Source organism: Haloarcula sp. 1CSR25-25, assembly GCF_032027985.1.
In the GTDB taxonomy this organism is placed as follows: Archaea; Halobacteriota; Halobacteria; order Halobacteriales; family Haloarculaceae; genus Haloarcula.
Window position 1 is genome coordinate 1 of record NZ_JAHYBW010000004.1, and the last position, 57671, is coordinate 57671.

Genomic DNA, 57671 nt, shown 5'->3' on the forward strand with positions numbered 1-57671 from the left:
GGCCCGGTATCTTGTCTCAGATACCGTCTCCAGGCTCTTGCTCTCACAACCTGTACCGATTATCGGCATGGTGGGCCGTTACCCCACCATCTACCTAATCGGCCGCAGCCACATCCTACAGCGCCGGAACGTTTCCAACTCTCGGCACTCCAGCATGAGAGTTGTATCCGCTATTGGCCTCAGTTTCCCGAGGTTATCGCGGTCTGTAGGGTAGTTTGGCCACGTGTTACTGAGCTATATGCCACGAGTCTGAACTCGTGCGACTAGCATGGCTAAATCGGACTCCGATAGCAATGGCCTCCGGCAGGATCAACCGGAATGTGCTGACTAAGTCAGCGGCGGAAGTGGTTGCACTCCGTCGGAAGCTAACACACTGGTTCCTACACCAGTGCTGACTACTGCATGGGTCCGTGGGCTCACATCAGATTCCATCTTGACGGCGGACCGCAGGGGTGGAATCCTCATACACGAGCACGGAGCCGGGATGGCCTCGTGCTCTAAGCGAATGACCCAGACCACCTCGACGGTGGCGTTGGGTTGTCGACCCGGGCTCGCTGCCCGGTGCGACCTTCGCATCACATCCGATGAGTGGGGTATATATAAATGGACGGTCTCGGACCTGCTGTGCGTACCTACCGCACGGTAGATATTAACTAATGACTTGTCTCATTAAATCGTAACAAATAGCCCTAATTTACACTCGGATTTCGGTGTCTACCCTCCGTTTTCTCCCACACTCCAGACACTATTGCTGTGAAACTTTACTAATCGTAATGTGTGTCGAAGCCACCGACTGGAACGAACACAAAGTCTGGCTCACCGACAATGAGATTGAGGTCCTCCGGCGAGCCACCAACAGTCAACGCGACGACCTCAGTATCCAGTTCGGTGCGTTCGTCGGTCTACGCGCCTTGGAGATACCGCAGGTCCGACCAGGGACATCAAGCAGACTGACAGCGGGCAATATCGGCTCCGTGTCCAAGCCGGGAAAGACACCAGCGGCAACGGCGGGAAACCCCACAATGCCTTCCTTCCCGACAACGTCGAGCACGACATCCAGCGCTACCAGAACGAACACAACATTGGTCCGAAAGATGCTTTATCGATTTGAAACGACCCGGCGTCCGCGGCGTGATCCGCCGGACAGCCGAGCGGGCAGCTCGGGACACGGACGACGACGATTTCGAGGGGAGGTGTCGAGTCGTGACCGCCGCCGGCGCTTCGCCAAGTGCCTGCTCGTCGTCGAACGGATGAACCCCCGGATCGTGATTGCCACCAGCGGCTGAGACTCATTCGCTGCCATCGAACCGTGCCTGAACGCGCCCGTGCTTCGTACATACTCTAAGTCTTACACGCCGCTCGTGACAGAAGGTGTATAAAACGACGGCCAGTGCGATACGTCACCTCTCTGTATTGGCAAATTAATCGCTACAACCCCGTGGATGGGGTTGGCGTATTCACAACGGTTAACGGAGATCGGCCCATTTTCAAGATGGACAGATGAGCCGACGAGAAGGCGCAGTGAATCGGCACTGTGGTGCTGCCGCTGGACAGCAATTTCCCCCGACACGAGATTGCAACCGGCAAGCGAACAGCAGTAGGATGTCTCGTCCTAATTGAGGTCGTCCTCAGAATGGATACGTTGCTAAACGGGTCCAACCCGTCAATCCACGCTGCGAGCTAATCATACAGTGTCTCCCTGGCATGGCGTGTGCCAAGTCTGGCCGCTCCGCCATCCGTCCAATCACTACGGAGCGTCGTGTACTAGTGGTGTGCATACTCGACCGAATCGGCCACCTCCACGCTTGTAGAACCTCGAAACAGAGTTTCCAAGTCAGAAACTCGCTATGTGGTTTTAGTGCACATCGGCCAGTAGGTGTAGGTAGCCGCCGGTCGGAGGCGGTCCCCGAAAAGTATCCGACGCACCTGCCCACCATCGCCCTCGCCCGTTCCCCGCTTGGGGCTGGAGCCCACCGAGTGCCCCCTGACATGCCCTCCTCACGCACTCCATTCCCCCTATTCCCCTCGTGTCGCTTCATCAGGTCTCCAGAGCCCGCCGCGTTCTCGCTGTGAATTGTGCTCAAACCAGTACCATGCATACGTAGATAGAAGCCTGGCGGACCTCCTACGGCGTCGGTTCAGTCATAAACGGACCACCTTTTCGCGGGTCCGTAGAAGGTACTTGCTTTTCACTCATATTCCGGGACGTATCCTGTCGGAGGTCGATATACAAATGGAACCATACTCTGAGTCCTCTGCTACAGCGGACAACTTTCCCGCTTAGCGTGTTTTCTGAAGGTGAATTAACTATGAGGACCCCCTCCCCGCACATCGTTTCTGAGTAGTACGGTACTACTCAGGGTCAGTGGTTCACGACCCGATTTCTAACGTGTGACTCAATAGCTTATCGAGGGTTTCGGCGTCAATGCGGTCCATCTTCGCGGACCCGACGACATTGATCATCACGACACCCGTACCGGAGTCGTACGAAGCTACAATTACCGAGTCGCTTGCTGTGAGGTCCAAGAACACCTCTCCATCTTGGGGGGAGATGTCGTCTCCCAACTTGACGAGGTCGGACCCGTCTGGCCGTTTGACGGCCATACCGTCGACAGTGTAGTGACCCGGGTTGTTTTCTTTGGATGGGTCGGACAGTGCCATATATGATATAGCACTTACAGGTACTTAGAACCTTGCCAGCGTATTTATTCTATTAAGTAATCTCCAGAAATAAGAGTTGCTTAACCAACAATGGGAGGACAGCAGTCGGAACTGTTGGTTAAGATGTCGGACTCTTATGTAGAACCGTGGAAAGACGCAGTAAAATCGCTATAGCAGCGTTTCCTACGCAAAACGAATTCTATCGATATGGTCCTGATTACAGTACCTGAGGCAAGATTGATTATAAAAGCCACAGCCGTGTTTCCGTAGCTTTGCACAAGAGCGTACCATTAGAACGAGGGGATCTAGTTCTGGAACCCTCCTCAGAAGCGGCCAGTCGATGGCAGAGATCCGGGGATAGAGGAGAGGAGACAACCAGTCTCCTGCCTTCCTGTGCCGCGGATACGCCACGCCGCGGCTTATCTGAGATAGGTGTCTCTATTCGAGTATGTCCGAGCAAGTACCGGCGAAATCGAAGCGGTTCGCGGTAGACCAGCCGGGCCGAGGCACAGACAGAAATCAAACCCTTGCTGATTAGGCCAATCCAGCGACCAACGAGATGCTGCTCCCCTCGCTCAATGACGGTATCACGTTGCTCGATGTGGACGTCAGTCGCGATATCCCGCTTCTCCAGTCCATCGTGCTCGATCATCTGCTCATGAACGGCGGCTCCGCCTTCTGGGTTGACGCAAACGGTCACGCGACGACGACCACACTCTCGCGGATCGTAACGAGCCAGCGGTTGCTCGACAGTCTTCAGGACGCCATCACGCGGCTCCACGCTGGAACGGTGCCCTCTCCGCTTGGATGGGACCGCACGGACATTCAACAAGAACTCTCAGAGACACGTGAGACAAAGCTAACCGATTTCCAGTGACCGAGCAATAAGTGATTTCGATTGAGTGCACGGTCACACCCCTTCCCCCGTCATCGATGTGTAAAACCATGAGAGGTATGTTCCAAACCAAATGCTTGATCCAGTTCTCACTCCTCGTGGAACACATTCGGCTGAGCATTCACGACTGAGCTGAGGAGTCCTTGCTGCTCGGCTATCCTCCAGGCGGGTATCATCGACAATCCGAGTCATTATATCTTCAGGATCGCCTGTGAGTGTGAACTTCATATACATCCCGCCAACTCGTCCGCGGGTCTTCCGGGAGGTTGAAATCAATCCATATGCCGAGGTTCCTTGACACATTTGACGTACGTTTCGCGGGTCATCTGGTCAGCATCGAATCTATTCGGCCTTGTTGAACACTCAATCTGTGATGTGTCTCAGCAGTCCTGCTGCATACAGAGCGCCAGTCAGCATGCACTGTGGAGCATGAATTCGGCCGAATCCTTCCGTTCAGAGAATTGACTTACCACGCCTTTCGAGAGCCATCAAAGAGTGATAGTATTTATACGGTATAATTAAAGCGAGTGGCGCTAATCGAATGTTCGCGGACAGAATGACAAGTACCATACAATCAATTATTCGATTATATACTGTTCTACACCTATCCATCTCGAATGGTAACAATATATCAACCTATTATAAACGTCTAATACTATCGTGTCGGGGGATTTACTCGCATGGCAGATGACCAAAGGGAACTGCCACCCTCGGCCTCTCGTCGCTCGTTCCTCGCGGGCGTCGGAAGCCTGGCCGGGGTATCGGCAGTTGAGCGCGCAGCAGCTTCGGCAGACGGCAACGCACATGCGAAACACGGCGAATCCGATTCAATGAACCCCCACGAACCCATGAACCTGGTTGACGGTGTCGAACAGAACGATAACTTCCCACAGACGGCGACAGCCGTTGCTGCGATAGAGAAGAGCGGACAGATAAAGTACGAGTACCGAAAGGATATTCCGGGCTTCATACTCGACCGCGCGCTCTACAGTTCGGTCGCCTACCCTGGTGACTACGGCTTTTTCACGCAGACGGCTGGCGGCGACGGTGACCCGCTCGATTTCCTGGCCCTGACCGAGGACGGTCTGTTCACGGGGTGCATTTTCGACCTTCGGCCAGTTGCGGTCATTCGTATGAACGACACAGGCGAGAAGGACGACAAGATAATCGGGGTGCCTGCCGATGACCCGCGATTCGATCATATCGAGGTTCGAGAGGACATTCCCGACCACCAACAGGACGTCATCGAGGAGTTCTTCCGTACCTACAAGAATTTAGAACCCGGCGACGCAGAAATCGTGATCAAGGGCTGGGACTCACGCGATGCTGCCTACGACATCCTCAAAGAAGGCCGCCAGAACTGGGAGAGGCTCCAACAGGGAAACAGTAACGGAAACGCCAACTGACCGACCGGTGTACAGTATCGGCGGATTCGGTTTCTCATTTCTGAACGCCGTCCAAGATGGAAGGAGCATATTCAGCATCGCTTCTACAACGAGAGAGATTGACCAGCTTCCCGATGATGCCGGGCCCGGGGACGATCTGCTTGACGCACTGCGCGAACACGACACCCGGCCGCCGTACATCTCGACCAACGGTGTCCGGTCGACTCTAAAACGTCTGTGTGAGGCCAGCGATATCGACGTGAACGGCATGAAGGAGTACATCACTCCCCACGCCGCCGTGGCGTCGGGGAGTTCCTGTATCGAAACGTTGGCTTCGAGGCTGGCCAGCGGGCGCTGCGATACAAGGACCCCAGCACCACGAGCGAAATGTGCTCTCGTATCGGAGCGAGCGAACTCGCGGATGTGACGACAGAGGCGTTCGAGAGTGAGTGAACTTTGTTCCTACGCGTGCAATACGTCGCTAGTATGGGTTCTCATCGCGATAGACCCAGTTCGTCAAGCACCCACCGCCAGTCATGTGCTGGATTCCCGAGCTCGTAGTAGCGTTCTGCTGAAATATCCGGATCAAGATGGCCGCTGTCCACACCAGATTCAATAAAGTGTGTCGTGGGTCGGCCGGCGGCTTCCACCCCACAGCCAGTGAACTTGGCTCGTGGAAAGGAGCAAACGTCCCGCTACTTGGATCCCACCACGGTTCGAGGTGAGCGACAAGGTCCACGGTGATTTCGTCCACAAGTGACGCGACCAGCACTACAGGTTGGGCTGGTCAACGACGACGGTGCCGCAGCGGGGGCAGAGCAAGCGGTCGCGATGGACTGAATCGTCCATGATCCAGTCACCGTCGATAGGGCTGGCGTGCTCGCAAGCTGGGCAGAACAGCGCTGTTTTTGAAAATTGGTGGTCGGAGTCGCTGGCGGTGGGCATCGAGGCGGTCATGCGCTTGGAGAGTAGTTGTGCCCGAAGATGGCACAGACAATGTTCAGGACGACTAAGCCACTAACCAGGAGGGGCTGTGCTGCAACAACGTTGGACGCGAGCGTGCCCGCGATAACAAGTGGGAGCGGGATGCTCGCCCAGAAGGCGACTCCCTGGAAGACGGAGACGATCGTTTCGACGACCATCGCAAACAGTGATTGCACGTTCGATTCGGCAGCCGGGGGGCGTGGGATAGAGAGATCAGAGGTAGCCATTGGAGGGTTGTGTACTACACCAATGCACTGGCATCCGCATATAAACCGCAGACCGTCAGCATATATTTGATTCACTTCACTGTCTGCCGGATAGTTTAGCACTTTTCACGGCGGTGAGAATACATCTTGAAACGAGCGCAGAACTCTTTAGAGATTTTACAACCGGTTGTAAACAGCTTACTTTTGATTGCATGGTATACTGCTATCATGACCGGTCAGCCCCTCACTGGTAACTGCGATTGGACAGGCTGTAATAAAAATGGGTGGAAACTTCCTGCTGACCGAACAGGACTAACAGCAGATGAAGGCTTCTTCAATAGGGGTTCAGTAAAAGCTAACCAACAAGCAGGAGCGCTCGGACAGTTGTAGGTTAGCCCAAGTGTTCCTCAGACGTAGTTAGCCCGTGTGTTCCTCAAACGTAGGACGTGATTCGAGCTTGCTGGGCTTCTTCGGAATCAGACCAGCGTGGAGGCCGGGGAAGTCAATATATCTGGGAAGAAGTTGGTCCTACACCGCCATCCCACGTCTCAGACAGTCTGGTTTAGGGTATCTACGGCGAAGATAAGAGGAGTGTGGTCTCTTCATGTCTTGGTACACCTCGGTCAGTAACGGTGGAAGCAATTTGCACAGCTACCAGCGGAAGTGGTGGGGTAGGTGTTGACCAGTGGTTGGCCATTCGATCACGTGTCGGTGAGTTGTGGATACCGCAACTGGAGTTCGCCATCCAACGTGTAGTCATTACTGAGAGGGCCGCCACCCGAGAGTTCGATGATTGTGTGGATATTGAGGCGTGTAGCCGGTTCTGAACCCGGAATTACGATGAGATTGATCGTGCTGATTGTTTCATCTGCGAGGTCGTCAAGATCGGTAATTTCGATGATCGTTCCGAGGGCCTGTTCAGGCGTATAGAGTGCTATCGATGGTGGTGGGGAGCTATCCCCCTCAATTGGCGAGACGACGGCGACCTCTGCCGGGGATTCCATTGCTGTTTCGGGCATCCAGACTCTCAGTTGGATGGATTCTACATTCGTCCCATCCTGGTGCCATATCTCGGTCGAGAGGTCGATACGATCGGATGTAACGCTTCCATCGACACCCAAGTGACCTACTTCCTCGTCGTTCTCTGTAAAAATGAGAGTCTTCCTCCCACTTGATTCCGCATTCACAGTCGGTTCAGAGAGTGTTTTGCTACTCGACACTGTACTACACCCTGCTGTTGTGGCGACGCCACCAGCACATACCGATGCAAGGTACGTCCGTCGGTTCACGTGGGGAGAGAGCTTTCCGGTTCATAAAATCGTGGGGGACGCTCAAATCCCACTTTGGGCCTCGACCGCTCTTACATCTGGATGGCTCCCCCTGCGCGCTGTACTACCTGTACTGAACTATTGCGGATAGTGTTGGTAGGAGAGTCGTGAGCGTTCCTTTCGAAGCTGTGATGTCTGCCTTCTCGCGTGCAGTCTCCAGTTTGTCTTCCCACTCCGCTTCGTTCCGTTCGGACGTTATCGCCAGTTCCGCATCGGAATCCGCGGTGTCGATAGCCTGGAGCTGCTCGAAGGCATCGGTTGCAGACCTTGATCTCCATTTTCTAACCAACACTGCAGCCACAGCCCGTTTTGTTGGTTAGCCTTGTCGTTGGTTTATTTCAGCGGCTGGCCAAGGATGTCGAAAATACTGACGGCTTTGAACTCCTGATAGCGTTCTTTCCCGGTTCTTTCGGACAGGACGACTTGAGGGCTTTGCGGTTCGATTGTTCGGTATAGTCGACTAGACGTACTGCGACGCGTCGCCGAGGTGCTCCGCCAGTGTCTTCAGGAACCGTGCGGCGTCAGCGCCGTCGACCACCCGATGGTCGAAACTCAGACTTGCCGTCATCTGCCGGCGAAAGGTCACGTCCTCATCGACAGCAACGGCAGGTTCACTGATGCGGCCGAGACCCAGAAGCGCAATTTCGGGCGGATTGATGACCGGATTGAACGAGTCCACCCCGAACGGACCGAGGTTTGATATCGTGAATGTTCCGCCCTTGAACGTACTCATCGTGTAGTCACCCGCCTGTACCCTTTCGGTTAGACGCCGGCGTTCGGTTGCTATCTCGTTCAGAGACAGCGATCCGATATCCGCCATGACGGGCGTGACGAGGCCGCCCCTCGATTGTGGTTGCGACGCCGACGTTCTGTTCCTCATAGAGGCGATGGGTCCCGTCCTCAAAGGTGGCGTTGAACGCCGGGTGGGCCGCCAGCGCGTCCGAAAGCGCACACAGAACGATGTCGGTCACCGTCGGGTCGGCCCCCTCGGCTGTCGCCTCTGCGGCGTCGGCGGCGGACAGCAGCTCCTCGGCGTCGATAGTCCGGTTGACCGTCACGTGGACGGCCTCCTGATAACTCTCCTGTAGACGGTTGGCGATGGTCTTGCGCATCGGCGTGAGCGACCGCTCTTCACGGATGGTCCGCTCGGCGGGTCCGTCCCCGCTCATGGTCGGTGCGTCGTCCCCGTCATGGTTCTATCCAGGCGAGCGTGTCCCCGAGTGCAAACTCGTCGTCCTCGCCACAGACGATTTCCGTTAGCGTCCCGTTCGTCGGCGCGAACACGTCCAGGCTGACCTTATCGATCTGGACCTCACAGAGACTCGCTCCCTCGTCGATGCGCGAACCCTCGCGCGCGAACCAGTTAACGACGACACCTTCGTCGCTGTCGGCGTCGTCCGGCCAGTCCGCAACCGTCACCGCGACGCGGTCCGTGGTATCGCTCATTGCGTCCGCTCGACGGCGGCAGCGATGTCCTCAGCGTCCGGAACGACCTCCTGTTCCAGCGGGCGGGAGTACGGAATCGGAACGTCCGGCAGTGCGACCCGTTCGACAGCATCGAGCGCGGCCAGCGATTCGTCGGCGACGCTGGCGACGATTTCGCCCGTCACACCGTAGGAGCGGTAGTCCTCGTCGACGACCACGAGATTCCCAGTCTTCTCGACGGACTCGACGATGGTTTCGGTGTCAAGCGGCACCAGTGAGCGCAGGTCGACGACTTCCGCGCTGATGCCGTCCTCGGCCAGCGTTGCGGCGGCGTCCAGCGCCCGGTGGACGTGCAGGCCGAGCGTCACGATAGTTGCATCCTCGCCTTCGCGTTTTATATCGGCGCTCCCGAAGGGAATGGTGTAGTCCTCCTCCGGAACGGGTGTCTTGGGCCCGTCGGGGGCGGGGAGCCAGCCGATTCCCATCAGGCGCTTGTGGAACATGTAGACAACGGGGTCGTCGTCGCGGACGGCGTTGTGCATCAGTCCCTTGGCGTCGTAGGCTGTCGCCGGGACGACCACCTTCATGCCAGGGACGTGGGCGAACGTGCCATAGAGCGTCTGGGAGTGCTGTGCGGCATCGTTGTAGGTCCCCCCGACGGCAGCGGTCAGGACCATCGGCACGGAGACGTTCCCGCCGCTCATGTAGGTGTTCTTCGCCATCTGGTTGTATATCTGGTCCATCGCGACACCGAAGAAGTCGACAAACATCAGTTCCGCGATGGGACGCATCCCCTCCTGTGCGGCCCCGACCGCCGCACCGAGGTACGCCGTCTCGCTGATGGGAACATCCATCACGCGGTCGTAGCCGAACTCATCACGCAGGCCTTCCGTGGAGTCGAAGATGCCGCCGTAGTCGGCGACATCCTCGCCCATGTAGAAGACCTCCTCGTTGTCGCGCATCTCGTCGGCGATAGCCTCGACCATCGCTCTGCTCATCGTCAGGTCGCGGTCGATTTTCTTGGACTGTTTTGACATCAGTCGTCACCTCCTGCGAGGTCGTGCTCGGGCTCGCTGTCGGTCACGCCACTGGGCGGGTTCACCCACATATCCTCGTAGGCGTCCTCGGGGTCGGGTTCTGGCTGAGACTTGGCCCACTCGATTGCCTCCTCGACGGCGCTATGCGCCTCCTCGCGCAGGGTCTCAATGATGTCGTCGTCGACGCCGTGTGCACGCAGGTCGCCTTCCAGTCGCTCAATCGAGTCACGTTGCTGGGCGGCTGCTTGGTCTTCCTCCGGGCGGTAGCTCTCCGGATCGCCCATGAAATGGCCCATCCGACGGTGGACCTGCACCTCCATAACCGTCGGGCCGTTGCGGTCGCGGGCGCGACCGATGGCCTCGCCCGCGGCCTCGTAGACGGTGGTGGCGTCGTCCTCATCGACGCGAACGCCGGGCATCTCGAAGCCGTCGGCGCGCTTGGCGCCGTTCTGCACGTCGGTGACTCGCTCTTTCGGCATGCTGATGGCCCAGTCGTTGTCTTCGATGACGAAGACCACGGGCAGGTCGTGGACGGCCGCGAAGTTCAGTGATTCGAGGAACGCGCCCTGATCGATGGCACCCTCGCCGAGGAAGGCGACGGCGACGCTGTCGGTGTTGCGTTTCTTGGCCGCAAGGCCTGCACCCGCGGCGGGGGGACACCCCTCCGCAATGATGCCGCTACAGGCGAATCCGGCGTCGGGGTCAAACAGGTGCATGTGCCCGCCTTTCCCCTTGCCGAGGCCGTTCTCGCGGCCGAATATCTCGGCGGTCATTCGCTTCAGGTCGACGCCCTTCGCGATGGCGATATGGTGGGGTCGGTGCGGCGCGGTCACTGTGTCGTCGTCCCGGAGGTGCTGACATACGCCTGCACCTGACGCCTCGTGGCCCGCCGCGAGGTGTAACTCGCCGGGAATCGGTCCTGCCGAGATGTCGAAGGCAGGCTGTTTTCCCTCCAGGTACTCCTCCTGTAACCGCTCCTCGTAGTGACGTGCCGTCACCATGTCGCGGTACATCTCTTGTAGGTCGTTAACTGGTACCATGGAATCCACCCAAATGGTGGTCTACATACTATTTAATCATGAGGGTAACTCCATTCCAAATCAGGCACTGACCCGGGATTATCAAGAGCGCGTCCCTACCCCGCGCGGGTGCTAGTGTATTTGTGAGGCAGTGAGATACGACTTCTGCTGGCTCCTCGCTGTTGCCAGGTAGGGTGTTCGGTCTCTTCTCCCGCAGGATTGGTGACCGAATTGCAGGATTGACGCGTCGGGAGGTCAAAAGAAGCGTTCAGCGCCAGGACGGTATTTCCATACTGTCTCGCTCAAATCCGACTGTTGGAACCACTGCGTGCTTATTTCCCAGGGGCATTGTCCGCGGCCCCGTTCACAGCCGAACTCGCGTTCTCTGCGGCCCCGGCCTCACTGCCGTCAGGGGTCATGCCGCTGATCGACTCACCGAGGACACTGGACTCACCGCCGGCCATGGAGCTGACCTCAGCCAGGATGTCCCCGACGAAGTCCGGGACCTGACCGGGGAGGTCTGTCGGTGGGCCTGCCTGCATCACCGTCTGGGCCGCATCGTTTGCGAACTGGACCATCGTCAGCGGATCTGCTTCGAACATTGCAACTCGACGTATCGGGCGGGAGATGATAAGGGGGCCAAGCCATGAGGGCGATTTGGGGGCGAGTTTTACCGAATTAACGCGGCTGGTTCACGGATAACTCGCTTTGTCGTAGCTGATACCGTCGAAATCAACATTGGGGCGACCATTGAGACTGTTGCGTGCCGGACGCGCCAACAGCGATTTGCTGCGTTATCAGTGGTAGATTATGTCGTCATTGTCGGGTTCACAAACCAAAGGATTCTCTTCTTGAAGAATATTTTGTAATCCGATTTATTGCGGTTTAAGTCGACGGTCAACGAGTTTCGAGTCCAAAGTAATCAACAGGATAGTAGTCGACGATTTTCGTTGCTTCGATATTTGTCCGCGCGAAGAATAGAGCGTCTACTTATTGTTATTGCTTCTAAATACCCTGATATAGCAACGGTGGTATCCGTGTACGTCAAAAAATCAGCAAACTACCAGAGAGGATTTGACAGCAATGAATAACCTGTCTACCGGATGTTCCTGTCCAAATTCTCATAGGACTCCCCAAAGTCATCTGAGTCCGTCTCCTTCGGAAACTCAGTCGATGTCGGCCGACATCAGTGTCCATCTCGTTCTCGGGTTGGTTCTGGTTGTGTTTTTGATTCCGCTATGGGTCCTTATCGAGTTCGTGAAATACTGTTTCAAGATTTAATTGTAATCTTGTCAAATAAACCGAGTTTTGCCGAAGAAGATATTCAGGTTGCGCGTCCGCTCGGTCTCAAGTGCGATTACGTGTCGAATGTCGAGAGTGGCCGTCCAGTCGTGAGTATTGTTCTTTATATCCTATACAACCCTGTCAACGATGCTATCCCTCGATATAAGAGCTATTTATTTAGATACATGAGTGGTAGACGGCATGTAACTAATTATAAACCAGTCTTTGGAATTGTCATGGTGGGTAATAGTGATATCCTCTGGGTGACATTAGAAAGTGTCAGAGCTGATCATACGCCGATGTACGGGTATGAACGGAATACCACCCCATTCATCGACAGTTTAGCCGGTTCACCGGACTCGACTGTGCTGGAAAACTGTATCAGCCAGTCCATGTGGACCCCAGCGTCAACCGCATCGATCCTTACGGGGACGTATTTATCGACACATAATGTCGGTCGAGACGGGAAAGTCAAGCGAAAACTGCACTCTAGTTTAGACACCTTACCCGGGGTCCTTTCTGAAGCAGGATACGAAACCGCTCTCTTCTCACCGTCGTCGTATATCAGTGATGCGACAGGACTTAATTCGGGGTTCAATCATAGCGAACTTATCAAGTTACGTAAGGAAAATTTCGCGAAATTCGACGAGACTGGGCTACTCAGTTGGAAGCTGGCGTTAAAGCGATTCCGAGAAAATCCGACAGTGGATCTGAGTATGCTGAAGCGTGATGTCGAAAACAGTACCAATGAGTTGGTAGCGACCCGAGTTAAACGGTGGATGCGGGACAGTTCCGACACTGATTCACCGCTCTTTTCGTACGTCCACGTTCCGTCCCCACACCATCCATACGTTCCGATTTCAAGCGTGGCGAAGCAGTATTACGACGGTCCAGACCTGCCTTCAGCGTATGACACTATCGAGAGAATATACGACGGGACGGAAGCAATTATGAACCGGATGGCAAACGGAAGGGAGTTATCTCCACAGCAGACCGAGTTAGCCAAGACCCTCTACGACGCTGAGATACGGTATGCTGATCAGACGGTCAGACAGATCGTTGAGGCCGCTCGATCACGCTCGGATCGTGACCTCATTATCGTAATCACAGCAGACCATGGAGACATGTTCGGCGAATACGGGCTTCTCGGGCATAATCTAGTGCTTCGAGACGAACTTATCAACGTTCCAATGGTCGTCTCCGGGATCGATGGCATCGTATCAACGAGCACTGATATCACACAGCACATCGACATGACGTATACCCTGGCAAACGTCACGGGAACCCTCACAGAGCAGTTTGAAGGTCGAGACCTTCGAGAAGGGAACCGGGAGTGGGGAATCAGCCAACGGGGCGTCGCTCACCTGGACGAGTATACAAAGTACAATCCGGAGTTCGATACGTCGCAATTCTTCGAAGCGCCGTACACATGCGTCCGGACGGCAACGCATAAATATCTCGGGAACAGCCATCGCCAGGTGTTGTACGAACTTCCCGATGAGACAGAGGACGTGAGCGAGGCCAATCCCGAAATCGTTCAGGAACTATCGGAAGTCGTCAACCGACAAGGAATCCAGTGGATGGCCCATTCACAGGGAGAAGAGTCAGAATTCGATGAAGATATGCTTTCTCACCTCAAGGACATGGGATATCTGACCTAACAGAACCGGTGTGATATGTAGTACGGTGGGGCTGTGTTAGTTGCCCCCTCCGTCTTTTGTCAAGATACAAACCGCGTACCAGCGACGTATTATCGAAGCTATTTTTCGTGAGGAGTAGACTCGTCACCTGTAACTTGAATCGGCAGGTAAAACGTGGCTTCGCTCTGGTACTCCCAGCCTCCAGCCCTCATTCATCTGGACCGAACTGACGGCAGCCGAATCTGTCTCTGTTCTCCCGCTGTGCACAGAGGTAGTCGAGCCGTTTTTCCATTTCAGATCGAGACATGCCCGCTTGGCTTTCCTGAGACTCCGCGAGCCGGGTTCGGCTGGCATTAAGCAATTGTTCTTTCTTTTCCAGTTCCGAGACTAACGCGTCGACGTCTTCGTTACGGGTTTCTAACTGCTTTTCGAGTTCTTCGTTGCGATTCTGCGCGGCCCGTCGGTTTTCTCGACTCTCGTTGAGTTGCTCGCGCAATTCCTCGTTTTCAGCGCGGAGCGCATCATTCTTCGTCTGTATGTCCTGTGCCGAATCCTGGAATGCGACTGTCGTCCCGACTGTCCCACTGGCGGCCACCACGACGACAACGACGAGCCAGGAGCTGATGTTGCGTGCCAGGGTACTCAATAGAAGCCCACCTCACCTGAGGCCTGTTTGATACGCCGGAACTTATCATAGGGTTGTAGAATCAAGGTCTGGATTGTCATGTGCCAGCCTGATTGGTGTATACTAGTAAAAGTAGTCGCCAGTTACCTTAAGCTGTGTATAGATAGTGTTCTAATAGACTATAGATATTAGAGTTTTACCTAGGGGTCCTATGTCAACGGTTCCGTGCTCCTCGCCAACGTGGCCCCTTCATGCGCCATCAAGCGCGAAAACCCCCAGACCACAGTCAGATGACTCGTTGTCCCGGCGGAGATTAGTTGGAGAGGTTCTATTCAGCCTGTTTTAACAGACGACTTCGAGTTGACGCTCTTCGGTACGTGCCTCGCGAGGATGGACGGCGAACAGGAATGCAGCGGCGTATAGCGCTCCAACAGTACCGATACCGTCGACGTCGGAAATTATACCGATTATGTCCTCAGCCGTCCAAAGCAGGGCCTACAGGCCACTTGATTACGTCTTATCGACCTCCGACAGCCCCGAAAATGAGTTCTGTGAGAGTGTTATACGCGTTTGGAAACACTGAAACAGTGCTTGCACTCCGGACAGTGATAGGTGGTCGTTCGCCGGGTGCTCGAAATGTCCCAGTCTCCCCCGCTCATACTGCTCTGAAAGCTGCACCCCGGACAGAACAGTACCGATTTCCAGGGTGACTCCATAGTGTTTGTAGTCTCTTTACGCATCATATTCATTAGTATCGTAACATGACCGTTACAGGGCAATATATGCTGTCCTCCGGTTCTCAATAATTGATATGCGTTCCAGTCATAGATTCCGTTCAATTGAGAGGGGGTAACGTGCCAGTTGTATCTGATTGGTTCGAGGCGCTCCGGTGGGAGGGTACCGACCGACTGACGCGTCCATCCACTCATCGTGGCCCAGTGAAAGAGCGGAGTATCACCGATGTTACTACCTGACACCGGTGTCTGCGAGCACTTTTCCAATAGCTTGTCTTCTCTGTAGATGCTGATACACCTGACACAGTATGTCTCAACAGAAATCAGATTACGTAGACGAAACGGATGTTGATGAGTCACTTGATGAACTGGCCTCCGAAGAGTCCATTGATGAGACCGTCGAGAATCTGGAGGAAAACGGGTTCGACGTCATAGTCGTTGACTCGGCTGACGATGCGCTCACCGAACTTCAGTCACTCATCTCTGCAGGGGCGTCTGTGATGAACGGCCACTCGACAACGCTCGAAGATATCGGGTTCGTCGAGTACCTGAGCGAAGGAGACCACGAGTGGGAGAGCCTACCCGACGAAATCTGGAGTATCGACGACGACGCACAGCGCCAGGCTGCTCGCCGAGAGTCGCAAACGGCCGACTACTTCCTCGGGGGCATCAACGGTATTTCTCGGACCGGCGAACTCGTCGCGGCGGACCGCTCGGGGAGCCGCATCGGTGCGTACCCGTTCGCCGCTGGTAACGTCGTCATTGTCAGCGGAGTGAACAAGATAGTGCCCACGCTAGACGACGCGCTCGACCGACTGGAGACCGTCGCTTACCCACTCGAAAACGAGCGTGCGAAGGAGGCGTACGGCGTCGAATCCGCGATTGCCAAACAGCTCATACTCCGCCAGGAACTCGAAGACGAGCGCACCACGGTGGTTCTCATCCGCGAGCGCCTCGGCTACTAACATCACTGGTGTCCCGGAAGCGGTCTAAACGCAGATATTCCGACCGTACACTGTCGGTAGACCCTTCTCCGTGTGGGTTTGGTTTCGGGAGGTGCAGACCGGACGCCCAATATCTGTCTTGCCGATCGAACGTCGGACATCGCGTGAACAATAAATCTGTACAGCCGCTTCAGGCCCCGTAGGACTGATCATCGTAACGACACATCGAGGTATTAGTTACCGTAAGCACGTGACCGAACGAGTGGTTAGGTTCCACCGCCAGCTGTCATGCCGCCGCCGGACATCGACCGACAGTTCCCATCGGGTTTCTGGATCGGTTCGACAGCCCCCCACGAGTGGAAGTCCCACCGCATGGACTCGGCTTCGATACGCCGCGGATATCCGGAGTCCGCGAGGATATAGTACGTAACCGGCTCTCGAGAGCCGCTCTGAGAGATTTCATACACCAGCACTTCCTCGCCATCGATAGTGTCCCGACCGACCGGTGTGACATCCGGGTTTTGCCGTGGCTGATCGGAGAATCTACCGGGATTAACCTCATCTCGGTCCATCCCTTGTCGCATCGTTCCCCGAAAACACTGCCCACCAGAAACAGTATACGTGCTGTTCCCAATGTGATACATCTCCATCTGTTGTCCCTGCTGATTGACTGACCAGTACATGTCCCCCTGGTAAAAACGGCCAGTCATCTCGACAGTCTGGCCCTCAGACCGCATCGTTGCAGTCATCGCATACGAGTCCGGGAACCGTGCCGTTTGACCGAACTGCGGCGACCCACTATCGGTTCCGCCATTCGCTGGCTCGTCCGTAGCGGTAGCCCCAGATGTTTCGGGAGTCACGTCGGCACCGCCACCATCCTCGGTCCCATCTGACCCGCTGGTTTGATCACTGCTACACCCGGAGAACAGGGCTATGCCCGCACACGCCGCGCCGAGTATCTGCCGTCTGGAGAATTGTTGCATAGTGAGATAACGTCCTCACACTAGACACAGATTACATGACGATACATGTGTATTGTTACCATATACTTTTTATAACAGACGCTAATGGCCCCACTAGATTTCATCGACAGGACCGTTCAATCTCCTCAGGGGGACTTCGGAACAGTACTATCGCAGGGGACTAATCCCCGAAATATCAGGTCGTCGATACGCTGGGTCGCTCTGCTGTGGCCTGGCTCCGGTTGGGTTGAGTGACTCAGAAACGCCATTTGGCATATTCTAACGGTATAGCTATACTATATAGTCGAACTATATTACAGAGCCGTATTGTTAGTCGCTATCACGTGACTGCGTCGGTGTCACTGTGATTGAAACACTGCGCTTTGGTACACAGCCGGCGTATTCGAGCAGGTTGTCGGGCTACAGCAGCAGGTATCGTAACCATGTGGAGACAATTCGGGATGATAGAGCAGTCCACCTGTCGGCCACTGACAGCAACAGTCTACGAGCGAACAGGTCACCCGGACACAGGACATTACGTGTGATATGATAAACTCGGTATGTATGCCCCCCATCGACCCACCTATCTCGAAGAAAATGAGAAACAGAATCTCCAATCTTGATGTGATAGTGTCTAGTGGACGTGCTCGATATGTTTGATTTGGGAATGGCGGCATCGATATATTCTAAGTCATACTGAGAATCAAAGATCGAGACACGATTGTTTGACACCACCGTGTCCGGAGTTCTATGGGGTCACGAAATAACTCTAGATGAGTAGTTCCAGATGAGTAGTAGCGCCATTGGTCACACCACCATGTCCGCTGTTCTATATCCTGAAAACCACTCCACTTTAGTCGGTTTCGACACCACCATGTCCGCTGTTCCTACGTCGACTGGAAGTCAGAGAGCGTCGCTTCGCTGCCAACGAGATTCGTGACAGATTTGTGGATACCGACGTCGTCGACGGTCTTCTCAAGCGCTGCAAGAATCATTTCAGGGTCCATCTCGAGTGAGTATTCACGGTAAGTTCCCCCACGACGGCCTTCGTTCCGTTCGATGGCCGATATTATACCCAACATCGACAGCTCACCGAGGTGGTCACGCATCCGGCGTGGAACAAGCGGATCTATACCTGCCTTTTCGGCAAAGTTCGTGTAACGGGGTCTGATATCCCGCGTGCGGGCTGGAGTCTTTCCTTCCTGATCGAGCGTGACCACTGCGTACACGACCAGATGACCGTGTTGGGTCAGTCCCGAAATGCCTTCCTGAATCCGGCCCCGTTCCAGAACATCGCGGGCTTCACGGACGAGTTCTTCCGAAATCGTGTCCGTGTCTTTATCCCGAGCCAGGTCACCAGTTTTCATCAGAAGATCGAGTGACTGTCGAGCGTCACCGGCGTCCTTGGCACCGTAGGCAGCACACAGCTCGATAACACCGTCCTCGAGCACACCATCGTGGAACGCCACGTCAGCACGTTGTTGGAGGATTTGGATCAGTTCTTTTGCATCATACGCAGGGAACTGTATTTCCTCCTCACAGAGTGAGCTCTTGACTTTCGGGGAGAGATCATCGCGAAAAGAGAAGTCGTTCGAGATTCCGATGATCCCGATCTTTGCGGAACTCAAGTTATCGTTCGCTCGCGCACGCGGGAGTTGATAGAGGATACTATCGTCTTCGATGTGGTCGACTTCGTCGAGGACGATGTAAATAGTGCCCCCACAGGAGTCGAGTTCGGTCCACAACATATCATACACCGTCGCACGGGGATATCCTGTTGTACTGATCTGGCTCGTTTCGTCCCTGAACTCGTTGACGAGGCGAGTAGCGATTTGATAACTGCTTGAGAGCCCATCACAGTTCAACATTTTCACCGTGAGGTCGATATCCTCGTATTTCGCAGCGTCTTCCTCGAGATGGTCAATCAGGTACCGCGTGCCGGCAGTTTTCCCGACCCCTGTTTTACCGTACAAGAAGATGTTGTTGGGCTGTTCTCCGTTGATTACCGGTTGGAGAGCGGCTCGGTAACGGTTCAGTTCGGTATCACGGCCGACGAGATTCTCAGGTTGATAGTCCTCTCGAAGAGCATCCCGGTCCAAGTAAATCTCGGTGTCACGTTCAAACATCCCCATAGTCGTTACCAGATACATCGGAAGGGTCCCACATAAAACCACCCCTGTCCGCAGTGTCCGGAGTGTCCGCCGTTCTCTAGCTTATAAATAAAGACGGGGACCCTCCCACCCCACAATGTCCGTAGTAACTATAATATCGAGGGAGGGGGGTGAAACGAAAGACCGTATGAGTGGAAAAGTTTATTATAATGCGTAATGAGCTAGACCGTAATGCGCTTATCGAGTTGTAGGGTAATACGCTACAACGCTATGGCAACATGCTACACCGTAATTTAACACTAGATCCAGTTCGTACAGATGCTTTCACCCTCACACATTACCGCCAGCTCTACCCTCCCCTGACTGTTTTCGAAGAACAGCGGACAAAGTGGGGTGGGAGTGTCTCTTCAAGCCAATTCTCGGATTTTAACCGTTGTACTTACTTCTACAGTCGATTTCAGGGGTTTCTATGACCTCCAAACACACCGTGATGTCCGCAGTTCCGGATTGGAAGTCGGAGAACAGCGGACATGGTGGTGTGGGTGTGAATAGGTATCACCGCGATGTCCGCAGTAATCTATTGATGATTTCCCAGCCATGTTAGAACAGCGGACATGGTGGTGTCCACTCGACCGCGTCTCTGACCTACGCGTCATACGCCACTATGTCCGCAGTAATAGTTACTTAGAAACTCTCTACTGCGGTGTTACTCCAGACACTGTGGTGTTATCTCCGATCGGTAGAGACCTCTTTGTATCTGACTTCACTCCAGATCTGCAGTGGTGACAACCGGGTGTGTCTCCACATTTCGCCGTGGGAACAGGAAACCCCTTCGTGATGAGCCAACGGCCATTTCTGCGACCGAATAGGATGGGGAAGTTCACTGGGACGACCCAAGTTGCATTGATAACCAGGTTTCATAGACACTTTGGTTCTCGCACTCTGTGCAACTCGAGTTGCTGTCTAACCAGCCATATAAAAACTCAGGCTCTATACGGTTTTCTCCTTTTGCCCTTTATTCCTTACATTACTGCACGGAACGTGATGACCGCATTATCACCCTTGTAGAGCGCCGAAAACATGTTCTCGGTTCATCGGCCCTTGTTAGATAGGTGCCAGCGGCCATCGTAACGATGACCGCGTCAACAGTTGTGATGTGTGCGAATGGGTCGGCTACAGCGTCCTTCCTCGGAATCATTGGCGGCGGCCCCAGCGAGCACCATTGGCGGCAGCCCCATCTACAATGACGTGTCACCGGCCGGCCAGTACCCTTACAGTGACTAACACTGTCACCAGCGCGACGGCTCTTGTGGGGGATATCGATGCTCCCGCCTCAAATAAGGAATATAACGTTCGTTATTATTTATATTTCACCTCATTTGTATCCAAATGTGATATTATTTGCATTAGATAACACTATATTGTTGTTTGATATCTCTAAATAACCAATATAATCTGAAACATAGATACAAACCCCTCCCGTCCCACATAGATATACAATAGTTGTGGCCACTATTTTGTCCAAGTATCGCGATTACTGAGAAACCGTGGGAGTAATTTCTGCTATATAAATAACAGCAGTACAGATGTTATTATGACCCTCCCTCAATCTCAGGTTACAGACCTTTTAAGAAACACCAGGTCAGGTTCACTGAAAAACTTCGTCACAGAATATTATTTGGATACTCCACTGATAGTAGAAAACTAAATCTGTATGAGTCGAATCTGGGCGTTCATTTAAATCTATTCGGGGTATTCTACTCCTATCCTATATTGGTTCAGCTAATGAAACACGGTCGACTGATATCATACATATGATGTGGGCCTGATGCATAATTCAGACTAATTCAAGGCTGGCTCTGTCGATAGTCTATCCAAGCACAACCAGGCGACTGGCTGAAACTCATCCCTGGCAATGATCCCTTGGTATCCGAAATAATAAAAATTAACATGTCGACCAACCCGACACTATTTACAATAACGGACTGCTGTTGTGATCTGTTATACGGTAATCTGATAACACAATTGTACCTCTTTGAAACGAGTCACACACCGATCGTAATGCAGTCGTGCGACCGGGTATGCAGTGCTGTACAATCGCCACCTGCTGTCCACACAGGAATACATTCCAGTAAAATAAGAGAGGATGGGACGAATCCAAACGATTCAGTTACAGTTCGACGACGTCACCGCTTTCGGCGGCTTCGTGGACTGCCCGGATGATGCGCATATCCTGGAGGCCGTGACGGCCATCCGGGACGATTTCTGCATCAGTCAGAACGCGATCGGCGAAGTAGTCGAACTCCTCTCGCATCTCGTCCTCCGCGTCAAAACTTTCGTGTTCGACAGTTACTGTGGTCTCGTCTCTTGATAAACAGAGCTTCGCTTTCCCGTGAAAAGCAGGACGGAGTTCGATCTGTCCGTCTGTTCCAGTTAGCTTCAGTTGCGTGTCTTTGTGGGCATTCTGGCTGTCGGTTGTGACCATCTTGACGCCGTCCTCCAGGGCAAGCAGCGCCCCCGAGCGCTCGTCGGGCACGTCTTCAAAGGCTTCCGCATGTGAACTCATCTGCGACTGCACCGCCTGTGGTTCCCGCCCCAGTAGGAACCGAGTCGTGTTGATCGAGTAAATCCCTAGGTCCATCACGGAGGTGCCATAGCCCGACAGCTCCGGATCGAGCCGCCACTGGTCCGCGTCCGGAGTCATTTCAAGCAACGGCTGGCTGTTCGAGCCGTATACGGACACTGGCTCCCCGATAAATCCGTCTTCGATGAGTTCCTTTGCACGTCTAACGGCGGGGTCTGTCTGCATACGGTAGGCAATCATCAGCGGGACGTCACCGTCCTCACAGGTGTCCACCATTTCACGAGCTCGTTCGACTGTTGACTCCATCGGCTTCTCGCATAGGACCGCTTTGCCTAATTCAGCGGCAGTCTCGGCGTATTCCAGGTGAAAAGCGTTCGGTGTCCCGATGTAGACGGCATCGTACGCGTCGCTTGCCTTCCCTTCATGAAACTCATCGTAGCTGATTCCGTGGTCGACACCGTTCTCGTTGGCGAGTCGTTCGGCTTTATCCGAGGAACTACTGACGAACGTCGTAACCTCACCCAAGTCAGAGTTCTGAACCGCTGGAAGTGCCAAATCGATCGTCCACCAGCCTAGACCTAACAGTGCGTACCGAACGGTTCCGCCTGCTGCCGTTTGCCAGTCACGCTCGTTGTAGCTACCGATCCATTCTTTCATACTAACACCTTCTAAACAGTGGCGCTAAAACCTTCGGATTCTGGACACGCAAATGCTGTGTCGGAAGTGGTGGCACGTAACTTTCTCCAATCGAACAGACTGGTTCGTGATGACAGTTAGGCGTGGTTAAGTATAGACTGTTTTCGTTGATTATCCGTACTACGGTTCAAAACGATAATGGATTAGCATATACGCGGCGAAGTTCAGGTAAACTCGTAAATATAGGGTACAATCATATGAACTCAACGAGACGTCGCACTTGCCTTGTCCACTCGCACGCGAGAGTTTTTACAGAACCTCCTACCTGCTATGTCTTGGCGGCAGTGCGATCTATCACTCTCGTATTCAACCTAATGTTATCAGTATTGAATTTGCACTAATCGACCATCATGAACAGTGACGGTTAACCGACCTCCACGATGAGATGTACCCGTTCTTGACGACAATACCGAGGAAATGACACATCCGTCCGTCGGCACTGTCTAGTTGAGCGAGTTTGAGAAACGAGGAGGTCGTAGCGAGAAGTGACCATGCAACTCGCAGACCTCCTCAGAGACGCGTTAGATGAGGACAGACAAGACGTTTGGGAGAATGAGCGCACCCCGACACCCGTCCGGCGGTTTGGGGTCCGTCTCCATACTGCGGGGCTGTCGATCAGGGAGACGGTTGCTATCTTAGACCTGCTGGGTGTCGATCGATCTCACGGAGCAGTCTGGAATTGGGTGCATACACTGTCTGAAGCACAGAGCGACCCGCCGACGGCGGAGCCGTCGCGGGTCGCAGTCGATGAGAAACAAATCGAAGTAGACGGGGAAAAGAAATGGTTGTACGCCGCTGTCGACACTGAATCAAAGCTGCTTCTCGAAGTTGACGTGTTCAGCCGCCGCGGGACTGACCCCGCGGCGGCGTTCCTGCACCGGCTCACTCAGAAACACGATGTTGCCGAGACAGTGTTTCTCGTTGATGCTGGCGGCTATCTGACTGCCCTCTCACGTCACGATTTGAGCGGTCGGCTCGACTACCGAATCCGGAACCACATCGAAAAGTGGTTCCAGACTGTGACCATGCGAATCGACCGCTTTCATTCTTTCTGGAGGGGCAGTCAATCCAGCGCGAAACAGTGGTTACGACGCTTCAGACACCACTACAACCACGAACGACCGAACCAAGCACTCGACGGACGAACGCCAGCTGATGTAATCCAGAACTAGACAGTGCCGTCCGTCTGTTGTGTCAGCAAAGCAGGACCATCAGTACTGATACGACTGCTATAGTTGCACTACAATCGTCGTTCTTCTCTCAATTAATTGTGGTACGTTCTTTGTCACATGAAAAACATCCTGAAATTCCCGTCCACCCCTCTTATTCAATTGGTAATACGGAGTTATGAAAGTAGGTGTGTCTTAACAATCATAAACTCGCCCGAAGTATCGGTAATTGTTTGCTCCATGACGGTATTATACGATTATACACTGGAAAATTACACTTGGTTGACTCCTCTATCAGCTATCCGGGAAACTACTTTGTGAGTCCATAGAACCGGAGCTCAGTCCCAGACCACGGAACGATTGTAGAACCGTCTCAGAGTCCATCCTGCCCGATTCCATTGACAATTGACTAGATCGACGACTTCTCCATAACAGGAATGTACGTTTCGTCCCAGCTACTTAACACATATAGATATGTGCTCTATACCCTAATAAGGGGCAGCCGTAGCAAGCTCATACTCAGGTTTCGGAGAAACCGATTGTATTACACTGGTACATCCTACCGGGAGTCAGAACGCATGAGCAACACTGCAAATCGGACGTTGATATCCGGCGGAACCGTTGTTACGCCTACTACTGAAATCGATAACGGGACAGTAGAGATATCCGGCGGTAAAATAGTCTCTGTGGAAGCGGAAGCTCACGATTCTCCGGACGTTGATGCGACTGGAAAATATGTTCTTCCCGGCCTGATTGATCTCCACGGTGATGACATCGAACGACACCTCTTTCCGAGAGCTGGGGAGCGCGTCGACACTGAAGTCGCTCTGGACAGGTGTGATATTGCAAATGCCAGTGCGGGAATAACGACGAAGTATCACGCCATTGCGTTTGAAGACGTCCCTGACGACAATCGGAGTATCGAACTCGCCAGACTCCTCGCCGACCACATACGGAGTTTCAACTGCGAAACCGGCGCCCGTGTCGATAACAGGCTCCACATGCGATGTGAACTCACTAACGAATCAGCAGTCAAAGCAGTCCTGCAGGAAATCAAATCTGGCGGTGATCTCGTCTCCCTCGTTTCTCATATTCCTGGGACGGGCCAGTTCGCCGGTGAAAACACACTTGCACAACGCTACCATCTTGACCGTGAAAACTCAGAGACCAGCCTACAAGCTCTCCAAACGTCCCGGAGTAATGTCTCTGCAGCGAAAATTAGGTCACGCGCACGTCAGATAACAGAGTTAGCGAACGAGAGAAACATTCCCGTCGCCTCACACGACGACGAAACCGTCTCGGATTTGGAAAACGCCGCCGCTATTGGAGTCGACATCACCGAATATCCGCTCTCTCACCGCGTTGCTCAGCGCGCCACAGACCTGAACCTCGCTGTCGCGATGGGTGCGCCGAACGTGGTTCGCGGGGGGAGCCTGTGGGACGGGCCCGATGCGGCGCGGGCAATCAAAGACGGCGTTGTCGATATCCTTTGTAGTGACTTCCGGCCCCAATCACTGCTTAGCTCTGTTTTTATCGAAAATGGCGAGCCACTTACAGACCGTGTATCGCGTGTTTCTACTGCACCAGCAGCCGTTGCCGGTCTGTACGACCGTGGTCGATTAGAGCGGGGAGCAAGGGCCGATATTCTCCTCGTGGATCCAGACCCGGTTCCATCAATAGCAAGAACATATGTCGCTGGTGACGAAGTGTACCGCTCTGTATAGCAGTTCGTGTGACGTATACCGTATAAAAACCTAGCTAGGAACTAGATGGTTCCTATCGGCCTATTCGCTGTCCGCATCTTCTCGTTCGACTGACCAGTGGTACACGGAACACGCGCCTGCAACACCCACCACCAGAGAGAACAGACCTAAAATGATGCTCCCGGAAAGTGAGAGTGCGACAGAGGCGGCGAGGACCATCGCTCCCAGCACAGAAACGGCGGCGTAGTACTGATACCACTGTCGGTCTTGTCCCGTTTCGGAGTGTTCGAGGTACTTCTCGAAGTCCTCGGCCATCTCCGTGAGGGTGATATGCCCACGGTCCTGATTGAAATCGACGACACCGATATCGTCCATTTTCGGCAGATGACACTGGTAGAGTCCAACGTACACGCGCTTGCGCTCACTGGACGTCAACGCATCAGTCGTGGTATCGTTCTCAATGGCTGCCACGTGTTCTGCGAGTTCTCCGAGAGAAACCTGCTCATCCCGCTCTCGGAGGTAGTGGAGGACTTCTCTTCGGCGGCTGTTTTTCAATATCTCAAAAATAACGTCTAAGGAGGCACCGGAATCGTCCTGCTCCTGTGACGCCACTTGATTGGTACTGCCGTCCCGGCCTTTTGGCGCTGGCACGGATTCGTCGTTCAATTTATTATTCGGTTCTGCTTCCGTTTGTGCGGTGTCTTTGACTCCCATATTTACCCACTTCCTGTGTGCTGCGACATCGTTTACCCGTCTGGGATTGCGCTCACACAGCCCCCCGGCTGCATCGACGGAGCGTTACGCTGTCAGCCAGCATTTCAAATCAACATCACCTTGCTACTTAATACTTTGTTATATAATAAATTCGACAATTTTACTTAGATTACCGCTGTCGGTAGTCAGTAGTTGATTCGGTATTCTGGGAGTAACAGCGCTCTTCGAACCAATCTCTGGTGGCTCAGTCTGGATAAATTCTTCTCGGCGCCGGAATTTCGATAACTGTACTGAACGACTGTTAAAGTCCCTGAAAACCTCTTTAGTTCGATCTTCCGGTAGTCCTCTGACTGTAAATAGCCCCAATAAACCGAACCGTACGTCGGCTGGTTCTGACTACGATGCCAGTAACGATATCTTATCGACATCATTTGGACTGATACCCATCTAATGCAGACTCGATCCAGCGTGTCCACCAATCACGGCCAGAAAACAATTCTGGGCAGACGACAGGAATAGGAACCTTATACGCCACAACTGCCGAGATCATTGACCCGGAGTTGGCTGGTGGTTGAACCGGCTGAAGATCAGCTGTTGGGGCTGTCCGTGTGGAAGAGAGATATTACTCACCATATACTCAGTATGCAGGGTAATCAACCAGGATTGTGTATGGCTACGAAGCGAGACCAAGCGAAACGAGCGAAACAATTAACCACAGGCACATGGAATACCACTACACACGAGGTTGTGTCCAAAGAAAGTAGCTGGGACACTCGTGTGTACGAATAGATACGATGGCAGACTTTGATCAGTGGGACGAAGTGAGCTACGTTATCAGTTCACGGTATCGTGTAGAGACTCTCCGGCGATTGGCAGAAGGCCCTGCGACACCGTCCTTAATCGCGGACGACAGGGAAATGAGCATTGCTCACGTTTCGCGCGCGCTGCAGGAACTTCGTGAATCGGAGCTGGTTGACCTGCTCGTTTCGGAAGACCGGAAGAAAGGCCGTGTATACGACATCACCGAGAAGGGTGTCGATATTTGGGAAACGATCGAACGGAAGAACATGGCGTAACCGTCACGCATCAGTCTCGAACTGATAGATGCTTGCTTACGACAGGTGCGTCGTTTCAGAATCATCTCTATTTCTGTATCGATTCGAGGACTGTTCCGGTAACTGCAATGTAATATATCTCTTCGTGTTCCCCCTTTCACATCAGTCTTGGAACTGGATTGCGGTGTGTCGTGTCTGGCTCACAAATTCAGTTAACCGAGACTGTTTGGTCGGGACGTCGACGACCGGTATCCACTTACTATGAACGCCGCTGATGGGTCCCGCCCTGACGTACGCGTCTGGTGATATACGAGTGACACTCACTCAGAGAAATCAACTTTCGTAACCCACCCAGCGACATTCTCTGCAGAGAGTGTATAATAGCAGGTATAGCGGCCGTAACAATAGTGATTTACAACCTACTTGCGTACGCATGTTGTCCATAGGCTACGGAAAATTACTAATCGGGTGCGTCGCTGGACTGTTAATCCTTGGGGGCGCTTCAATGGGGCTTGGCATCGGTGGCTTCGCCGATGGTCCCACAGATGCAGACACTACTGCGGGTGAAGCCGACCTGGAGATACGCACGGTGAACACTCAAACCGAAGTTCGACCGGATGAGCCGCTCCAGGTGCAACTTCGAATCGCTAACGTGGGGTCACGTACGGCAACGCAGGAGGTAGCGCTACGGATGAGCGAGAGCGGGGACGAACAGTCTCCTGAAACGGTAGCGACGAAACAAGTCGAGGTTTCGGCAAGCGAATCGACGAATGTGTCACTCGTTGTCGAGCCTGAGCAACTCAATCCCGGGGAGTACACGTACGCCGTCGCTGTCGGTCAATCGTCGTCTCCGAAGGCGACTGGGAGTGTGTCTGTCCTCACTCCTCCAACGTTTGAACTCGCCGATACAACTGAAAACGCTACCGTCGTACGCGGAGCGAACACCTCGATTCGTGCGAAAATGACCAACGTCGGTGCGTATCGTGGCCTCCAGACCGTTCGTATCGAGGTTGATACGGACCAAAACGGGCAGTACTCCGGTACTGAGACTGTAAACGAAAGCGTATTTTCGCTCGCAAGCGACCAGAGTCAGACCAGCACTGCCACAGTTCACACGGCCGATATGGATCCCGGACGATATCAATACAGGATCACCACAGAAAACGCAACAGCGACTGGAACACTACTTGTCCAGCAACCGGCGACGTTCCAGGTGCAAAACACGACCGCACCAGCCAATATCACAGCCGGGGAGATTGCGAACGTCTCCGCAGTCATCGAGAACGTCGGTGGCGTGAGCGGTACCGACAACGTCACGCTCAGCAGTGATTCCACGAACACCAGCTATTCGCGTTCCGTTTCACTCGCCCCCAACGAAACCACGACAGTCTCTATTGGAGCGAACACGACGAATCTGAACCACGGTACACACAACTACTCACTCGGCACCGATGCCGACACAGACACCGTCTCGGTGACGGTACACGACAGTCACTTCGAGGTGGCCGGTCTGGTCGGGCCGAACGTTCTGTACGTTGGGGATACCGCTGTGTTCTCCGCAGAAGTAACGAACACCGGTGACATCACTGGTACTCAAACGATCCAGCACCGCATCGACAGCGACGACGACGACCGACCGGAGGCCTATGGGGTCGACAGAAATGTGACGCTCGCACCCAATGAGTCGACTCGGGTTCGGTTTGAAATCGAATACACGGTAACTGACACGACAGAGTACCCCGTCGAGCCGCTGAGCCTACAGACGTACGTCTATGGCATCTATTCGCAAGACACGCGCTCGTCGAATGCTATGTCGGTCAAACCGTCATGGGCCAAAGACGGCAATGGCGGCTCCGACAGCTCCGGCGACAGTACGAGTGTCTCTGACGGTGACCGCGCTTCGCTCGATGAAATAACCCAGGACAAGTACGGACTCTACTACCATGAGGTAAGCAGCGAGACGAAGCACCAGGTCGAAGAGATTCACGAGCGCCAACCATTCTCGGACGGGCTTGCGGCCGCCGAAGTGCGGACGCGTGAGGAAATCGCTCGCGAAAAGTACGGTGCAGATGTGAAAGTCGGTGAGAACTTTGACTTCACCGGCCTCGGCATCGAACTCCAGCAGAAGGTCGAAGCGGACTTCGATGCACAGTTCCAGACGGAGTCCGGTGACCGGATCGAGTCCTGGGATGAACTCGCACGCGACAGGTACGGGACGTCGTACGATAATCTCAGCGACAGTCGCCGGGCGAACGTCCGGTCGACGTATCAAGACCAATTCGAATAACCTCCACACCAACTAACGGGAGTAACCGCTGTACAGTGGCGTTTTTTCGAACGGGCCTAGCGAGATGTTTACTGATACGGCATGCCACTGTATACGACTGCTAATTCTGGAAAGTAAGGAATAACAATAGATTGATTTGCCCAACATGGCGATAGAGAGGGCCGGATTGGAGACCGCCGAACGGCCCTACGACCTACCATGACTATCACTGAACTAACGGTTGCTATTGGCGCGTGGGTCTGGCACGGTAGCCGGCCCGAGACGAGTTGTTGCCAGTTCGGTAACTCTGTATGCACTGTTGCAGGCGCCCTCCAGCGATGCAACCGCGCTGTGCAACTCACAGAATCGAAACAGTACTGTTCGCTCTCAGGGGGGGCATAGCGTGTACAAGAGCCACACTGTCGGTGTCGTTATCCCGGCGTACAACGAAGAAGGCTTCATCGGTGACGTCATCGACTCGCTACCGGAGTTCGTCGACCAGGTGTTCGTTATCGATGACTGTTCGACCGATGATACGTGGACCGAAATCAAGGAATACGTCGACGCTGAGGTACAACAGGCTGGTGTGACCGGTGATTCGGCGGAACAAATTATGGTTGCTGACGGGGCCGGGACAACAGTCTCTGAAAGCCAATCGTTTCTCGACAAACGGATTGTCCCGGTGCGCCATCAGACGAACGGAGGGCGCGGGGCTGCCGTACAAACCGGCTACGAGCTAGCCCTGATGAGCGGTATGGACGCGGTCGCGGTCCTCGACGGCGACGGCCAGATGGACCCGGGAATCCTCGATAAGATACTCGACCCAGTCGTCGACGGAGAGGCGGACTACGCGAAAGGGAACCGTCTGATATCGCGAAACCACTGTGCTCAGATGTCAAACTGGCGGCTGTTCGGGAACGCCCTCCTTACGATGTTGACGAAAATAGCAAGCGGTCACTGGAAAATGCGCGACCCGCAGAACGGCTACACCGCGATCTCTGCGACAGCGCTCGAACAGCTCTCGCTGACCGATTTGTTCGACGACTACGGCTTCTTGAACGATATCCTAATTCACCTAGACGCAAACGGGATGACCGTACAGGACGTGCCGATGGAGGCACTCTACGGTGACGAGTCGAGCGGAATCAGGTACGGCTCGTTCGTCCCGAAGCTTTCCATGCTGCTACTCAGCGGATATTTCTGGCGGCTCAAACGGAAATATTTCGGGCGCGACTAACACCGCCTTCTCGTGAGCAGTTGGTAAAGCCCTAGCAGTGCTTAGTGTGAGTGAGCCAACACTGCTTAGTGTGAGTGATTGAGCCGCCCTTTGGGTCGCGCACGTACGGTGAGTAACTACGGTTATGCTGTTGCTACTTATGCTCCGGGAGACATGAGTAGCTGTTATGGGTAGGTGGTCCGGTACGTTGAGAGCTGTTTCGGATTTAGTTGTGGTTATGATCATCACAGCGGTTGCACTTGCCGCCACTGTCTCGCCAGTAGACGGTCTGTTGCTTGCAGTCGTCGCAATACCGTTTCTGCTGTTCGTTCCTGGCTATGCGCTCATTGCTGCTCTCTTTCCTGACAGGGAATCGACGTATCAGCAGCATCGGCTCATCGGCCTCGAACGGCTACTGTACGCCGTAGTCGCGAGCATCTGTTTGGCGGTCATTGTCGGGGTCAATCTGGATTTCACTAGCTGGCCCATCAGACCGGTCCCGGTCGTAGCAGTCCTCGCTGTGGTGACCGTCCTGTCGACACTCGTTGCGCTTTACCGTCGAACAACGTCGGAGCCCGAGGCGTCCAAATCAGCAGTGCAGTTCGATATGGGCTCAAACACCAGGACACAGTCGAGTGACGGCGGCGTACAGCTCGGCTCGATCGTTGTCGCGGTGGCTATCGTGGTTGCGCTGGTCAGTGTGACATTCGTCGCCGCACAACCCCAGCGCGGGGAAACGTACACCGAGTTCGGACTGTTAACCGAGACCAACGGGACGTTACAGGCGGACGGGTATCCGACCGAGATGAGACTTGGTGAGTCAAGTGACCTGTACTTCACTGTCACGAACCGTGAGAAACAAGAGACGAATTACGTCGTCGTCGTCCAACTCACCAGAACTGCGCCCACGGGTGATGTGATCGAAAACGCGCGCCTGGATACGTACAGCGAGACAACTGCTCCCGGCGAAACGTGGCAACAGCGTCACACAGTCACCCCAGTCCTTGAGGGTGAACGGCTCCGACTGACGTACCTTCTGTACCGTGACGGTGTCCCAGAGCAGCCGACGGTCGACAACGCTTATCGGGAGACCCATATCTGGATCGATGTAACCCAGAACCGTTGAAATGGACGCCGGTCGGTTCTTCAACGACTCAAAAGGCGACCGGTGATTCGGCGCCGGTCTCGTCTGGTTCTCTGGTCGCGGGCTTGACGTACTGGTGAATGAACGTTTCGTACTCGTCTATCACGGCATCGGGTGCGAAATCGTTTGCCCGCTTGATGAGTCGCTCACCGGATAGCGGGGACTCCAGTGTCGCTTCGATCGCATCCGCGAGCGCTGCATCGTCTCCGACTGGTGTGAGACGACCATATTCCCCGTTGTTAAGTATTTCTGCGGGACCGCTCGGGCAGTCCGTTGCAACGACCTGGCACCCGCAGGCGAGTGCCTCGATGAGAACCGTCGGGAGCCCTTCGTGGATTGACGACATCGCGAGCACGGACGCGCTACCCATGTACCCATACGGGTTATCGACGAATCCGGGAAATGACACGATGTCTTCGATACCTAACTCAACTGCTAGCGCTTCGAGTTCGCTACGTTTCGAGCCTTTCCCGACAACTATCGCTCTCGTCTGTGGCCGATTTGAATGGAGTTGTGCGAAGGCTCGAAGGAACGAACTGAAGTTCTTTGCCCGTTCAAGCCGACCGACGCCCAAAATGACCTCGTGTTCCGGGGAGTCGAGCCAGCGGTGGTCGACCGATTCCCGAGCCTGTTGCTGGACGTCGCGCACCGGAATTGGATTATGTAAGACGGTGACTTTCTCCCGGTCGATGCCGACATGCTCGACGACGCTCTCGGCGACGCCCTCGGAGACTGCAACGAACTGGTCAGCCTGTCCGGCCAATAGTCGCTGAAGCAACTGGACGAATTTTTCTTTTGGCTCTTCCTGCATGCCGAGTGTATTGTGAATCGTCCCGATCGACACCGTGTCGGATCGGGCTACCAGTTGTGAAACGAGATAGATGTCGTTGGCATAGGTCATCTGTGAAAACAGGATCGCCGGTGACCGTGCTGAGAGATACCGTGAAAGACATGGGACACTCGCTCCAATCCCAAGAACCGGTATTTTCGTCGTGCCGAGGTCGACGATAGTTACTTCCTCAGCGACTTCCTCCCGAAACGCCCCGCTGTTGAACGATACCACCAGATCAACCTCGTATCCTCGTTTGGCAAGCCCGTTGGCTACAGAGACCGTGACACGCTCTGCTCCGCCAACCGTCAGTGAGGGTACGTAAAATGCTATCGGCCCAGTATTCACCATTACTGGGACTCAGTAGTTGGAGGTGTTTGTTTATAATGTCCCTACGGGGTCCAAGTTCTAACTTCGAAATCTTCTCTTGAAACTGCATTCTGTCCCCATTTTAGCGAGGGGTCTGCCGCTGAGTACCTCTCATCTGACCATGCCGGTCACTAAAACCGGGTATCTCTACCTCACAGAGCGGCGAATTCGCTAACATCGAAGCCAACAGGGTGGGCACGGAGGCTGGTAGCTTGGGAGAGCTGGCCGGCGACCCTGTGACGTAGGTCTTTGGCAGTGAGAACGCGTTTTGAATGTCAATCGTATAACGACAACCGGCGATATAGGGAGCTTCTACTGGAAAATAAGACTATTAACTAAACCTATCTCCACACAAGACCGGGATGAACAAATGCGTATTCTTCGGGTGGCCCAGGATATCTTCCCTGAAACGGTCGGTGGTGCACCGTATCACATACACGCTCTCAGCCGCGATCAGGCTGCACAGGGACACGACGTGACCGTCCTGACTGTCTCGGACAGCGTAGACGAACAGGAGACTGTCGAACGGAACGGATACACGCTCATACGTCAACCCCCAAAGGTCGAGGTCCTGGGCAATCAGCTATTTACGAACACGGTCGGAATTCTACGGAACAACGAGGACTACGATGTCGTTCACGCCCATTCCCACCTGTTTTTCTCTACGAACGTGGCTGCGACCTACTGCCGGTGGAAGGGAATTCCGCTTGCCGTGACCTGTCACGGATTGAACTCCCAGCGTGGGCCGTTCTGGTTCTCGCGTGCACATCTGCGAACACTGGGCAAATGGACGTACGACTCGGCTGACGTGACGTTCTGCTACACGGATGTCGAACAGACTAAACTACGTGAACTGGGCGTTGACGCGGATATTGCGGTAGTAAACAACGGTATCGATACTGAGCGATTTTCCCCTTCCGGGACAAAACACGACCGAATCGATGCGGCTGTCGGTCCCGCAATCGTCTTCGTCGGTCGTCTCGTGGATGGCAAACGGCCACAGGATGCGCTGGCAGCGTTTGACACTATACTGGAACGGTGTCCGGATGCGCGTCTCTTCTTCTGTGGCGACGGTCCGATGCGTGAGAGACTCGAAGAGACTGTTGCCGAGAAGGGGCTGAACGATGCCGTCACATTCCTCGGCCGTGTCCCGTATAGCGAGATGCCGGCCGTCTTCAGAGCGGCGGACCTGTTCGTTTTGCCCAGTCGGACCGAGGGTTTCCCGCGTACCGTCTTGGAGGCGTTGTCTTGTGAGACACCGGTCGTCTCCAGCAATCTCGAACAGACTGCGAAGATTGTCGACCAGACTGGTGCAACCGTCGAAGTCGGGGACATCCAGGGACTCGCTACAGCTGTTTCCGATCTGGTCGAAGACGTACAGTTGCTGTCTGATCTGGGCAGGCACGGCCGCCAGATTGTCACCACTCGCTACGATTGGGAAGACACCGTTCGGGAAACCACGAACGCACTGGCACAGGTTGCTGAAATCAGCGAACCGGCGACGTCGGAGCGCACGGAACGGTCCAGCCCACAGATCCCTGTAACGCGAGACGAGATAGATGCCAAATAACGGGTGCTCCACCGACAACTCACCAGATGGAACCGCCCGATGTACTTTCCCCGACGACGAAGCGTTCGGGACTGTGGGAGTATCGGCGCCGGTTGCATTCGGCCGACTGGCCCCGGAGTTTCCTGCTACAGCACCGTTAGCTTCTGATTACTTAATAATGGAACAGTGTAAGGACGGTTCAGGACTGGGTCAACAGCAGACCGACAGTGACCAACATTCATAAGAGCAACACATGGGCTACGAGACAGACATAGACAGGGGGCTCTTCGACACCTATCAGTTTGCAAACCGCGATTTACAGGAGTACCTGGTAATCATTCTGGCAGGGTTCCTCGTCCTCGAAAGTGGAATATTCCTCACGATACAGCCGGCAACAGGGTACGAGACGTCTCTCGTAGAGGCGTTACCACAGCCGTTCTGGTACCTGTTCTACATCATACTGGGGGGCGGGATATTGACGTTGATAGCTGCGGCGGTGACCGAGTCGGGATACTGGCGGCACGGCCTCGGCCTTATCGTCGCTAATTACGCGTTGTTCTTTTTTCTGCCCAAGGCACGCGGCTACCGGTTCTATGGACAGGGAACAGCCGACGCGCTGCGGCACTTCGGTGATATAAAAGGAATACTGGCGACGGGTTCGCTTCCGGGTATCTGGTATCCGGGCGAACACGTCCTGATGGCTCAGATGACGATGCTGGGCGTCCCAATTGATGCCATTCCATACCTGAATGCGCTGTTGTTCACGACGATACAGATTGTCGGTATCGGTGTCCTTGTCAGGACGATCTCCGGCCAGTCCGGAAGTCTGGCAGCCGGACTGGCAGCAGGAGTGCCCCTCATCTACACGACATTCCACCTCTCGAACCACCCGGCCATGAACTCGTTCATGGTTGTCCCGGTACTGCTAACGCTTGTGGAACTGTACCGTCGAAGTAACGACAACGAGTACTTTGTCCTGTTCCTGCTCATCGGCGTATTCGTCATTTATTCACACCCGATGACGACCCTGTTCATGGTCGGGCTCTTATTACTGACTGCGGTGTATTCCGCTGTGTTCGGCCGGCTTTCGCTGACGCAGGTCAGGAGCCTCAGTCCGAGACTGGGAGTTGCGTTCCTCCCACTGCTGTTCGCGTGGCTAACGAAATTCGGTCAGACGCGACAGGCCATCGCGAAGGTGGTTAATTCTCAAGACGAGGCGACACCCGCGGCAAGAGAGTTACAGAAGGCGGGGTCTGTAGAGTTCTCAACGACGCAGCTGCTCGAGAAATTCATCACACTGTACGGGAGTACTGCGCTCTACTTCACGATAGCCGGCGTGGTATCCCTGGTGACTCTCTACTGGTTCCTGTGGCGGGGCCCACGGTACGACTGGGGACTGGGAACCACCCACTTCACTGCCGGAATTGCCATTGCAGGGACGTTTCTGCTAGGCAACCTCATCGTAAAGGGAATCATCCGAGCGAACCGGTACTCGCTGCTGTTCGCCGCCGTCCTCGTGGCCCTCGCTCTTGTACACACTGCAAGCGAGCAACGTTCCGGCGTTACCCTCGTGCTGGCGGTTCTTATGGTCACGAGTGCGGTATTGGCAGCCGGGGCGGCGTATGAACCGAACAACCACATGACGTACGCCGAATACGACGGGACCCAACACATGGCGACTCACTATGACCAGGGGGTCCCGATCCACTCGATGGATACGTCCCACAAGATGCAGGCGTTCGTCCTTGGCAGAAATAGCCCCAGGTACTATCCGGCGGATATCAACATCAACAACAACATTCCACGGAACCTTGGCTATTTCAGGGCAGATGTCACGGCGGCGGATACGTTCGGCCGAAGCTACGTTATGACGAAATCACATGACACGGAGCAACATACGGCGTCCTACTATACGGACCAACAACAGGAGTATCTCTTCAGATACGGAGAAGACAGCCTCGCGCGGTTCCACAACGATCCGACTGCGAACAAGGTGTATTCAAACGGTGGCTTCAGTGGCTGGTCGGTTTCACCGGATAACTGACCACACTACAGATACCGATGCATAGTGAACTACTAACTTTACTCCGGTATCGATAATCCCGAGGACAACCACATGTCACAACCGCTGGTAAGTGTCGTCGTACCGACGTACAAACGTCCGGACAAGCTCAGACGCGCCACACGGAGCGTCGCCGAACAGACATACCCCAACATCGAACTAATTGTCGTCGATGATCACTCGCCCCAACCAGCAAGCGACACCCTGTCGGGAGAATCCATGGACGGGCTCGATCTCGTCTGTATTCGTCACGAGGAAAACCGCGGCGCAAACGAGGCCCGGAATACGGGAATTCGTGAGGCTGAAGGGAAGTATATAGCCCTCCTGGACGATGATGACGACTGGCGACCGGAGAAGATCAGCAAACAGGTCGACGTGTTCCAGCGGACCGACGACAGTGTCGGTGTCGTCTACACTGGCTGTGAGTACGACTACGGGTCCTACACACGTGAGGTGATTTTCACATGCGAAGGCGATGTCGCGAAAGACCTGTTCGTTGGAAAGTCCTTCGGCGAGTTCTCCACGCTGATGGTCCGGCAGGACGTCATCACGGACGCAGGCTTGCCGGACGAACGATTCCCGAGCTGGCAGGACCGAGAGTGGATGATCCGACTGTCCCAGCACACGGAGTTTCGGGTCATCCGGGAGTTGCTGACGCGACGACACTGCCCCGAGGACGAGGAGCGGATCAGCAACAACTACACCGAAAAGCGGGACGTTTCTTTCCCGTTACTTGCGGAGAAACACCGTGATCTCGCCAGAAGCTACGGCCGCAAATACGAACGGATGTTCCTGGCGTCGCTCCTGTTCATTCTCGGACAGGACGCTCTCCGAAATCGGTTCTACGGGGACGCGAGGAAACAACTCCTGAAGTCCGTCTACTACTACCCATTCGACTCTGATCGGGTGGTGTACGCTCTCGTTGCACTCGGGGGGAGACTGAGCTACGAACCGGCAAGATATCTCGTCCGGACGGTGCACGGGCTCTCAAGTGGGACGATTACCGAATAACCATGACCCTCGATCGCACCTACCGACTGAGGAATGACCTCTTCGACGACGAGACAGTTCGTACAGGTAGGCGTTGACTTACAATGCAATACGATACGCAGGTATCCGGCCGCATGGACAGTATCAGATCGATGGTCGCTGCTCCTTTCGGAGCAGAACCCGAGGAAGCGTCGTGTGCTGACTGGTCGGTGACGGGAGTGGTGATGTCCCTGTGACGACACTCTGGTACTTCATCGGAGCACTTGTCATCGGGGGTGCCGAGCGCACGCTCGTCGACTTGGTGAACGATCTCGACCACGACGAGTATGACGTGACCATCTGGACGATTTTCTCGACAAACCCTCTCGAATCGGAACTCGATACGGCGGTAACGGTACGGAGTCTGACCGATGCCGGGCAGTTCGAAAACGGAACGATTGGGGGGGTCGAGACGCCACTGGCGTACGTCATTGCACCGCTTCGCTTCTGTGTCGCTGCCTGGCGCGAGGACCCGGATGTCATCCAGTCGTTTCTCTTCTACGGCAATGTCATTGTCCGAATAGCGGGCCTCCTGTGTTCCGCAAAGGTTATCACCGGAATCCGCTCCGTTCCGGACTCGGAACCGCTGGTTCGCCGTCTCATCGACAAGGTGACACTGCCTCTATCGGACGCGATAGTTTCGAACTCGACGGCTGGGCGGGAGTTCGCCATCGAGCGGGGGGCAAAGCCAGACGACGTTGCAGTGGTGTACAACGGCCGAAACGTCGATACCTACCGCTCCGCGACCCCGGCGACGCTACACGAGGAACTGGACATCCCCGCCGATGCAACCGTTGTCGGGACGGTCGGCCGACTTCTCGAACGGAAGGGCCACTTCGACCTGCTCGAGGCGTGGGCTACGGTCGAGGACGAACTCCCCGATGCACATCTGGTGTTCGTCGGCGATGGCCGGGACCGCCAGGACCTCGAACAGCGCATCGAGGACCTGGATTGCACGGACTCGGTCCACCTACTTGGGACTCGGGACGACGTCCCCTCGCTGCTCAATGCCATGGACGTCTTCGTCTTCCCGTCGCACTTCGAAGGGCTTCCCGGGGCGGTCATCGAAGCCATGGCGGCCGGACTCCCTATCGTCGCAACGCCTGTCGATGGCAACAGTGACCTTCTCGAGAACTACCGGTCCGGCCTGTTTGTCGACGTCCGGTCCCCGAAACAGATCGCTTGGGCGACGATTCGCCTCGCCAATCACCCCGATTTCGCAGCGGAACTAGGGACGACAGCGAGCGCTCGGGCGGCAGAGCAGTTCACGGTCGCCGCGATGGTAGACGGATTCGAGACCGTGTATCGCCGGGTGTCAGTGACTCCCAAAGAAGAGACCGTCTACGTGGGTGAACACGCCGGGTAACGCTCACGGTGGCCTTTGCCCAGTCAGTAGCGACAGTATATTTTACTAGGCTGGTGGGAACTACTGTGTATGGCCGAGGACACCGCGAACCACAAGTACCAACGTCCGGACCGCGGGACACAGGACTGGCATGTTCCGCTCAACGAGAACTTCGCTCGCATCGACACCGACGTCGAAATCAAAGACACTGCCGAGAACTTGGATGATTACGAACCGAAAGCCGGAGCGCGGTTCCTCGCGACTGATTCGCGACGCATCTTCATGGGCGATGGCGAGCAGTGGCAGGCGTTCGGGAGTGTCGCAGGCAGTGCATCGGCGGTTGCCCTCGATGAAACCGAGGACACGGCGACCCGAATGAGCGATGGGACCTACGTCGCCGAACCCGGACAGTTGCAATCGGTGATCGACGCTGCTTCGTCGGGGTCGGAGTTCGGACAGAACCCCGCACGAACGGTAACAATGGTTTCCGGAACGAGATACGAGATTTCCGAACCGATAACGGTTCAAGGCGGTGTCCGCCTCGAGTGTAACGGGGCCAAGGTCGTCCCTGACGGGGACTTCAACGTCTTCGAACTCGGCCGAGACGCCCAGCTCATCGACCCGTTCGTCGACACCCGGGGAATGAGTTTCAGTTCGGTACAGGTCGTCGTCGGTTACGAGGGGGCAGACAAACTGGACACGACGAACCGCGCCTGGGTGCAAGACGCCTACCTGTTCAGCGACCCTGGAAGCGGTATCGGTGTCCAGTTCCGCGGCGGGTCGAAGCCGTGTTCGATGCAGGTCGTGAGCGGAACGCTCAACGGCTTCGACAGGGCCATAGAGTTCTACGCCACCGGTGACAATACCGGGGGGCAAGGTGACTGGAGCAACGGGAATCAGTTCTGGGGGCGGATTCAGGATTTCCGCATCGGTATCAGCATGCGTTCCGAAGGGGCGGCAGTGAGCGGGAACACCGTTCGAGTTCAGGCCCAGTCTGATCCCAATGTGTCCGAGTGGCTCTGGCGGATGGACCGGGACCCACGGGACTCACGGAATGACGACAACTACGTGATGAACGGAAACACTGTCATCGCACACCCCTGGGACGTTTCGGCCTACGAATCCAACAACGACTACTACGCAAACGGGGACCGTGGGGCGCCGTTCTGGTTTATCGGTCGGGGGAAACGATACGGTAATTCATTGATCGATCTCAGCGGCGTCCGCGGAAATCAGTATCTGGTGAACAACTCCGACAATCCCGAACGGAACGGCATCTTCACGGCTCACGGCGGCTTCGTCGTCGGAACGTCGGATTTCAAGGTGGATCCGGCGTACCAGCAAAACAACAGTCGAAACTGGCACTACGACTCAGAAAACGGTAACTGACGTTCGTTGCGGCATGCCTCTGCCCTGCCCGCTTGCCGACTGCGAAGGGCGTCAGTTTACGGAGTCATCGTGCCAGTTCCGACGGCCGCTGTTCTCTTCGTAAGCCGGCGGGTGTGAGAACTGGGTCGTTCCGGTGACTTTTCCACCGTGATAGGTGAAGATACCGTTTCGGTTCGGGTAATCGGAGTTGTTGACGATGTACTCGTTCCCGAGCATCCCTGACTGGTCGACCATGGAGTTCCCGTAGTTTTTGCCTTTGCCGAGATACCAGATTGGTGCCCGACGGTCATCGCTGTCGTTGTAGCTGTTGTGCTCCATGTACATGCTGTTGTCCCAGGGGTACACCAACATCGTGTTGCTACCGATGACGTAGGAGTTGTCACCGCGCTCGCTCTCCGACCGGGGGTCGTCCTGCATGTACCAGAGCCACTCGCTCACGTCGTCTGCGGGCTGGGCCATGAGGTGGAAGACGTTCCCGCTCACTGCCGCCCCTTCGGAGCGGTGCATCACACCGACGCGGTAGTTCGTGATGGTGCCGTAGAACCGGTTGCCGTTGGACCAGTCGCCCTGCCCGGACGTGTCTCCACCGCTGGCGTAACAGTCGATCGCGATGTCGAACCCGGAGATGTTCCCGGTGGCGACCTGCATTGAACACGGTCTGGACCCCCCGCGGAACTGGAGGCCGACACCTTCGCCCTTGTCGCCCATGAGATAGGCGTCTTCCACGGTAGCACGGTTTGCGGGCTCGATTTTGTCGGCCCCCTGGGCGCCAACGACGACCTGTGTGGCGTCCCAACTAACCGGACGGGTGTCGATGAACGGGTCGATGAGTTGCGTCCCGCGATACATCTCGATGACGTTGAAGTCCCCGTCCGGAACGATTCGGGCACCGTTACACTCGAGACGGACGTTCCGTCTCAGTTCGATGGTGTCTGACGGGAAGTAGTTCTCACCGGAGACGAGCTTCACAGTCCGGCTCGGACCCTGTGCCCAGGTGTGTGACTTGGACGCCTGGTCGATTACGGACTGTACTTCGCCCGGCGGTGCGATGAGCGAGCCGTCGTCGGCTTCGGAAACTGAATCGTCGGCTGCACTGAGGCTCCCGACGCGGTTCCAGTTGCTGCCGTCCCCGATGTACACCGTGCCGGTGTCGGTTGCGAGGAACTTCGAACCTGTCTTTGGTTCGTACTGGCCGATGTTGGACTCGGCGTCACGAAGCTCGACGTGATTGTCGAGTTTTTCGAAGTTTTCGTTAACTGGTACGTGCCAATCGAGCGTGCCCTCTGCGGGTGTGTTGTATCGTTCTGCCATCGTTCTATGGTGTTACTGGGTACCCCCGTACCCGCCCATTCCGTAGCCTTCGCTGCCGAAGTCGTCACTGCCTGATTCGGTCGGTGTTTCCGTTTCGGTAGGCGTCTCCGTTTCTGTCGGTGTCGCCGTTTCGGTAGGCGTCTCCGTTTCCGTTGGCGTTGCCGTTTCCGTCGGCGTCGCTGTTTCCGTCGGTGTTGCCGTTTCCGTTTCTGTCGGCGCTTCGGTCGCTTCGCGGAATTGGAACCAGTTGACATCGATGCCGGAACCGACGGCCTTGATCTGGATGACCTGTTCGCCACTGGAGTCGACCGTCACGCCAGAGAGCGTTGTCGTCTCCCAGGTCGTCCAGCCACCCGTGTTCGGCACATCGACCGTTCCGATCTGCTCACCGTCAAGCGACACCTGCAGCTTTCTGTCGGTTCGCGTCGTCGCGACACGGACGTCGATGTCGTACGTTCCGGCCGGCACCTCCGCGGTGTATTCGAGCCACTCGCCGTCCTCGAAGTAGCCGATGTTGTACTCTCCGGAGACGTCCTGGGTCTGTCGGATGTCGACGTCGGAGTCTCGGTAGCCGAGATCGTACTCGCTGCCGGCGGTGGTATCGTGGTACGACACTCCCTCACCGCCGAGGTCGTACTCCTGTGCCTGAATTCGGCCCGGAAGCGTCGGAACGTCGTTGAACGGCTGGTTGCCGGTGTCGACGACGGTGAACTCGGCCCAGTTGAAGTCGATACCGGAGCCGACCGCTTCGACGCGGAGGACCCGCTGTCCGTCCGCATCGATGGTCACGTCCTCTAACGTCGCGGTCTCCCACGTCGTCCACCCGCCCGTGTTGGGTACGTCTACAGTTCCAAGCTCTCGGTCACCGAGATAGAATCGGAGCTGTCTATCGTCTCGTGTTGTTGCAACACGGACTTTGAGGTCGTACTGTCCAGGCGATACGTCGGCCGAGTATTCGAGCCACTCGCCGTCTTGGAAGTAGCCGATGTTGTACCCGCCGGAGACGTCCTGGGTCTGTCGGATGTCGACGTCAGTGTCGCGGTACCCGGTGTCGTACTCGCTTCCGGTGGTGGTATCGTGGTATGCCACTCCTTCGCCACCGGTGTCGTAGTCCTCTGCCTCGATACGTCCAGGAATCGTCGCTGGAGTACCGTCGTAGGGCTTCTGTGCGTCGACTCTGTCGAACTCGATCCAATTGAATTCCACGCCGGAGTCCAGTGCCTCGACCCGAAGCGTGGATTGCTGATCGGACTCGAGTTCGACGTCCTCCACCGTCGCGGTTTCCCACGAGGTCCAGTCGCCCGTGTTGGGAACGGTGACGGTTGCGAGAGTGCGGTCCCCGAGAGACAGTTCGAGCTGTCCGCCGGAGAGCGCAGACGCGACTCGGACCCTGATATCGTACGTCCCCGGAGAGACAGCGGCTGTGTACTCCAGCCACTCTCCGGCCTGGAAGTAACCGATGTTGTACTTTCCGGACTCGTCCTCCGTTGGCCGGATATCGACGTCAGTATCGCGGTTTGTGGAACCGAAGATGTTCCCACTCGACGTGTCATGATACGCCTCACCTTCGCCACCGATGTCGAAGTCCTGGGCCTGGATACGGCCCGGGATTGATCTGACGGTCCCCTCGTACGGAGACTGGGACTTTGTCGTGCTGTCCGTCAAGATGTTCAGTGCGTAATCGCCACCGCTTCGACTAACGTCCATGACCTGGAGGTAGTGCGTGCCACTAGATGAGAGCGATTCCGGGAGATACACCGGGGCACTCGAACTCGCGTACGCCTGGGAAAGCAACTCACCGTCGGGATTGAACACCCCAAGGGCAGTGGCACCTGTGTCGGTATCAGGCGTGAACTTGACTGTCACGTCCTCACTGTCAGGCCTGAACGCAAAGAGATCAGACGACCCCGGAGACAGTGTCGTCGAGAGCGGAGAATCGATGCTGAGGCTGCTGACCGAATTCAACATACTGGTGTCGTCCGCTACCTTTGGCACGTCGACCGCAGTGAGCTGCGTCGTGACTGCAGGCTCACCGCCATATCCGAATTTTGCTGCCGATTCTCCCGTGGTAGGACCACCTTTACCTGCACAACCTGCCAGGGAGGCAGCGGCGACGCCTGCTATTTTCATGCACGTGCGGCGGTCTACGACGGTTTTTCCCGTCTTACTGTGTTCGTCTCCCGACACCTCGTCAGTGTCGTGCGAACGATTCTGTCCTTTGTTGGTCACACTCCGGTAGTCCCGATTTACTATTTTATTCGTTGTTACAAATTGAGTCTCGTTTGATTATCTTGGCATCCAGACACTTCTTCTTGCATACCACAATTTCAAGATAATTATTACTGAAAATGACAAACAGACAACCGAAATCCCGTCCAGTACGATAGTATTACTGTACACACCAGAAATTAAGGTAGCATTATAAGCTGCATACCCTACGTTCTCACCGTTGGTTGATTCGGTCTGTCTGCTCCTCAGCGAGGCTCAGACTCCAGGTTCTGTTCCGACGACGTCGCGATCTACAGATCAAGTCAGTCTACGTAGCCGAGATGCTCAAGACGTTCCCGGGCAGTTTCCTCGTCTCTATCGATACTGTCTGAATGGTCGGGATTCTCAGCAATGATCTCCGGGCGGTCGCCGTTCTCGTATGTTAGCCACGGAACCGTGACCAGCCCTTCGGAGTACACTCCCCTCGGGTGACCGTACTCCCGGATCGGTACTGGGAAACCCCGTTCACCGATAACCTGACCGTGGTCCGCTGTAACTACCGTTTTCCCCGAAAACTCGCCAAAGAGCCGCTCGACTTCGGGAAGCACAACGTCGAGATTCTCTTTGAACGCACGCTCGACGACTGCGTCGGAGACCTCTAGCTCCCCACTGAGGAGTTTGTACCACTCGAAGTCAAGCCGGTCCAGGTCGAAATGTTCCTGTCCGGTCGGACCGAGGAACGGGTAGTGCGGCTGGAGGTAGTGGACCAGCAATCGCTTGTTGGGATACCGGTCCTTTGCTTGAATGGCGGCTTCGGTCATGGTCTCAGGGAGGACTGTTCGATACTCTTCGTTCCACCCGTCTTCCTTCCAGACGTTGACGATATCGTGGAACTGTGTCTCAATTTTGCTCCGGTGTCTGTGCAGCATTGGGCTCCCCGTTATATACACCGTGTCGAGGAATTCCCGCCCGTGAAAATTCGCTTCGAGGAATTCTTCCGTGGCCGATGCTCTCGACTCCACCGACTCGAGCGTGCCCGGAAGTGAACTCTGCTCTTTGAACATGTCGTAGCGACACGCATCCAAAATAAGGAGGTGGTCCCAATCTCTGGCAAAAATGTCGACACCGTCCCGGTTGTACGGCCACGTCCGTAGCCGGCGGTGGTAGAGCCGGTTGACTTCCTGCAAAATTTTATGTGGGTTATCGAGTCCGTGTTTCAACGACTCCAGCGTGTACATCTCTGATTGATTGGACCGCTGGCATACATATAATTAAACCCCTACAAACTGCACTTATTTATCAAGGCAGACTCTCGTCGGTAATTCACCATTCGGCCACACAGTGTTGGGCTTGTGTATCGGCACCGATTTAACAGTATTTCAATACCCTGACTGTCACAACTCTACCGACCATCCGACAGCGATAGAGTATCCCCGGCCAATGTCGCCCACCTCTCAGGTTATGCCACTGAAATTGCTAATAGTCGGTTCCGTGCGCTGCTATCTGTCCGATGTCGGGTCTTCGACACCGACACGACACCGGCGCTGGAGGGACTCTTCTTCGCCAGCACGACATGAAAGCGAAATAATGGTGTCTCGATCCAGAAGGGACGTCTGGAACGAAATGTGATCACCGACGGCGAGGCCACTGTAGAGGGCTCTTGATGTCGAATACTCTATCGTCCCGGTTCGACCAAAGACGTCGACTCCGTCGTCGTGGTGATTGATTGTTGTCTGGAACTGTATGGAATCGTACGTCTCCCGGAGGGTGTTTGCAGTCTCGGCCGAGATGTCTCCCGGTGACCGTCCAAGCAAATCCTCGTGTTGGGATGAGACAGTCGTTTGGTCGCCCGTGTTAACGACGATCTCGGTCGTTTCTTCGCCGGCAATACCGAGGAAACGCTTTCGAACGACCTCCCCTTGATTGACGAGCAACAACCAATCCAACCAGCGCCCACCCTGTAACAGCGGCAGGACGCCGGCAAGTACTGTCCGTCGCTTCATCGCTGGCTCCTCATCCGTCCGGTGGTTTGCTGGATTATCTGTCTCATTTTGATCACGCGAGCGCATCGAAGATAGATTCGAGGTTCTGTTTCACTTCCCAATCGAAACTGAACATGAGTGCCAGGGCCAGGGCCACGTAGACCCCGATACCCACGAGTACCAACAGGATAAACTCCAGTAGCGGTGCATTGAGCGTCACTGTCTGATACATGTAGGTCACCGCAGCGGCCATCCCGAGACTTGCCACGAGTGGATACGATACCTCTCTGAGGACCCGAATCGGGGACGCCTCGACTGTCCGGGCGATGAGATAGACGTCTATCGGCATCATCGGGAAGATGTAGACCCCAGTAATGAGAGCCGAGGTACCTTCGATGCCATACATCATCGTGACCGGGTAGATAAATATAGCAATAAGAATCACACGTACAGCAGAGAGCTTTGCAATGTAATCAGGCCGCCCGACCGCCTTCCAAACGGGGCCCATCGTCGCCCCCATCGAGCGCAACAGACCGTAAATAGCTAACAACTGCATCACCGGTATCATGGGCCGCCACTCGGGGGTGAAAAACGTCTCGACGAACGCGGGTGCGACAGCCGCGATTCCCATCGCCGCCGGGAAGGAAGCCAGCGTGGTCATCCTGAGTGTCTGGAAGTATCCCGATCGAAGCTTCTCTACGTCGTTCTGCACCTTCGAATATGCCGAGAACGTCACACTAGAGATGGTATGCGTGATTTCGGTCGCTGGCGCATTCGAGAGTCGATAGGCGAGCTGGTAAAATCCAAGTGCACTCGCCATGAGTGCCCAGCCGACGAACGCGTCGTCCCCCCTGCTGTACAGGAAATACAGGATCGAGTTGGCCGTGACCCACTTCCCGAAACTGAAGCGCTTTTTCGCGACATCGAGGTTGAACGAGGGCCACGGACGGTATCCGTCCGCCAGGTACGAGACGACGAATCGGGCTACGTCGCCGGCGATGTATCCGATAGCCAGTGCATAGACGGTCGGGTCATAGAGGGCCAAGCCCACAGTGACCGTGAAGTACGCGACTGCGCCGCTTACTCTGTACACGAACTCCTTGTGGAAATCAAGACTCTTCTGGAAATATACGACTGCAGGATTCCGCAACCCGACTATTAACGGTGAAAGTGCGATGACCCGAAACAGATCAGTCGCCGACGGCTCGTTGAAAACCGACGCGATGAACGGGGCACCTAGGAACAGTATCACGGCGATCACCGTTCCCCTGGTGGTTTCAATCGTCCAGGCGGTGTTGAGCTCGTCGTCTACGTTGTCCTCCTCGGCCTGTATCAGGGCGGATTTGATCCCCAGTTCGGAGAACTTCTTGAGCGACGAGAGCGTTAACAGTGCGATTCCCATCAGCCCGAACGCACGCGGAGACAAGAGTGAAGCGACGATGACGAGCAACAGTAGCTCTAATCCCCGTTCCGTGACGTTCATCATGCCGACCCAAACGCCACTCTTCACAGCCTGCTCCATGACGTTTTCACTGGCCGGGAGCAGTCGCTTAATGAGCCGTTTCAGTTTGTCTAGCATCGTCCTCCGTACTCTCCAGGGTGTGTCTGATGACCCACACCACCAGGCGGATTACCGGATCCCAGCGTGGTCCACCGACTACATACTCTGTATTGCTGTTCCTGCATTGACTGTCTGTTGCTACATACTTCGGATACCATCTGTTTGTTATGGGCGCTGTAAACTGTAACGCAGCCGAATTGTCAGGGTGGGGACTGATACTCTTTTACAGTGTGTAACTGGTCGAGGTGAACTGCGACCTATTGACTGTCAGCAGTGAGCACTTGCCCGCTTTCGACCATCGACTCCAGTGGGTTGTCGTCGATCTCCAGCGGGAAATCGACACGGCCACATCTACGTGCGGACTCCCAGCAACCGAATATCAGCTCCGTTGCCTGCAGCGCGTTGTCGGCTGAAAGCTCGGGTTCGCGTCCCGTCGCAAGTGCGTCGACGGTGTCCTCTATTGCTCGGTCGATGTAGGTCTCGGGCCTGGCGTTTTCGACAGACGCACCCGGTATTCGGGCACTGAGCTTCTGTTTTGCGGCATCGAAAATCGTCTCTCTGGGCCCGTGTACGTCTTCTCCGCTCGTGTCGATTGTCTTCCACTTTTTGCCGGTTCGAACCCGTAGCGGTACCTCACCACCGATTTCGATCAGCCCGTCCGACCCGAGCAACCGCATCTGACAATCGACAATCCCTCCATCTCCCGTCGAAGCGAGCCCGTTGACCCCGTTCGTGTACCGCCACTGTGCGATGGCCTGGTTTTCGTTGTGGGCACCGAACTGCACGTTCTCTTCGCTGTACTCGATACCAGCCATTACCCACTTCGACATCGCCTGGTCAGTGAAGTACCCACAGAGGTCAAACAGGTGCGAACCGTAATCAAATAGATTCTTTCCACCGAGTTCGATTCGCTCCAAGGAGCCGATTTTACCGTCTTCCAGCAGTGACTTGGCCTTCCGAAACGGCCTTCCGAACCGGCGCTGGTGGTTGAACGTGAGTTGGATGCCGGCCCGCTCACAGGCAGACGCCATCTTCTGACAGTCCTCCCATCTCGTCGCCATCGGTTTCTCGCAGTGGATGGCGTCCATCACTCCGCTCTCAGCACATGTCATCACGACAGGCGCGTGAATGTGAGGCGGAACGCAGATACTGACAATATCAGGCTCGACGGCATCGAGCATCTTCTCGGTGTCCGTGTAGACGTTCCCGTCCGGGATGTCCCATCGTTTACCGAAGTTTTTCGCGTTCTCCGGAATTACGTCGGAACAGGCGGTGAGTTCACACGAGTCCAACCGTCTGTACGCGCCAGCGTGCCTGTATGCCATTGCGAACCCGTCGGTATCCGGGTCGTCCGGATCGGCACCGGTCCCAATGACTGCGACAGTGTAGGTCATCGATGGAAGGTGGGAGAGTAGCCTCAATAGTAGTAACCTCGTACTGATTCACCCAGGCTGTTTCCACCGGCACGCTGCTGTTTCAGTGCTGTCGCAGCAATCAGAATAATCGTCTAACACACTTCGTACAAAGAGGTGTAAGCGGCTATCTGTCGTAATTTTAGTCCACACCCGCGATATTAAATGACTCTTAACCACCACAGTCGGACAACTAGAAGACGATCCAGGTATCTGTCTCTCTGTTGGCTAATCACCCTCGTACCTTAATTGAAAAACCGTGGCCTGTCGTACCAGTTCCCCACTCAATGCGGGACACGTCTCTGAGTCAGGCAGGAGGTCCCGCATCTGTCCGGAACAGAGATCGGGTTCTTGAAGCGGCGTACACGACGGTATGACCTGTCTACTAAAACGCTCTCCGTCTCTGGGTTATTGATAACGATGAATCGAGACAGTTGTCAACGAAGCGGAGCCACTGTAGCGAGGGACACTGCGGCACTGTATTGATGTCTACAGACGACGAGACCCAGTCGTCGGAGTCGGAGCAGGCGACCCGACGGACCGTTTTAGCTCTCATCGCGACCGCACTCTCGTTTGGGGTTGCCGTGCTCTTGGAACGGGAGGTCTTCTATCGTGGTTACGGTGAGGACGGGTACGGTGAACAGGGCTTTGGCGGCTAACTCTGAGGGCCTTCTCCCCAACACTGTCTCCTCAGAAGGAATGGACGCAAATCACGACGCCGGTAGCTGTGCGATTGGTAACACTCTATACAGCGAACAGATCCGAACCTGAGCTAGTCAAATAGCTCTGGAGGCGATTCGGTTCTTCGACCGATATCCGGAATCTCACCTACATCTTCTCCGCGCTGGGTGCCTTCAAGCAATCCCCGAATACGTCCGACTGTCTTTGCAACGGTACTGCCCGCTTCTGTAACAGTCGCTACTGGCGTTCTCCTGATGTAATTCAGCGGGTCGAGCGCCTCACAGACGATATTCTCGAGCTGAACCGCCCGCGAGATGTCACACTTCGACCAGTAGTATGGACTCTTGGTTTCGAGTTTATACTGTTTCTTCCAGTACTCCGTAATAGACGACGCGTACGGGTGTTCGACAACGAGCTCGGGGTCGTACCGAATATTAAATCCACTTCTGACTCGCCTCGCGAGTTCTTTTTCTTCGTGGCCCCACCCCATCTGTTCGTCCCAGCCTCCGACCGTCTCGAAAACTCTCCTGTGAACGCCCATATTACACCCCCAAAAGCGGTTGACGTAGCAAGGGTCCTCGCCCCAGTCGTAGTGGTTGGTGAAATGGCGGGCGAATACATCATCGAATGGATGGATAGTTCGACCGGCGTATGCCGCTTCTCTTTCGAGGACCTCGTTGGCTCTTCGAAGATAACCCGGCCGCGGTCGAGAATCGTCATCGAGGAAAATGAGCTTGTCTGTAGACGCCCGTCTAATTCCCTCATTTCGTGCTCGTGTCACCGGGCTCTCATCACACACGATCACCTCGTAGTCGTCGAACCCGTGACTTTCGAGGCAACGTATCGTTTCGATTTCGTCCCGCGACTTCAGTGTCGCGATAATAACGCTGACCGATACCATGCAATTCTTTCTACGGAGGTAATGTCTCTTTCAAGATATTAGTATACATATCTTGCCATGAGTAGGCAACGCATTCATGTGTTTAGCCTAAGCCGCCACGGTCGAAATTACTGCCTGCACCCACGAAACGACCGCGTAGACGAACACCACGAACCCACCCATAGAAACCCATCGCAGCCGCTTGTGATTTTTCGGTCGGACACCATCCGGGTTACTGAGTTCGACTGCAAACAGAAAGCCTGCGTAGCTGAGCAGGTAGTACAATAGTGGGTTCCAGAGACCGATCGCTACCATGCCTCCCAATGTCGCCGAAAGCCAGACGATGAAGACCCCAATGAACTGTCGAGCCCAAGCAGCGCACATAGCCTACTAATATACACCTCCCTGCTTTGTTATGCTACTAGTATAGTAGCCATTGGAAATCGCTACACACCCGATCGCACGACTGCAATGCGATCGGTTTGTCCCCCGTTTCAATTGATACTATAGCTCGCGGTCTGTGAAGGCGACGTGGATACCACCTACAGCGGCAGCCACCGTGTCGGTAACTGCCCACGGACAACCTTCCAGCCGGGCGCTCCGTCCACGAACCAAAGGAACACTGCCACTGAGAGAAGCAGTATTTCGAAGCCGACGAACCATACTGCATTTGGGTCCGCTAGTAACTCTCGATACGAACCGAAATAGTGCCGTACGTTCGCGAGAAACCCGCCATACGTGTCCGATTGTAGGGGAGCGACTGGCCAGAGAAAAACCCTGTACGTGGGTGACGACCCAGACGTGATTGTCCCGTATACCGCATCTTGTGGTAAATGGAGAAGGTAGCCAACACCGAAGCCTGTCCCGACGCCCGGATAGTCCCAGTAACGGCAGACAAGTAGTATTGTAAGCGATAGCGGCACTGCAATAAACACCGAATGAGCGACTGACACCCCCGATGGGAACACGTGAAAGTACCAGCCAGCAGGTTTATCGACGAGATCGGGGAACAGGGCACCAACAAGAAGCGCGTAACTTTCTGTTGGGGACGGTGCCCGACGTCGACTTCCACGTACTGCGATCGAGTACGCTATATAGCTAACAGACAGGTGCTCCCAGGGCCACATCAGTCGTCATCCGTCGTGGAGGGTTCTACCGACTGGGGGTTCCCGCCGTCGGGGGTTGGAGTAGGTTGTTCTTCTGAAAGCCGCTGCTCTGCAGCATCTCGGTCTTCAGGATACCCAACGTCGATACGCCACCCGTCGAGACGAACAGCGTCGATTGTTCTCCCGCTGTCCATCAGTAAGTCGATCGCATCGCTGAGTTCGTATTCGCCGCGGTCAGAGGGCTGCACCAGGCTACATGCTTTGAATATAGCCGGTGAAAACGTGTAAAAGCCGGTCATGACCAGGTTCGACGGGGGATCATCGGGTTTCTCGACCACGTTGACTATCTCACCGTATTTATTCGTCACACAAACGCCGTATCTGGACGCTTCGTCTTCCGGAACCTCCTCAACCAGGAACGCACAGTCGACACGTTGCTCTCGTTGTCGTTGCACGACAGTATCGAGGTTCCCCCGAAACACGTTGTCTCCCAGCATCAACATAAAGTCGTCCTCGATTTCTGGTTCCGCCTGCAACAGCGCGTGTGCGAGCCCAGCAGTTTCTTCCTGATGGACATATGTTATGGGGACACCATTGTACGAGTTACCGTAATAATCGATAATCTGTTCGCTCCGGTAACCGACGACGATAACAAACTCGTCCGCATCGAGCGAGACGAGCTCGTCAAGACAATGTGTCAGAAGCGGTTGTCCATCTATGTCAACTAACGCTTTCGGGAGGTCATCAGTTAGTGGTCGAAGGCGTGTTCCCCTCCCTGCCGCGAGAACTACTGCTTTCATCACTCAAACGCATCCCCAGATACCTCATTGTAATGCTGCTAGTAATGCGATACTGTCTTGCACCGGTCGAACCACACACTGTTTAACTGTACCGTTGCTCAGCTATCGCCGCAGATCCCGGAGCGAATCCGAGTGAATGACAATGAACTCTTCTTCACCGAGCTGGGACTCGTGTTCCGGCAAAAATATCAACTGCGAATCGGTCGAAGACTTGACAACGGTTAGCTCTTCCAACTCGTAACCGAGGTCAGATTCCCAGTCCGGATCCGTCGGTACGTCTTTCCACTCTTCGGAGGTCATCATTCGGCTGTCACTCCGTGCAAACCTCCGATTCTACACAGTCTCAGTGGCTCGTGTGTCTCGCGCGTGTCATGGAACCACCGTTGTGGTTTCAATCTTGAATTAAGATAGTCTTTAGACTGGTCCTGTACTGCGCTAATATCAGACATATCCCGGAAAGGAACAATTACTACATTAAAGATTGTGTCACTATGTGCTAAATTAATATACCATATAGCTGTACTTACTTACCAACTTTCTCTACTCCATTCCACTAACCTACGTCGCAAAAGCAGACAAATCTTTGACGGTAAGACGGAATTACTACAATGAAATATCCAGAATCCTGGGTCCTGACACTATTCAGTAACGTTGTAAGCTGGTCGGATAGTCGTTTGGCACGGCCACATGATCCTTATTGAATCAGTGCAACCCTGTACGTCTCCAGAGGACGACAGCATGGATGGTGGTTCTGTATTCGAACTTCCACCATCCCGAATTCCTGTTCGTGCTCCCCCAACTGAAATCGATATTACCCGTGTATTGCAAATCGGCAATATCCACTAAGATGTGGTAATACCGCATCTCAGGGGTGATTCGGGGCCTGTGGGTAGAGTTGGGTACCCCGTTCCCGACGTATGGTGGGAGTAGTAGGCTCTGCTGTGCTGGAATAACACGATTATAACAATACACCCCTGCCGATAAGATACCAACGGAGAGGGCAGTTACCCGACACCCACAACACCGGCCCAATCCTTACCACCCCCCCTCAGGGACGCTCGTGCCCTGTTAAGTCGCTGTCGACTCGGATCGCTCTCTCCACTTTGACGATGAGCCGGGATGGTTCCGGTCACACCGTTCTTTCCGGCTCATTCCGGCATCAAGTTCTAATTCACTCCGGGTGGATGCTGATGTAACAATGCATACAAGAATTCCTGTCCACCGTTGAAAATGTGGAGGGAATAACCGCTGAGGCCCACGGATTCGACACGACCCGCCTCGAGAATAGGCGACTGACTGGCCCCTGAAATAGCCATTAAAAAGCTATCTAAACCTAATCACACGACTGCAATGCAATCGGCGTGTCAATTGTTCCTATAGAAGAATACGACTACCTCCAATATGAACTCAATTACTAAACTGTGACAGTCATACGTGGCAGTGTATGCCGGAACATATCTCCGACAGCGAAATGGAACGGATTGCGGAATTCGCGAGCACTCCGATGTACAAGCGGTCGCCCGACCAGCTCCTGCCGGACGGTGCGGCCGACGACGAAGAATAACACATCCTTTGGGGGGTGTTTTCATCACATTCCACAGCTCAAGGCTCGCCGATATCAAAGCCCCTGTCGTTTTTATTTCGCCGTCTGGTAATTGCGTGAGTAATAGATAGCACGAGGAATGAACTAATCACGACTAATCCGATAACAAGCGGACTGATTGCATTGAGCGGTGGAATTCCGATAATTGCCCCCAAGAGTAACAGTGCGTTCAACAGGGCGACAACCCCGTAATACTGGTACCATTTTGATTCATCATCGCCATTGCTGATGAACGGCTCGACCTCCGGTGCATCCTCTCGAAGAGCTATCTCACCCGTATCAGCGTCGTACGTTATCAGCCCCGCCTCCTGGAGCTTCGGAGCGTGGGTCTGGTACAGTGAGACGTACACCCGTTTTCGCGCCTGCGAGGATAGCTCCTCGACGGTCGTGTCGTTCTCCCACGCAGCCAACTCCTCAGCAAGATCGGTCAGTTGGACGGGTTCCCTTTGCTGGCGTAGATAATAAAGGGTATACCGACGCCTAGAGCTGCTGAGAATATCGAACATCTGATCGCGCGTGAGCTCTGGTTCTTCCTCTACCATCGGTTCGCTCATGACCTCGATTGCAGCATTGGTTTGTGTTCAGGCCGCGAGAGCGACATATATACATGAACCCCGGGGTAACCTTTTGTTACACCCCCGTTACCCTCTGATTCTTGAGTAAGAAATAGCTACTTGAAGGATATACAGGACGCCAGTACGCCACTAGTCGGGCAAGGTCGTCATACAATCCGTTGCTCTGTCAAACTTGGACATATTTGTTCTACTATACGACCCAACTACAACGGATTGGAATACGCAAAAATATCGCTGCATACAAAAGCGCCGTACTGTGGGTTATCGTTTACACTAAGATCTATTTCTGCCTATCTGAGACTATACCCTGGCGCGACTTTCATCAGTGTAAAATATATTAAGATAACTCTATTGAACTCCAAACAGGATAAACGGAGACTACATAGTCTCATATTAATATTGTAGTATAGTCCCAGTGGAAACGACGGTGCCACGCGGTCCACCTGACCGGTGACAGGCGGTACAGAAAACACGCTGCAGTTGTCAGAGGGGCCTATAAAATAAGGACCAATCAACGCCGGCGCTACTACACTCGTTCAAACATTCCACACTTTTAGCGTAGGACTGCACGTTAGCTACCGTACCAAAGACAGGTAAACGAACGAATCCTCTGTGGCTGTAATCCACGCTGAGGCGTCTGCGTTCCTTTGATTCGTGGCGGCAAATATCGTCAACTGGTCGGGTTGATCGCTCGACTGCTCAATGATGGACCTGCAAGCTCGGTCCTCTGCCCGCGTAGGTTCTGTTTTGCTATCACCCATCGTCTTGACAGAATGCTCTCTTACCAGGGCTTCTCGTTATCCGCTTACTTAAGAACCAGTAGGGGGTTGCTAGCCGATTACGTCGGCGTGATCTCGATTCTCTCGCTGTCTCGAATCCGAACAGTGTACCCGCTGTATCTAAAACTGATCTGAATGCTGTCGTTGGACTGCCCAGCGACGAGCGTATCGAGGGCATCCGGGTCGATCTGGTTGTACAACGGCGGGAGACTTGTTTCCATCACGCGTTCCTTGGTCGCGATGGCGGCTACAATCGCTTCACTCGGTGATTCGTACTGGTCTGCCCAAAAGACAGTTTCTGTCTCGTTCCACTCCAGACTCATTGTTCTGTGTATGACCGTACTCCCGTATCAGCATATACCCTATCAGACTAGTAAACTCAGACGGTGAACCCTATCTATCTAGATGCTTTGTCGTTCCGCCTTCGCTAAACAACTGCTCGAGTAGCTTTCGGGTCGCTACACGAAGGTGGTGGCTGAACGTCGGCTGTGAAATATCGAGTGTATCGGCGATTTCCTGGCCCGTCTTGTCTCGGGGCGATTGATAGAATCCACTATAGTAAGCTGCAAGCAGTACCTCAAACTGACGGGGTGTCAGCTGGGATGCCAACTCTGACTGGAACGACTCACGGGTCTGGACACCACGTTCCCGCTTCCGACGGCTCACGAGTTCGATATCCGGGCACGAACGCCGTAATTCTGCGATGAGTTGACGGATATCGACAGTTTGTGGGACCTCAAGCTGGATTCTCAGTGTCTCACCGTCGGACTGGATTAGGTGTGGTGCCCCACCCTGTTCAGCGACGGTCAATGCGAGTTGGGTGCCTGAAACCGTCGCTTCAAACAGATTCGTGTCCTCGGCGTCTGTTAAACACTCCAATCGCTGAATCCGGGGCAGGACGTCTAAACAGGTTTGAAGATCATCAGGAAGAGCGCCAGTGCTGAAAAACACGATACAGCTGCTATCTCCCTGCGGGACGATGCCCTCGAACGTGATTTCCGCCTCGACGACGTCTGCAATCCGATGGAGAATGTCGTCAGACTCAGTTGCTTCCAGTGAGACCTCGATGGCACGGTCCGCGACGAGCCCTTGCTTGGTCTCGATGCTGTTGATAGCGTATCCGACTGTCTCGCTCACTTCTTCGAGCACTGACTGTGTGGGCAAATCAAAAACGTCCGGCGTCTTCGCATATACGGTCAGTATGCCGTAGGAGAGCTGCTGGTAGCTGAGCGGAATGCTGAGGACTGATTGGAAACCCCGTTCCAGCAGCCGCCGCTGCCACCCTCTCCCCCTGAGCCCGTCCGCAATGTTGTTGTTCAGCGTCTGCTCGTTGGTGCGAGCCGCCTGAACCGCTGGCGGTGGTGGTGTCTCGTTCGCGGGTGTGCGGGACTCTTCGAGAAAGCCGCGGTCAGTCCCGGCCCACGTCCGTGGTGTGACCCGGTCGCTGTCGGATTCGGACTCGCCAATCCAGGCGAACGAACAGATATCGGACGCGACCAACTGGTCACACACTGCCTGCTCTATCTCCGAGCGACTGTCCGCTCTGAGCACCCGCTCGTGGATTTTCTGACTCAGCTCAGTCAGCCGGTTCATCTGTTCGAGTTGCACCGTCTGCTGTTCCAGGTCTCGCTGTCTGTCTTCGAGTTCCGTCTCGTAATTCAGCCTATCGAACGCTGTCCGGATCGTCGCACCGAGAAGTTCGGTAATCCGACGTGTCTGGGTGTCGAACACGCCGCCGACTGTGTCGCCGGCTCGGAGAACCCCGTGGTCCCCCAGCGGGACAAACACGGCCTTTCCGTCAGCAATCATGTCTTCCCCTGCTCTCGAAGTAGAGTTCTCATCGCAGACGATGGTTTCCTCGGCAAAAAAGGCTGAACTCACGGGGCTATCGCCGTCGGCTGGGATGGCTTCGTGCTCGTCTGTTTCCGTAGCCGCGAGCGGGCGAAAAGCGTTCGTGTCGCTGTCGAACGCGTACAACACAACCTCCGGGAGTCCGATGGTATCGCGCGTCCGTGACACGACAATCCGGGCCGCTTCCTCCTCTGATGTCACCCCCAGGAGATCGGTTGCCGTTTCATACAGCTGTGTAAAGCCCATCTCCGCTCGCTGGGTCTGGAGTTCGTTTCCGATCCACTTGCTCAACAGATCCACGAGCGTCACGTCCCAGTCCGAGAACCCGTCACCGCTCGTCCCGGACCCGTAGAAACAGAGCGTGCCGTAGATGCTCCCACCGACATTGAGTGGCGTCCCCAGATACTGATTGACCCCGTCGTCCCACATGAGATTCCGACCGCTGCCGCCGCACTCGGCGCCGGCGTCTGCTATCACGACTGTTTCCCCGTTCATAATAGCTTTCGCACAAGGGGTCTCCGACAGCGGAATGGTTCCACCGGAGAATATCGTTTCGTCGGGCG

Annotated in this window: 44 protein-coding genes, 1 rRNA gene and 3 pseudogenes (1 of these 48 running past the window's edge); 18 read left to right on the plus strand and 30 right to left on the minus strand. The window is 54.9% G+C overall.

Annotated elements, in window-relative coordinates:
* Positions 1–320 (minus strand): 16S ribosomal RNA (locus tag KZ498_RS12895); the annotation flags it as partial.
* Between the two features lie 453 nt (positions 321–773).
* Between KZ498_RS12895 and KZ498_RS12900 the strand changes: the two are divergent.
* Positions 774–1379: pseudogene (locus tag KZ498_RS12900) on the plus strand (site-specific integrase).
* 991 nt (positions 1380–2370) lie between these two features.
* Here the strand turns inward: KZ498_RS12900 and KZ498_RS12905 are convergent.
* Positions 2371–2661, minus strand: a complete 291-nt coding sequence (locus KZ498_RS12905) for a hypothetical protein (protein WP_312619325.1) — start codon at positions 2659–2661, stop codon at positions 2371–2373.
* Positions 2662–3109: 448 nt separating this feature from the next.
* Here KZ498_RS12905 and KZ498_RS12910 point away from each other — a divergent pair.
* Positions 3110–3427, plus strand: a pseudogene (locus KZ498_RS12910) (hypothetical protein); the annotation flags it as partial.
* 218 nt (positions 3428–3645) lie between these two features.
* Here KZ498_RS12910 and KZ498_RS12915 read toward each other — a convergent pair.
* Positions 3646–3903: pseudogene (locus tag KZ498_RS12915) on the minus strand (cell division control protein Cdc6); the annotation flags it as partial.
* Positions 3904–4236: 333 nt separating this feature from the next.
* On the opposite strand from KZ498_RS12915, the gene KZ498_RS12920 reads away from it, so the two are divergent.
* Together KZ498_RS12920 and KZ498_RS12925 are read left to right on the plus strand one after the other, a co-directional pair.
* A complete protein-coding gene (locus KZ498_RS12920; RefSeq protein ID WP_312619328.1) occupies positions 4237–4962 on the plus strand; it encodes an inorganic diphosphatase in 726 nt (241 codons plus the stop codon).
* Positions 4963–4969: 7 nt separating this feature from the next.
* The gene (locus KZ498_RS12925) at positions 4970–5368 is read left to right on the plus strand and encodes a hypothetical protein (RefSeq protein WP_312619329.1); all 399 of its coding nucleotides are present in this window, start codon (positions 4970–4972) and stop codon (positions 5366–5368) included.
* Positions 5369–5894: 526 nt separating this feature from the next.
* Here the strand turns inward: KZ498_RS12925 and KZ498_RS12930 are convergent.
* The 8 genes from KZ498_RS12930 to KZ498_RS12965 form a co-directional block, all read right to left on the minus strand.
* The gene (locus KZ498_RS12930; RefSeq protein ID WP_312619330.1) at positions 5895–6152 is read right to left on the minus strand and encodes a hypothetical protein; all 258 of its coding nucleotides are present in this window, start codon (positions 6150–6152) and stop codon (positions 5895–5897) included.
* 680 nt (positions 6153–6832) lie between these two features.
* The gene (locus tag KZ498_RS12935; protein ID WP_312619331.1) at positions 6833–7420 is read right to left on the minus strand and encodes a hypothetical protein; all 588 of its coding nucleotides are present in this window, start codon (positions 7418–7420) and stop codon (positions 6833–6835) included.
* Positions 7421–7919: 499 nt separating this feature from the next.
* Entirely contained in the window at positions 7920–8279 is a 360-nt protein-coding gene (locus KZ498_RS12940) for a 2-oxo acid dehydrogenase subunit E2 (protein ID WP_312619333.1), read from the minus strand.
* On the minus strand, positions 8200–8628 hold the full coding sequence (locus KZ498_RS12945; RefSeq protein ID WP_312619335.1) for a 2-oxo acid dehydrogenase subunit E2: 429 nt from the start codon (positions 8626–8628) through the stop codon (positions 8200–8202). The genes KZ498_RS12940 and KZ498_RS12945 overlap by 80 nt, the downstream gene beginning before the upstream one ends.
* Positions 8629–8647: 19 nt before the next feature.
* Positions 8648–8905 carry a lipoyl domain-containing protein gene (locus KZ498_RS12950; protein ID WP_312619336.1) on the minus strand — a complete coding sequence of 86 codons (258 nt, stop codon included), beginning with the start codon at positions 8903–8905 and terminating at the stop codon, positions 8648–8650.
* On the minus strand, positions 8902–9921 hold the full coding sequence (locus tag KZ498_RS12955) for an alpha-ketoacid dehydrogenase subunit beta (RefSeq protein WP_312619337.1): 1020 nt from the start codon (positions 9919–9921) through the stop codon (positions 8902–8904). Before KZ498_RS12955 ends, KZ498_RS12950 begins: the two co-directional genes overlap by 4 nt.
* Positions 9921–10934: a thiamine pyrophosphate-dependent dehydrogenase E1 component subunit alpha gene (locus KZ498_RS12960; RefSeq protein ID WP_396276131.1), complete on the minus strand. Its 1014-nt coding sequence runs from the start codon at positions 10932–10934 to the stop codon at positions 9921–9923. Before KZ498_RS12960 ends, KZ498_RS12955 begins: the two co-directional genes overlap by 1 nt.
* 338 nt (positions 10935–11272) lie before the next feature.
* Positions 11273–11542: a hypothetical protein gene (locus KZ498_RS12965; RefSeq protein ID WP_312619340.1), complete on the minus strand. Its 270-nt coding sequence runs from the start codon at positions 11540–11542 to the stop codon at positions 11273–11275.
* 918 nt (positions 11543–12460) lie between these two features.
* On the opposite strand from KZ498_RS12965, the gene KZ498_RS12970 reads away from it, so the two are divergent.
* Positions 12461–13885 (plus strand): sulfatase-like hydrolase/transferase, encoded by a 1425-nt coding sequence (locus tag KZ498_RS12970; RefSeq protein WP_312619715.1) that lies wholly within the window; start codon positions 12461–12463, stop codon positions 13883–13885.
* Between the two features lie 187 nt (positions 13886–14072).
* On the opposite strand, the gene KZ498_RS12975 is transcribed toward KZ498_RS12970, so the two are convergent.
* Complete coding sequence (locus KZ498_RS12975) at positions 14073–14510, minus strand: hypothetical protein (protein WP_312619342.1); 438 nt, start codon at positions 14508–14510, stop codon at positions 14073–14075.
* Positions 14511–15531: 1021 nt separating this feature from the next.
* Here KZ498_RS12975 and KZ498_RS12980 point away from each other — a divergent pair.
* Positions 15532–16188, plus strand: coding sequence for a lactate utilization protein (locus KZ498_RS12980; protein ID WP_312619343.1), 657 nt, complete (start codon positions 15532–15534; stop codon positions 16186–16188).
* Between the two features lie 245 nt (positions 16189–16433).
* Here KZ498_RS12980 and KZ498_RS12985 read toward each other — a convergent pair whose 3' ends face one another.
* The 3 genes from KZ498_RS12985 to gfo6 form a co-directional block, all read right to left on the minus strand.
* Complete coding sequence (locus tag KZ498_RS12985) at positions 16434–17150, minus strand: hypothetical protein (protein WP_312619344.1); 717 nt, start codon at positions 17148–17150, stop codon at positions 16434–16436.
* Positions 17151–18016: 866 nt separating this feature from the next.
* On the minus strand, positions 18017–19261 hold the full coding sequence (locus KZ498_RS12990; protein ID WP_312619716.1) for an orc1/cdc6 family replication initiation protein: 1245 nt from the start codon (positions 19259–19261) through the stop codon (positions 18017–18019).
* Between the two features lie 2149 nt (positions 19262–21410).
* The gene (gene gfo6, locus KZ498_RS12995) at positions 21411–22481 is read right to left on the minus strand and encodes a D-xylose 1-dehydrogenase Gfo6 (protein WP_312619345.1); all 1071 of its coding nucleotides are present in this window, start codon (positions 22479–22481) and stop codon (positions 21411–21413) included.
* Between the two features lie 530 nt (positions 22482–23011).
* Between gfo6 and KZ498_RS13000 the strand changes: the two genes are divergently transcribed.
* Complete coding sequence (locus tag KZ498_RS13000; RefSeq protein WP_312619347.1) at positions 23012–23692, plus strand: IS6 family transposase; 681 nt, start codon at positions 23012–23014, stop codon at positions 23690–23692.
* Between the two features lie 575 nt (positions 23693–24267).
* On the plus strand, positions 24268–25413 hold the full coding sequence (locus tag KZ498_RS13005) for an alpha-D-ribose 1-methylphosphonate 5-triphosphate diphosphatase (RefSeq protein ID WP_312619348.1): 1146 nt from the start codon (positions 24268–24270) through the stop codon (positions 25411–25413).
* 60 nt (positions 25414–25473) lie between these two features.
* Here the strand turns inward: KZ498_RS13005 and KZ498_RS13010 are convergent, their stop codons facing one another.
* On the minus strand, positions 25474–26106 hold the full coding sequence (locus KZ498_RS13010; RefSeq protein ID WP_312619349.1) for a hypothetical protein: 633 nt from the start codon (positions 26104–26106) through the stop codon (positions 25474–25476).
* Positions 26107–26900: 794 nt separating this feature from the next.
* On the opposite strand from KZ498_RS13010, the gene KZ498_RS13015 reads away from it, so the two are divergent.
* From KZ498_RS13015 to KZ498_RS13030, 4 genes are all read left to right on the plus strand, one after another.
* Positions 26901–27182 carry a winged helix-turn-helix domain-containing protein gene (locus KZ498_RS13015; RefSeq protein ID WP_312619350.1) on the plus strand — a complete coding sequence of 94 codons (282 nt, stop codon included), beginning with the start codon at positions 26901–26903 and terminating at the stop codon, positions 27180–27182.
* 484 nt (positions 27183–27666) lie between these two features.
* Entirely contained in the window at positions 27667–29448 is a 1782-nt protein-coding gene (locus tag KZ498_RS13020; RefSeq protein ID WP_312619351.1) for a CARDB domain-containing protein, read from the plus strand.
* A gap of 382 nt (positions 29449–29830) precedes the next feature.
* Positions 29831–30664 carry a glycosyltransferase family 2 protein gene (locus tag KZ498_RS13025; protein ID WP_312619352.1) on the plus strand — a complete coding sequence of 278 codons (834 nt, stop codon included), beginning with the start codon at positions 29831–29833 and terminating at the stop codon, positions 30662–30664.
* Positions 30665–30881: 217 nt separating this feature from the next.
* A complete protein-coding gene (locus KZ498_RS13030) occupies positions 30882–31769 on the plus strand; it encodes a DUF1616 domain-containing protein (RefSeq protein ID WP_312619354.1) in 888 nt (295 codons plus the stop codon).
* Between the two features lie 28 nt (positions 31770–31797).
* Here KZ498_RS13030 and KZ498_RS13035 read toward each other — a convergent pair whose 3' ends face one another.
* On the minus strand, positions 31798–32967 hold the full coding sequence (locus KZ498_RS13035; RefSeq protein ID WP_312619355.1) for a glycosyltransferase: 1170 nt from the start codon (positions 32965–32967) through the stop codon (positions 31798–31800).
* Positions 32968–33355: 388 nt separating this feature from the next.
* On the opposite strand from KZ498_RS13035, the gene KZ498_RS13040 reads away from it, so the two are divergent.
* The 5 genes from KZ498_RS13040 to KZ498_RS13060 all read left to right on the plus strand — a co-directional run bounded on the left by KZ498_RS13040 (position 33356) and on the right by KZ498_RS13060 (position 40359).
* Positions 33356–34555 carry a glycosyltransferase family 4 protein gene (locus KZ498_RS13040; protein ID WP_312619718.1) on the plus strand — a complete coding sequence of 400 codons (1200 nt, stop codon included), beginning with the start codon at positions 33356–33358 and terminating at the stop codon, positions 34553–34555.
* A 232-nt stretch (positions 34556–34787) separates the two neighbouring features.
* The gene (locus tag KZ498_RS13045) at positions 34788–36578 is read left to right on the plus strand and encodes a hypothetical protein (RefSeq protein ID WP_312619356.1); all 1791 of its coding nucleotides are present in this window, start codon (positions 34788–34790) and stop codon (positions 36576–36578) included.
* A gap of 72 nt (positions 36579–36650) precedes the next feature.
* Complete coding sequence (locus KZ498_RS13050; RefSeq protein ID WP_312619357.1) at positions 36651–37607, plus strand: glycosyltransferase family 2 protein; 957 nt, start codon at positions 36651–36653, stop codon at positions 37605–37607.
* Between the two features lie 211 nt (positions 37608–37818).
* Positions 37819–38991, plus strand: a complete 1173-nt coding sequence (locus tag KZ498_RS13055; protein ID WP_312619358.1) for a glycosyltransferase — start codon at positions 37819–37821, stop codon at positions 38989–38991.
* Positions 38992–39060: 69 nt separating this feature from the next.
* Positions 39061–40359, plus strand: a complete 1299-nt coding sequence (locus tag KZ498_RS13060; RefSeq protein WP_312619359.1) for a hypothetical protein — start codon at positions 39061–39063, stop codon at positions 40357–40359.
* Positions 40360–40410: 51 nt separating this feature from the next.
* Here the strand turns inward: KZ498_RS13060 and KZ498_RS13065 are convergent, their stop codons facing one another.
* From KZ498_RS13065 to KZ498_RS13090, 6 genes are all read right to left on the minus strand, one after another.
* Positions 40411–41670 carry a hypothetical protein gene (locus tag KZ498_RS13065; protein WP_312619361.1) on the minus strand — a complete coding sequence of 420 codons (1260 nt, stop codon included), beginning with the start codon at positions 41668–41670 and terminating at the stop codon, positions 40411–40413.
* A 12-nt stretch (positions 41671–41682) separates the two neighbouring features.
* Positions 41683–43899, minus strand: coding sequence for a carbohydrate-binding domain-containing protein (locus KZ498_RS13070; protein ID WP_312619362.1), 2217 nt, complete (start codon positions 43897–43899; stop codon positions 41683–41685).
* A 302-nt stretch (positions 43900–44201) separates the two neighbouring features.
* Positions 44202–45116, minus strand: coding sequence for a hypothetical protein (locus KZ498_RS13075; protein WP_312619363.1), 915 nt, complete (start codon positions 45114–45116; stop codon positions 44202–44204).
* A 261-nt stretch (positions 45117–45377) separates the two neighbouring features.
* The gene (locus KZ498_RS13080; protein WP_312619364.1) at positions 45378–45947 is read right to left on the minus strand and encodes a hypothetical protein; all 570 of its coding nucleotides are present in this window, start codon (positions 45945–45947) and stop codon (positions 45378–45380) included.
* Positions 45934–47439, minus strand: a complete 1506-nt coding sequence (locus KZ498_RS13085; RefSeq protein ID WP_312619365.1) for a lipopolysaccharide biosynthesis protein — start codon at positions 47437–47439, stop codon at positions 45934–45936. Before KZ498_RS13085 ends, KZ498_RS13080 begins: the two co-directional genes overlap by 14 nt.
* 239 nt (positions 47440–47678) lie before the next feature.
* The gene (locus KZ498_RS13090; protein WP_312619366.1) at positions 47679–48815 is read right to left on the minus strand and encodes a Gfo/Idh/MocA family oxidoreductase; all 1137 of its coding nucleotides are present in this window, start codon (positions 48813–48815) and stop codon (positions 47679–47681) included.
* A 503-nt stretch (positions 48816–49318) separates the two neighbouring features.
* On the opposite strand from KZ498_RS13090, the gene KZ498_RS13095 reads away from it, so the two are divergent.
* Positions 49319–49492: a hypothetical protein gene (locus tag KZ498_RS13095; RefSeq protein ID WP_312619368.1), complete on the plus strand. Its 174-nt coding sequence runs from the start codon at positions 49319–49321 to the stop codon at positions 49490–49492.
* 113 nt (positions 49493–49605) lie between these two features.
* Here the strand turns inward: KZ498_RS13095 and KZ498_RS13100 are convergent, their stop codons facing one another.
* From KZ498_RS13100 to KZ498_RS13125, 7 genes are all read right to left on the minus strand, one after another.
* Positions 49606–50415, minus strand: coding sequence for a glycosyltransferase (locus tag KZ498_RS13100; RefSeq protein ID WP_312619369.1), 810 nt, complete (start codon positions 50413–50415; stop codon positions 49606–49608).
* A gap of 521 nt (positions 50416–50936) precedes the next feature.
* Positions 50937–51521 (minus strand): metal-dependent hydrolase, encoded by a 585-nt coding sequence (locus KZ498_RS24695; protein ID WP_396276125.1) that lies wholly within the window; start codon positions 51519–51521, stop codon positions 50937–50939.
* Entirely contained in the window at positions 51521–52300 is a 780-nt protein-coding gene (gene aglF, locus KZ498_RS13105) for a UTP--glucose-1-phosphate uridylyltransferase AglF (RefSeq protein WP_312619370.1), read from the minus strand. The genes KZ498_RS24695 and aglF overlap by 1 nt, the downstream gene beginning before the upstream one ends.
* 102 nt (positions 52301–52402) lie before the next feature.
* Positions 52403–52600 (minus strand): hypothetical protein, encoded by a 198-nt coding sequence (locus tag KZ498_RS13110; RefSeq protein WP_312619371.1) that lies wholly within the window; start codon positions 52598–52600, stop codon positions 52403–52405.
* A 1302-nt stretch (positions 52601–53902) separates the two neighbouring features.
* Entirely contained in the window at positions 53903–54445 is a 543-nt protein-coding gene (locus KZ498_RS13115) for a hypothetical protein (RefSeq protein WP_312619372.1), read from the minus strand.
* Positions 54446–55316: 871 nt separating this feature from the next.
* The gene (locus tag KZ498_RS13120) at positions 55317–55580 is read right to left on the minus strand and encodes a HalOD1 output domain-containing protein (RefSeq protein WP_312619373.1); all 264 of its coding nucleotides are present in this window, start codon (positions 55578–55580) and stop codon (positions 55317–55319) included.
* 70 nt (positions 55581–55650) lie between these two features.
* Positions 55651–57671, minus strand: the 3' portion of a protein-coding gene (locus KZ498_RS13125; RefSeq protein ID WP_312619374.1) for a GAF domain-containing protein. 1144 nt of this gene lie beyond the right edge of the window; only the last 2021 of its 3165 coding nucleotides appear in the window; its start codon lies beyond the right edge, outside the window; its stop codon occupies positions 55651–55653.

Bases quoted from the DNA above. Each gene is read 5' to 3' on its own strand.
- KZ498_RS13080 (WP_312619364.1), bottom strand. From the start codon at position 45,947: ATGCGCTCGCGTGATCAAAATGAGACAGATAATCCAGCAAACCACCGG.
- KZ498_RS13020 (WP_312619351.1), top strand. From the start codon at position 27,667: ATGGGGCTTGGCATCGGTGGCTTCGCCGATGGTCCCACAGATGCAGAC.
- KZ498_RS13045 (WP_312619356.1), top strand. From the start codon at position 34,788: ATGGGCTACGAGACAGACATAGACAGGGGGCTCTTCGACACCTATCAG.
- KZ498_RS12950 (WP_312619336.1), bottom strand. From the start codon at position 8,905: ATGAGCGATACCACGGACCGCGTCGCGGTGACGGTTGCGGACTGGCCG.
- KZ498_RS13040 (WP_312619718.1), top strand. From the start codon at position 33,356: ATGCGTATTCTTCGGGTGGCCCAGGATATCTTCCCTGAAACGGTCGGT.
- gfo6 (WP_312619345.1), bottom strand. From the start codon at position 22,481: ATGAAAGAATGGATCGGTAGCTACAACGAGCGTGACTGGCAAACGGCA.
- KZ498_RS13050 (WP_312619357.1), top strand. From the start codon at position 36,651: ATGTCACAACCGCTGGTAAGTGTCGTCGTACCGACGTACAAACGTCCG.
- KZ498_RS13115 (WP_312619372.1), bottom strand. From the start codon at position 54,445: ATGGTAGAGGAAGAACCAGAGCTCACGCGCGATCAGATGTTCGATATT.
- KZ498_RS13085 (WP_312619365.1), bottom strand. From the start codon at position 47,439: ATGCTAGACAAACTGAAACGGCTCATTAAGCGACTGCTCCCGGCCAGT.
- KZ498_RS13095 (WP_312619368.1), top strand. From the start codon at position 49,319: ATGTCTACAGACGACGAGACCCAGTCGTCGGAGTCGGAGCAGGCGACC.
- KZ498_RS12960 (WP_396276131.1), bottom strand. From the start codon at position 10,934: ATGTACCGCGACATGGTGACGGCACGTCACTACGAGGAGCGGTTACAG.
- KZ498_RS13000 (WP_312619347.1), top strand. From the start codon at position 23,012: ATGCAACTCGCAGACCTCCTCAGAGACGCGTTAGATGAGGACAGACAA.
- aglF (WP_312619370.1), bottom strand. From the start codon at position 52,300: ATGAAAGCAGTAGTTCTCGCGGCAGGGAGGGGAACACGCCTTCGACCA.
- KZ498_RS13090 (WP_312619366.1), bottom strand. From the start codon at position 48,815: ATGACCTACACTGTCGCAGTCATTGGGACCGGTGCCGATCCGGACGAC.
- KZ498_RS12965 (WP_312619340.1), bottom strand. From the start codon at position 11,542: ATGTTCGAAGCAGATCCGCTGACGATGGTCCAGTTCGCAAACGATGCG.
- KZ498_RS24695 (WP_396276125.1), bottom strand. From the start codon at position 51,521: ATGTGGCCCTGGGAGCACCTGTCTGTTAGCTATATAGCGTACTCGATC.
- KZ498_RS12990 (WP_312619716.1), bottom strand. From the start codon at position 19,261: ATGGGGATGTTTGAACGTGACACCGAGATTTACTTGGACCGGGATGCT.
- KZ498_RS12980 (WP_312619343.1), top strand. From the start codon at position 15,532: ATGTCTCAACAGAAATCAGATTACGTAGACGAAACGGATGTTGATGAG.
- KZ498_RS12930 (WP_312619330.1), bottom strand. From the start codon at position 6,152: ATGGCTACCTCTGATCTCTCTATCCCACGCCCCCCGGCTGCCGAATCG.
- KZ498_RS13075 (WP_312619363.1), bottom strand. From the start codon at position 45,116: ATGTACACGCTGGAGTCGTTGAAACACGGACTCGATAACCCACATAAA.
- KZ498_RS13100 (WP_312619369.1), bottom strand. From the start codon at position 50,415: ATGGTATCGGTCAGCGTTATTATCGCGACACTGAAGTCGCGGGACGAA.
- KZ498_RS12985 (WP_312619344.1), bottom strand. From the start codon at position 17,150: ATGCAACAATTCTCCAGACGGCAGATACTCGGCGCGGCGTGTGCGGGC.
- KZ498_RS13060 (WP_312619359.1), top strand. From the start codon at position 39,061: ATGGCCGAGGACACCGCGAACCACAAGTACCAACGTCCGGACCGCGGG.
- KZ498_RS12905 (WP_312619325.1), bottom strand. From the start codon at position 2,661: ATGGCACTGTCCGACCCATCCAAAGAAAACAACCCGGGTCACTACACT.
- KZ498_RS13110 (WP_312619371.1), bottom strand. From the start codon at position 52,600: ATGACCTCCGAAGAGTGGAAAGACGTACCGACGGATCCGGACTGGGAA.
- KZ498_RS13030 (WP_312619354.1), top strand. From the start codon at position 30,882: ATGATCATCACAGCGGTTGCACTTGCCGCCACTGTCTCGCCAGTAGAC.
- KZ498_RS12940 (WP_312619333.1), bottom strand. From the start codon at position 8,279: ATGGCGGATATCGGATCGCTGTCTCTGAACGAGATAGCAACCGAACGC.
- KZ498_RS13035 (WP_312619355.1), bottom strand. From the start codon at position 32,967: ATGGTGAATACTGGGCCGATAGCATTTTACGTACCCTCACTGACGGTT.
- KZ498_RS13015 (WP_312619350.1), top strand. From the start codon at position 26,901: ATGGCAGACTTTGATCAGTGGGACGAAGTGAGCTACGTTATCAGTTCA.
- KZ498_RS12955 (WP_312619337.1), bottom strand. From the start codon at position 9,921: ATGTCAAAACAGTCCAAGAAAATCGACCGCGACCTGACGATGAGCAGA.
- KZ498_RS13065 (WP_312619361.1), bottom strand. From the start codon at position 41,670: ATGGCAGAACGATACAACACACCCGCAGAGGGCACGCTCGATTGGCAC.
- KZ498_RS12920 (WP_312619328.1), top strand. From the start codon at position 4,237: ATGGCAGATGACCAAAGGGAACTGCCACCCTCGGCCTCTCGTCGCTCG.
- KZ498_RS13010 (WP_312619349.1), bottom strand. From the start codon at position 26,106: ATGGGAGTCAAAGACACCGCACAAACGGAAGCAGAACCGAATAATAAA.
- KZ498_RS13120 (WP_312619373.1), bottom strand. From the start codon at position 55,580: ATGAGTCTGGAGTGGAACGAGACAGAAACTGTCTTTTGGGCAGACCAG.
- KZ498_RS12970 (WP_312619715.1), top strand. From the start codon at position 12,461: ATGGTGGGTAATAGTGATATCCTCTGGGTGACATTAGAAAGTGTCAGA.
- KZ498_RS13005 (WP_312619348.1), top strand. From the start codon at position 24,268: ATGAGCAACACTGCAAATCGGACGTTGATATCCGGCGGAACCGTTGTT.
- KZ498_RS12945 (WP_312619335.1), bottom strand. From the start codon at position 8,628: ATGAGCGGGGACGGACCCGCCGAGCGGACCATCCGTGAAGAGCGGTCG.